Genomic DNA, 56,930 nt, shown 5'->3' with positions numbered 1-56,930 from the left:
GCGCGCTTTGAGCCTGAGCACGATCGCCTTTACCGCCTGCTTCGCGGTCTGGACGATCTTTTCCATCATCGGTGTCGCCATCAAGGCCGAGCTTGGCCTGAACGACACCCAGTTCGGCCTGCTGGTCGCCACCCCGATCCTGACCGGATCGGTCACCCGCCTGTTTCTCGGCGTCTGGACCGAGAAATACGGCGGGCGGCTGGTGTTCTCGAGCCAGATGATCCTGACGGCGCTGGCTACATGGGCGCTGACCCTGGCCGACAGCTACATCATGTATCTGATCGCGGCCCTCGGCATCGGCCTCGCGGGCGGATCGTTCATCATCGGCGTGGCCTATGTCAGCCGCTGGTATGACGCAGGCCACCAAGGGACCGCGCTCGGTATCTTCGGTGCGGGTAACGTGGGCGCAGCGGTTACCAAATTCGTCGCTCCCTTCGTCATGGTCGCCTATGGCTGGCATGGTGTGGCCTATGTCTGGGCAGCGGGGCTCGCCATAATCGGCGTTTTGTTCTTCCTTCTGGCCAAGGACGACCCCGAACTGGTCGAACGCCGCAAGACCGGCACCAAGGCACCTTCGCTGGCGCAGCAGTTCGCGCCGCTGAAGAACCTCCAGGTCTGGCGCTTCTCGCTCTACTATTTCTTCGTCTTCGGCGCCTTCGTGGCACTTGCGCTCTGGATGCCGCACTACCTGATCGACGTCTACGGCATCGACGTGCGCTTCGCGGGCATGGCGGCTGCGTCCTTCAGCCTCTCGGCTTCGCTGTTCCGCGCCTATGGCGGCGTGCTGTCGGACAAGTTCGGCGCGCGCAGGGTCATGTACTGGACCTTCGGCTTTTCCCTGCTGTTCCTGTTCATGCTGAGCTACCCACCGACGGACTACGTTATCCAGGGCAAGGACGGTGCCATCGCCTTCTCGACCCAGATGGGTCTGTGGCCTTTCATCGCGACGCTGTTCGCGCTGGGTTTCTTCATGAGCCTCGGCAAGGCGGCTGTCTTCAAGCACATCCCGGTTTATTACCCGGGCCACGTGGGCGCGGTCGGCGGGCTTGTCGGCATGATTGGGGGACTTGGCGGGTTCGTCCTTCCCATTGCCTTCGGTGCGCTGCTGGACCTGACGGGCATCTATACATCGTGTTTCGCGCTGCTCTTCGGACTGGTCGCCATCGCCCTGAGCTGGATGCACCTGTCGGTCCGGGCGATGGAGCGAGCGGCGCATGGCGAAGTCCTCGACCAGCTGCCGCAGCTGCCCGAGATGCAGGACATTCACCACCCCGAACGCACCGCCATGCCGCGCGTGCTGGAAGATTGGCGGCCCGAGGACGCGCAATTCTGGGCCGAAAAGGGCCGCGCCGTCGCACGCCGCAACCTCTGGATCTCGATCCCGGCGCTCCTGCTGGCCTTCTCGGTCTGGATGGTGTGGTCGGTGGTCGTGGCCCGTCTGCCCGCCATTGGGTTCGACTTCACCCCGGGACAGCTTTTCTGGCTGGCGGCCTTGCCCGGCCTTTCGGGCGCCACGCTCCGTATCTTCTACAGCTTCATGGTGCCGATCTTCGGCGGGCGGCTGTGGACGACGCTGTCGACCGCCTCGCTGCTTCTGCCCGCGATGGGCATCGGCTATGCGGTGCAAAACCCCGAGACCCCCTACCTGATCTTCCTCGTCCTGGCCCTTCTGTGCGGGTTCGGCGGCGGCAACTTTGCCTCGTCGATGGCCAATATCGGCTACTTCTTCCCGAAGGCCGAAAAGGGCAACGCGCTGGCGCTGAACGCGGGTCTTGGGAACCTCGGCGTCTCAGTCATGCAGTTCCTCGTGCCCATCGTCATCACGGCGGGCGTGTTCGGAGCGATCGGCGGTGAACCGGTGACGCTGTCGGACGGCGGACAACTTTGGATGCAGAACGCAGGCTTTGTCTGGGTGCCCTTCATCCTCGCGGCGACCATCGCGGCCTGGTTGGGCATGAACGACATCGCCGATGCGCGTGCGAGCTTCGCCGATCAAGCGGTGATCTTCGGACGCAAGCAGAACTGGTTGATGTGCATTCTCTACACCGGCACCTTCGGCAGCTTTATTGGTTATTCGGCGGGCTTCCCGCTGCTGACGCGGCTGGCCTTCCCGGATGTGAACGCGCTCAACTACGTGTTCCTTGGGCCGTTGGTCGGTGCGCTCAGCCGCGCCGGAACCGGCTGGATCTCGGACAAGTTCGGCGGTGGTCGCGTGACCTTCTGGACCTTCGCGCTGATGATCGTGGCCACCTTCGGCGTGATCACTTTCCTCGGACTTGGATCGTTCATCGGCTTCTTCGCCTGCTTCATGGCGTTGTTCTTCCTGACCGGTGTCGGCAATGCCTCCACCTTCCAGATGATCCCGGTGATCATGGGACGTGAAATCCCACGCCTGATGCCGCAGTTGGGCGTCGAGGAACGCAAGCGGCAGATCGCCATGGAATCCGGCGCGATCGTCGCCTTCACCTCGGCCATCGCAGCCTACGGCGCCTTCTTCATCCCCAAAGCCTACGGCACATCCATCGCGATGACCGGGTCGGCCGTGGGGGCGCTCTGGGCCTTCCTGATCTTCTACGTGATCTGCGTCGTCATCACCTGGGCGGTCTACACGCGCCCCGGCGGCCTTCTCCACGACATCGAGCGTGGTCGCACACCGCGGGGAACCGCGGCCCAGCCCGCTGAATGATCCAATTGAATTCCCGGGCGGCGCAGTTCGCCGCCCGCATCCAGACACCCGAAAGGACAGCCCAATGAGCCATCTGCTCGACAAACTGAACTTCTTCCAGAGCAAGGAACTGGAGCAATTCTCGGACGGTTGGGGTCAGACCACCCGCGAGAACCGCGACTGGGAGGACACCTACAGAAACCGCTGGCGGCACGACAAGATCGTCCGCTCGACCCACGGCGTGAACTGCACCGGGTCCTGTTCGTGGAAGATTTACGTCAAGTCCGGTATCGTCACCTGGGAGACGCAGCAGACCGATTATCCACGCACCCGGGCGGGGCTGCCCAACCACGAGCCGCGGGGTTGCGCGCGCGGCGCGTCCTACAGCTGGTATCTCTATTCCGCGAACCGGGTGAAGAATCCGCTGATCCGGGGCAGCCTGATGCGCGCCTGGCGCAAGATGCGCGAGACGATGACGCCGGTGGCAGCCTGGGCCGCGATCCAGAACGACCCGATCCTGCGTGCCTCCTATACCAAGACGCGCGGCAAGGGCGGCTTTGTCCGCGCGAGCTGGGACGAAGCGACCGAGATCGTCGCCGCTGCCAACGCCCATACCGCGAAAACCTGGGGGCCTGACCGGGTGTTCGGCTTCTCGCCGATCCCGGCCATGTCGATGGTCAGCTATGCCGCGGGCTCGCGCTATCTGTCCCTTCTGGGCGGCACCTGCATGTCGTTCTACGACTGGTATTGCGACCTGCCGCCTGCCTCGCCGCAGACCTGGGGTGAGCAGACAGATGTGCCAGAATCGGCCGACTGGTACAATGCCGGGTTCCTGATGCTCTGGGGCTCGAACGTGCCGCAGACCCGCACGCCCGACGCCCATTTCTACACCGAGGTGCGCTATCGCGGCACCAAATCCGCCGTGGTCAGCCCCGACTATTCCGAGGCCGCAAAGTTCGGCGATATCTGGCTGAATCCGCAGGCGGGCACCGACGCGGCGCTGGCGATGGCCATGGGCCACGTGATCCTGCGCGAATTCCACCTCGACCGGCAGGCCGAGTATTTCGAGGAGTATGCGCGCAAGTATACCGACATGCCGATGCTGGTGCGTCTGGAAGAGAAGAACGGCCACCTTGTACCGGGCCGGATGCTGCGCGCTGACGACTTCGACGGCAATCTGGGCGAGTCGAACAACCCCGACTGGAAGACCGTCGCCTACGACGAGGCATCGGGCAAGATCGTGGCGCCCAATGGATCCATCGGGTTCCGTTGGGGCGAAGAGGGCAAGTGGAATCTCGAAGAACAGGCGAAAGGTGCGGAAACCAAACTGCGCCTCAGCCAGATCCTTGACGAGGATCACGACGAGGTGGTTGGCGTCGACTTCCCCTATTTTGGTGGTGCTGCCACCGGCGATTTCGTCAAATGCGATCACCCCGAGGTGCTGACCCGGAACATTCCTGTGCGACGCGTGACACTGGCCGATGGCAAGGAGGTTCTCGTTGCCACCGTGTTCGACCTCTTCTGCGCCAATTACGGTCTCGACCGGGGCCTTGGCGGTGAGTGGGTGTCCAAGGACTTCAATGACGACAGCCCCTACACCCCGGCCTGGGCCGAGAAGATCACCGGCGTCGATCGCGAGAAGATCATCGCGGTCGCGCGGGAATTCGCGGGCAACGCCGAAAAGACCCATGGCAAGTCCATGGTCATCCTCGGGGCCGGTCTGAACCACTGGTACCACATGGACATGAACTATCGCGGCATCATCAACATGCTGGTGATGTGTGGCTGCATCGGCCAGGAGGGCGGGGGCTGGTCGCACTACGTGGGGCAGGAAAAGCTGCGCCCGCAGACCGGCTGGCAGCCGCTGGCCTTTGCGCTGGACTGGAACCGTCCGCCGCGGCACATGAACTCGACATCCTGCTGGTATGCCCATACCGACCAGTGGCGCTACGAGACCCTGCGGGCGGGCGAAATCCTGTCGCCCACGGCGCCCGAGGGCGATTGGGACATTTCCCTGATAGACTACAACATCCGGGCCGAGCGCATGGGGTGGCTGCCGTCCGCCCCGCAGCTCAAGACCAACCCGCTGGAGGTCTCGAAAGCTGCCAAGAAGGCGGGCAAGGAGATCAAGGACTACGTCGCCGAACAGCTGAAATCCGGCGATCTGGAAATGTCCTGCCAGGATCCGGACGCGCCGGAAAACTGGCCGCGCAACCTGTTCGTCTGGCGGTCGAACCTGCTCGGGTCTTCGGGCAAAGGACACGAGTATTTCCTCAAGCACCTCCTCGGCACCGATCACGGCGTGATGGGCAAGGACCTGGGCGAGGAAGGCGGCGTGATGCCGAAGGAGGCCGTCTGGCATGACGAGGCGCCGAAGGGCAAGCTCGACCTGCTGGTCTGCATCGACTTCCGCATGTCCACGACGGCGGTCTATTCCGACATCGTCCTGCCGACCGCCAGCTGGTACGAAAAGGACGACCTCAACACCTCGGACATGCACCCGTTCATCCACCCGCTGCAGGCGGCGGTGGACCCGGCCTACGAGTCGAAGTCGGATTGGGAGATATTCAAGTCGATCGCCCGCAAGTTCTCGGAAGTGGCACCAGAGGTGCTCGGCGTGGAAACGGACATCGTCCAGCTTCCGCTGCTGCACGACACCCCCGGCGAACTGGCGCAGGCCCATGTGAAGGACTGGAAGAAGGGCGAATGTGACCTGATCCCCGGCAAGACCGCGCCGAACTATATCGCGGTCGAGCGGGATTATCCCAACCTCTACAAGAAGTTCACCTCGGTCGGTCCGCTGCTGGAGAAACTCGGAAACGGCGGCAAGGGGATCACATGGGACACCAAGGTCGAGGTCGGCCATCTGCGCGACCTCAATGGCGTGGTGCAGGACGAGGGTGTCTCGAAGGGGCACGCGAAACTCGAAACGGCTATCGACGCGGCCGAGATGATCCTGATGCTGGCGCCCGAGACCAACGGCGAAGTGGCCGTGAAGGCGTGGGAGGAACTGGAAAAACCCACCGGTCGCCACCATGCCCACCTGGCCGAGGGCGCGCACCATACCAAGATCCGCTTCCGCGATATCGCGGCGCAACCGCGCAAGATTATCTCGTCGCCCACCTGGTCGGGGATCGAGAGCGAGGAGGTCTGCTACAACGCGGGCTACACCAACGTCCACGAACTGATCCCTTGGCGCACCCTGACGGGCCGCCAGCAACTGTATCAGGATCACGAATGGATGCGGGCCTTTGGCGAGGGCTTCGTCAGCTATCGCCCGCCGGTCGACCTCAAGACGATCACCGCGGCCGTCAACAACGACGCGGCCGAAGGCAGCCCGCATGTGGTGCTGAACTTCATCACGCCCCACCAGAAATGGGGCATCCATTCCACCTATACCGACAACCTGCTGATGCTGACGCTGAACAGGGGCGGACCGGTGGTCTGGATGTCCGAGGTGGACGCGCAGAAGGCGGGCCTCGTCGATAACGACTGGGTCGAGGCCTACAACACCAACGGCGCATTGACCGCGCGGGTGGTCGTCTCCCAGCGGATCAAGCAGGGGACGCTATTCATGTACCACGCGCAGGAAAAGATCGTGAACACCCCCGGTTCCGAAAAGACCGGCCATCGCGGGGGCATCCACAACTCGGTGACCCGCGCGACGCTCAAGCCCACGCACATGATCGGCGGCTACGCGCAGCTGTCCTACGGCTTCAACTACTACGGCACCGTGGGCAGCAACCGCGACGAGTTCGTGATCGTGCGGAAAATGAAGAAAATTGATTGGCTGGATCAGCCCGCAACCCGGAAAGTGGAGGCAGCGGAATGAGAGTTCGCGCACAAATAGGCAAGGTTCTGAACCTCGACAAATGCATTGGGTGTCACACCTGTTCGGTCACCTGCAAGAACGTGTGGACGACCCGCGAAGGCGTTGAATACGCGTGGTTCAACAACGTCGAGACCAAGCCCGGCACCGGCTATCCGACCGACTGGGAGAACCAGAAGCGCTGGAACGGCGGCTGGGCACGCTCGGCCAGCGGCAAGCTGCATCCCAAGCAGGGGTCGAAGTGGCGGATCCTGGCGAACATCTTCGCCAACCCGGCCATGCCCGAGATCGACGACTACTACGAGCCGTTCGATTTCGACTATGACCACCTGAAATCGGCGCCCGACATGAACGCGTTCCCCACCGCACGCCCCCGATCGAAGATCACCGGTGAGCGGATGGAGAAGATCGAGAAGGGTCCGAACTGGGAGGAAATTCTGGGCGGTGAATTCTCGAAGCGGTCGGCCGACTACAACTTCGAGAACGTGCAGAAGGAGATCTATGGAGAGTATGAAAACACCTTCATGATGTACCTGCCGCGGCTCTGCGAGCATTGCCTCAACCCCACCTGCTCGGCCTCCTGTCCCTCGGGTGCGATATACAAGCGCGAGGAGGACGGCATCGTCCTGATCGATCAGGAGAAATGCCGCGGCTGGCGGATGTGCATCTCGGGCTGCCCCTACAAGAAGGTCTATTACAACTGGGATACCGGCAAATCCGAGAAGTGCACCTTCTGCTATCCGCGGATTGAGTCCGGCCAGCCGACGGTCTGCTCGGAAACCTGCGTCGGACGCATCCGCTATCTGGGCGTGATCCTCTATGACGCCGACAAGATCGAGGCGGCGGCCAGCGCCGAGCGCGAGACCGATCTTTACGGTGCGCAACTGGATGTGTTTCTCGATCCGAACGACCCCGAGGTGATCGCCGCGGCCCGCCGCGACGGTGTGCCCGAGGACTGGATCGAGGCGGCCAAGGTCAGCCCGGTCTGGAAGATGGCGATGGACTGGAAGGTCGCCTTCCCGCTGCACCCGGAATACCGGACGCTGCCGATGGTCTGGTACATCCCGCCGCTGTCGCCGATCCAGAATGCCGCTCAGGCCGGACAGATCGCGATGAGCGACCAGATGCCTGACGTGCGGTCCCTGCGCATCCCCGTCAAATACCTCGCCAACATGCTGACGGCGGGGGACGAGGAGCCCATCGTGCACGCCCTCGAACGCATGTCCGCGATGCGGCTCTATATGCGGGCGCTCAGCGTGGATGGCGTGCGGGACGAGGCGATCGCCGCTCGTGTCGGCATGTCGGGCCGGGTGATCGAGGACATGTACAAGATCATGGCCATCGCCGACTACGAGGACCGTTTCGCGATCCCCACGGCGCACCGCGAACAGAATGAGCATGGCGCCGACATCCGCGGCGGCTGCGGCTTTACCGATGGCAACGGCTGTTCCACCGGCGAGGCCGGCAAGACCACCTTGTTCGGCGGCAAGAAAAAGAAATTCGCCCTTCCGCAGGAGACCTTCTGATGATGGACCGCACACTCAAGGCCCTGTCGCTGATCCTGAGCTATCCCTCGCGGGAGCTTCAGGAGGCGATGCCCGAAATCGGGGGCGTCATCGCAGCCGATCCCCGCATCGCCGCCGACACACGGGCTGCGCTGCGCACATTGGCTGATGGCTTCGCAAAGGCCGACCTCTACGACCTGCAGGAAAGCTATGTGATGCTCTTCGACCGGTCGCGGACGCTGTCGCTCAATCTCTTCGAGCATGTTCATGGCGAAAGCCGTGACCGGGGCGGCGCGATGGTTAGCCTGATCGAGACATACCGGGAGGGCGGGTTCGAGCCCGCCACCTCGGAACTGCCGGATCACCTGCCGGTGTTGCTGGAATTCCTGTCGACGCGTCCCTTCGCAGAAGTGCAGGAAACTCTGGCGGACGCGGCGCATATCCTTGATGCTCTCGCGGCCCGGCTCGTCCGGCGCGACAGCGGGTATGCCGCCGCGTTCGCCGCTCTTTCCCAGCTCGCCGACACGCAGGCCGACGCCGAAGCGGTGGCCGACATGCTGGCCCAGCCGGATGATGACCCGACCGACCTCGCGGCGCTTGATGCCGTCTGGGAGGAAACCGAGGTTACATTCGGCCCCGATCCAAACGCAGGTTGCCCGCAGGTCCGAGACATGCTCGCCGCGATGGACAAACCTGGGTTCAATCCGACCCCCGCCCCGCAACAATTGAACAGGAGTGCATGACATGTTCGGCGACTTCGACATCAACTTCGTCATCTTCGGGGTCATGCCCTATGTCGCGCTGACGATCTTCCTCGTGGGGTCGATCGTCCGCTACGAGCGGGACCCCTTCACCTGGAAAAGTTCCTCAAGCCAGCTCCTGCGTCGCAAGCAGCTGATCTGGGGCTCGATCCTGTTCCACGTCGGCATCCTGACCGTGTTCTTCGGGCACCTTATCGGCCTCTTCACGCCGATCTGGGTCCTGGATGCCATCGGCATTCCCTATGCGCTGAAGCAATGGATGGCGGTCCTGATCGGCGGCCCGGCGGGCATCGCGGCCCTGATCGGATCGACCATGCTGCTTCACCGCCGACTCGTGGATCCGCGCATCCGGGTGACATCGACCGTCCCCGACATCCTGATCATGGTCCTGATCTGGCTGCAGTTGGCCATCGGCCTGCTGACGATCACCCAGACGCTGCAACACATGGACGGGTCGGAAATGGTCCGCTTCATGAACTGGTCGCAGAGCGTGGTCAGCTGGAACATCAACGCCTGGGTTACCGTGGTCGACGTGCACTGGCTCTACAAGCTGCACATCTTCCTCGGTCTCATCATCACGGCGCTGTTTCCGTTCACGCGGCTGGTGCACATCTGGTCGGGCTTTGCCGCGCCGTTCCGCTACCTGCTGACGCGGCCGGGTTACCAGATCGTACGATCGCGGCGGCATCGCCCGCTCGAAGAACGCCGCCGCGCCTATGACAAGGTGCAAGCCAAGCGCGGTCCCACTGCCACGACGCCAGCGGAGTGAGCCAGATGAATGTGGCCCTGTTTCCCGATGTCGTCGTGAACGGCGAAACCATCCCCTCGGCGGCAATCGCCGCCGAGGCCCAGAACCACGAAGCCCCTAAAGACAAGCCGGGCATCGCCTGGCGCAAGGCGGCGCAGGCCCTGGCGATCCGCGCTCTTCTGTTGCAGGAGGCGAAGCGCCGGGGGCTGTCGCCCGACCCGCTCGAGCTGGCGCCGGGGCGGTTCGAGACAGACGACGAAGCCCTGATCCGCGCCCTGCTGGATGAAGCGCTGGAAATCGAGCCAATTGCCGAGGATGCGGTCCGCTCGGAATGGGAGAAGGACCCTGACCGATATCGTTCGGCACCGCTCTGGGATGTCTCGCACATCCTGTGCGCCTGCGATCCGCGCGACGACGCCGAGCGTGGGCTGGCCGAGGCACGGGCCATTGCCCTGCTGGCGCGGCTTGATGGTGATGCCAAAGGGTTCGCCGCCGCTGCCCGTGAAAGCGATTGCGGCTCCAAGGCTTCGGGCGGCCATCTTGGCCAGCTTGGTCCGGGCGACACCGTACCCGAGTTCGAGACGGCGTTGCGCACTCTGACCGAGGGCGGCATCAGCCCCGCACCCGTTCTGTCGCGGCACGGCTGGCACATCATCCGCCTCAACGCCATCGCACCGGGTCAGGTTCTGCCGTTTGAGAGCGTCCGACCCAGGATCGCGCAGGCCCTCGAGAAGGCAGCCTGGGCGAGGGCCTCTCGGCAATTCGTCGAAACCCTGGCCCAAGGTGCAAAAATCACCGGCGCAAGCCTCGCGCCGATCTGAACCACGCGAAAGGACGTGTCATGCAACCGTCAGAGCCTCTGCTGCGTGGGAGCGGTGAGAAGCCGACGAGCCTGGGCCTGCTTGCAAATCCTCTGGATTTCATCAGCGAAGACCACCTGCGCGAACGTCAGGTTTGCGCGATGATCGACCGGCTGGCAACGGCAGACGCTCTCAATCGCCAGGAAGTGACAACGGTGCTGCGCTTTCTGAACGAGGAACTGAATGTCCACCTGCGCGACGAGGCAGAGGACCTGTTCCCGCTTCTTGCCCGGCGCTGCACGGCTGAGGATGCGATCGAAGGTGTGATCGACCGGATCAGGGCAGATCAGGATGAGGCGATGCGTCTGCTGCCCGAGGTGCGTGCGATGTTGGCCGGGTGCCTTGATCGGGGGGGTGATCTGTCCGCCAGGGAGCGCGGGGTGTTGTCCAGGTTTGCGGGGCACGTGCGCCGCCACCTGGTGGCCGAGAACGCAATCCTCTTGCCGATTGCCCGGGTCCGGCTGACTCGGGCCGATCTGCGGATCCTGTCGAAACACATGCGGTCAAGACGCGGGCTGCCAGATTTTCCGGAGACGACCGATGCTGAATGACCTCTTGGCGCGCAACGTGGCGTGGTCGAAACAACGTCACGACGAGGAGCCAGACTATTTCACCCGCCTTGCCGCCCTTCAGGCGCCCGAGTTCTTCTGGATCGGCTGTTCGGACAGTCGTGTTCCGGCCAACGTGGTCGCGGGGCTGGATCCGGGCGAAGTGTTCGTCCATCGCAACGTCGCCAACATCGTTCACTCCTCGGACATGAACCTCCTGTCGGCGCTGGAATTCGCGGTCGATGCTCTGCATGTCCGAGAGATCATCGTTTGCGGCCACTATGGCTGCGGCGGGGTCAAGGCCGCGACCGAAGATCTGCCACACGGTCTGGCCGATCACTGGCTCGAGCCGATCCGGCGCCTGGCCCGCGCCAACGCGGTCGATCTGGGGCGTGAACCCGACCTCGAAGGACAACGTGACCGGCTGGCCGAACTGAACGTCGTCGAAGGCGTTCGGCGTGTCTGCGAAACGCCGATCCTTCAGAGGGCATGGCGTCGCAGGGCTGATGTCCGGGTGCACGGCCTGATTTACGGACTCAAGGACGGGCGCCTGCGCGATCTCGATTGCAGCATCGGGCCCGGGCATTTCCAGCCTACGCATTCCGCCGAGGAGGCAGCACAATGACCATACACCAAGCCATCGCGTCACCGGGCTGCGGCTGTGACAGTCAGGACATGCTTCACGCGCTGATCAGCATCGACGAGGCCCTGGCCCGGATTGCAGGAAATGTAGCACCGGTCGGCCGGACCGAGGCCCTGTCGCTCGATCACGCCTCTGGCCGCATTCTTGCCCAGCCGGTCCGGTCCCGGTCCATGGCACCGGCTTTCGACAATGCGGCGATGGATGGCTATGCGATCGCGACATCGGCCCTGACTGGCGCCGGACCCTGGGTGCTGCCGGTCGTTGCACGCGTGCCTGCCGGGCAGGCGGTGACGACGCCGGTCGCAGGAGCCATGGCGGCCCGTATCTTCACCGGCGCACCAATCCCGGAAGGCGCGGACGCGGTCGTGATGCAGGAGGAGGTTCAGCGTGACGGGGACGTCATTCATCTGTCGCGCCGACCTGAACCGGGTTTGAACATCCGCCGTGCGGGCAGTGACATGGCCAGTGGCGCGACCGTCCTCGACAAGGGGCAGAGGCTCGGCCCGAGGGAGATCGCCGCCTGTGCCGCCGCCGGTGCAGGCATCCTGCGCGTTCGGCGCAGGTTGCGCGTGGCTTTACTGGTCACCGGCGACGAGGTTCGGCGCGCCGGAGGCGCGCGTGAGGCCGCCCAGATCTGGGACGTCAACACTCCGATGCTAACGGCAAGCCTTGCAGCTGCGGATGTCGACATCGTTGCCTCGGATCATGGTGCCGACAACCTTGCCGGCCTTGTCCGCCAATTGGGCGACATGGCGGCGCAGGCCGATCTTGTCATCACCACGGGCGGTATCTCGGTGGGCGAAGAAGACCATGTTAAACCGGCCGTCATGGCGCTCGGAGGCGAAACCCTGTTCAGCGGCGTCGCGATCAAACCGGGCAAGCCGGTGTCGGTCGGCCGTATCGGCAAGGCTCAGTGGCTTGGCTTGCCCGGCAACCCGGTATCAGCCTTCGTCACATGGCAAGTCTTCGGACTGGCGCTGATCCGTGCCCTGAGCGGCGAGGGACCCATCCCGACCCGGCGCCATGTCGTGACCGCAAGCCCAATCTGCCGCAAGCCCGGGCGCTGCGAACTCCGACCCGTCACTCTGGCCGGTTTCGATGCCCAAGGTCGCGAGATCGTCCGTTTCGAGGATGCCACGCATTCGGCCCGTGTCGGGCTACTCTCTCTAGCGGACGGGCTGATGTTTCTGCCCGCCGATGCCCAATCCCTGCCAGCCGGTGCGCTGGTCGAATTCCAGCCTTTCTGCCAGTCCTGAGGAGACCAGATATGAAACTTGCCTACACGATGGCGCCGGGGCGCGGCGATACCGACCTGGTTCTTGAACGGCTGGCATCCGACCTCGCGGCTCGCGGTCTCAGATGTTGCGGCACTGTCCAGATCAACAGCGAGCGCTGTGATGCCGGCCCCTGCGACATGGACGTGCGAGTGTTGCCCGATGGTGCCATTCTGCGCATCAGTCAGGACCTCGGCCCGCAGGCGCGGGGGTGTCGCCTCGACCCAACCGCGCTGGAAACGGCGGTCGGGTTGGTCGCGGCCGATCTCTCATCCGGGGCAGACCTCCTGATCGTCAACAAGTTCGGCAAACACGAGGCCGAGGGACGAGGGTTCCGCAACGTGATCGCCGAGGCGCTGGCAATGGAGATCCCGGTTCTGGTTGGTCTCAATGCGCTCAACCGACCGGCTTTCCTGACCTTCGCGGAAGGGCTGGCAATCCAGCTGCCGCCCGAACCCGAAGCACTGATGGAGTGGTTAGATGAGGTGACCGCGACGGCTCACGAACTGGTCTGATTTTGGCTGATCGTCGGGATCTGTCATTCGTCCTTCTGAGGTGAAAAGGCCTCCGTTTGGACCGGACACTCAGGCATAACCATGGAGGTTTAGGCATATGCCCAGGCACGTGCCCATGTCTGACTATGAGATCATCACTGATGGCGGCCGTCGGCACCGCTGGAAGGCTCCGAAGAAGCTGCGGATCGTCGAGGAGACCTTGGAGGATCGGACCGACTCCCTAGCAACCTGAGGCGGGTAGGGTGGACCGATGTGCGATCCGTGTGCAATGCGATTCGCCAAGAGACTTACTATTTCTCAGATACTTAGCCCTGATCGGTATCCAGAGGCTTCGATGGGTCTGGTTTCTTGCGGTTCGCCCTCGATCCCGTTTTGCGCGCTGCGGCGAACCCGCGGTCCGTGGACATGAAACGGTCCAGCATGGGTGCGACTAGGCGGGCAGGCTCAAGGTCCTGTCCGGTCTGTTGGCCGAGGACAGCGGCGTAGTCGCAAAGGTCGCGGTGCACATCGGCGGGAAGTTCCACGGTCAGCTTGACCGGCTTGTCGTCATGGATCGGACCAAGCTTCAGCTTCGTCATCGGACTTCTCCCAAGGGCTCGAGGATCAGGTCGCGGGTGACCATGACGCGGACGGGGAAGCCCGGGCGTATGGTCAGTGTCGGCGGGACGGCAAGCTGCTGCTGGACGATCTCGTCCCCGGTCCGTCCGATGGTGTCCTGTGCGGCCTCGCGAATGGCACGGGCGACGTCATCCTCGCTGTCGGCCCCGCCTTCCAGGCCGAGGTTCAGGATCGTGGCGAGGCCGGCGGCAAGGAAGACGCGACCCCAATGATAGTTGACACGGTCCTGCAGGCCGGACGCGCCAGTTCCGTCAGTGCCGGGCGCGCGTTCCAGCACAATGGAGCGACCGTCGGACAGGATGAGGCGGGTCCAGACCAGAAGCAGGCGGCTTTGCCCGGACGCGATGCGGCTGTCATATTCTCCCAGCAGACGCGCGCCTTGCGGGATCAGCAGGTATCGCCCGGACGGGCTGTCGTAGACATTCGACGTCACTTGAGCCGAGATCTGGCCGGGCAGGTCGGAGCGCAGGCCGGTGATCAGGGCGGCCGGGATCACCGTTCCGGCCTGCAGGATGTAGGGGCTGGGCGGTGCCGTGATGCGTTGTGCACTGACGGTGTCCGTGTGTCCGGGACGGGTGAGGAATGCCTCCCGGTTTGAGACCGGATCGTTTGCGGTCGGGCTGCCCAATGTGGAGGGGAACAGCGCGCCGGTCGCGGGGGGCGTCGATGTGGGCTGTGCTCCGCCGCGTTGCACCGTTTGCGCCTCGGCGAAAAGGGCGCTCAGCCGGGCGGCGTCGAGTTCCTGAAGGCGGCGTTGTTCCTCCGGATCGACTGTGGGGGCCAATGGCCCGGAAAGGGGCGGGGCCGGGACCGGCTGGCCGCGATCTTGCGCCCCAAGGATGGCGCGGCCCAACTCACCGGGCAAAGGTGGGCCGAGACGCGGGACATCGGCGTAATCCCGAGGCAATGTGGACAGCCCTTCAGCCGCCTGAATGCGTTCGGTGGAAAAGAGCTCGGTCTGGGTGCCCTCCTGCCGGTTGTTCTGCAGGGCCACGATCAGGATTGCGCCAAGGCCAAGTCCGCCGATTGCGGTGGCAAGGGCGATGGCCCGGCGGGACAGGCGCATGACACGGGGCGGATCGGGCCTGAGGCGAAGCTCTTGGGCGATCTCTTCCTCGGTCCGTGGCGGCTCTTGGATATCAGGGTTTTGTGTCATCGCTCTGCCTCTCGCTGGGGCGCGCGCGGTGGGCGCTGGTCGCCATCCGTTCGTACGATCCGTACGACCTGCTGTTGTCTTTCGCCGAGGCGCAGTTCCGCTGCTCCGAACAGACGGTCGACGATGAGCACGTTCCCGAGCACGCGGGTGTTGACGATCTGGCTGCGCCCATCCGCGCCGATCACGAAGAGCGGGGGCATTTCGCCCTGGGCGATGCCGGGCGGGAACACGACATAGACACGGCGCCCGTCGTCGAAGACCGAGACCGGCCGCCAGGGTGGGGCATCGCCCTGCAAGCCGTAACGGTAATGCCGTTCGGCTTCGGGCGGGATCGCTGGACGCCGGACGGTCGGGGCGCGGGGCGTGGTTCGCACCTCTGGATAGGCCCATGCGACGCTGGGCATCCAGGTCTGCTCATCGGCATGCAACTCGATGTGGTAGGTGCGCCGGTCCGTGTTCACGACGAGATTGGTGGAGATGTCGGGGCGGGTGGGTTTCACGAGGATATGGACGCGCTCGGTGCGACCCGCACCGCTGGTGGTATCACCGATGATCCAGCGCGCGGTGTCGCCGGCTGCGATCGGGCCGGGGCCGGTCAGGCGTTCACCGGGTTCGAGCGCGATATTCGTGATCTGCCCCGGTGCGGCGTAGATCTGGTAGAGCGCGCCTTCGCTCCATGGGAAAACCTGCATGGCGTTGTAATAGCCCTGCTGGCGGGGTTCGACCCGTGCCGCGGAATTGGCGGCGATGATGCGGGCTTCCGGCGTATCTGTTTCGGGATCGCCGCCGCGCGCCGGGGTCCAGGCCGGAGGCGTGTGGACGGGGCGGGGCGGCCCTTCGGCCGGGGGAGGTGCCGGCGGCGGAGCGAGGGCCGGGACGCGGTCGTCATAGGTGATTTCGGGCGGGCGTTGTCCGCTGCAGGCGGTCAGCGCGGTGGCCGCGAGGAGAAGAACGGGGATGGGGTAAGTTCGTGTCATTGGGCACTCTCCCTCGACCAGTTGATGGCATGGACATAGACGCCGAGCGGGTTGGCCCGCAGGCGCTCCGCATCGCGCGGCGGTTGGATCACGACGGTCAGGATGGCGGTCCAGCGTTCGGTTGTGGCGAGCTGACCGTTTTCGTAGCGCCGCTCGATCCAGGCGACGCGGAAGCTCGTGTCCGAGGCGCGAATGACACTCGAGATCTCGATGGAAATCTGCGTGTCGCCAACGCTGGCGAAGGGGTCGTTGACCCTCGCATAGTCGTTCAGCGTAATCGCCCCGCGATCCGTTGCGAAGTCATAGGCGCGCAGCCAGCTCTGGCGGAGCACGATCGGGTCTGCCGGGACCTGCCGGACATTCTCGACGAAACGGGCGAGATGCCAGGCGATCTGCGGATCGGTCGGGCGATACTCCGCCAGCGCCGGGGCGACGGCTTGGGCCGCACCGAGGTTGTCGACCTCGACCACGTAGGGGACGAGGCTGCTGCGCGTCGATTGCCAGGCGAGCGTCGCGCTGAGCCCGGCGGACAGGGTGAGGCAACCAAGCGCCATGAGGCGCCAGTTGCGGGCCTGGACGCGGGCCGAGCCGATCCGCTCGTCCCAGACCTGTGCTGCCTTCTGGTAGGGGGTGACGGGTTCGGGCGTGGTGCCATAGCGGACACTGGGGCGTCGGAACATCAGGAGGACCTTTCGGAGAGGCTGACGACCGTGCCGCCGCCGCCATGATCGCCGGAGCGGATGACATGGGCGGCGGTGGAAAGGCCGTGTTGAAGGGATTGCTGGCGCTTCATCCGGCGCGCCCAGTCGGGTGGGCCGTCAGTGGCCGGGGCGGGCAGGGCGCCACCCGCCATGCGCCCGCCGGTTGCGGCATAGGCCGCGCGAGCGCCGGACTGCGCGCCTTCCGAGATCGCGCGCCGGAGCGGGCTGAACGCGGCGACGGCACCGGTCTTGCCGACCGCGGCCACGCCACCGACGGACTTGCCCAACGCTGTGCTGCGGGACGCGGCACCAAGTTGGTAAGCGGTCGCGGTTCCGCTGCCAACCGCACTGGCACCACGCAAGGCCGCGCCACCGGTGCCAAGGGCCATCCGGGTTCCGGCGACACCAGCGACTGCAGACCCGCCCACGGCGATGCCGGTGCCGACGGCGGCGCCTGCGCCAAGCTGCGGCCCACCCGAGACGATGCCATTGGCGATGCCGGGGCCGAAGATGCCGAGGGCGAGGAGCGCCAGCGCGCCAAGGACCACCGACATGGCGTCGTTGATCGTGGGTTCACCCACGAATCCGGCGGTGAATTCACTGAAGATGGTCGACCCGATGCCGACGATCACGGCCAGCACCAGAACCTTGACGCCCGAAGAAATGACGAGGCCCAGCACGCGTTCGGCCATGAAGGCGGTCTTGTTGAAGAGGCCGAAGGGCACGAGGATGAAGCCCGCCAGCGTGGCCAGCTTGAATTCGATCAGGGTGACGAAAAGCTGGATTGCGAGGATGAAGAACGAGAGCAGGACCACCAGCCAGGCGAAGAACAGAATCCCGATCTGGATGAAGTTCTCGAAGACGGCGACGAACCCGGAGAGGTCGGCGATGGAGGCGAGGATCGGCTGGCCGGCCTCGAGCCCGACCTGCGCGATGCGCCCGGGCTGCAGCAATTCGCTGGCGGAAATGGTGCCGCCGGTAGCGACCAGCCCAAGGCCTGCGAAACTGTCGAAGACGATCCGGGCGAGCGTGTTCCAGTTGCCGATGATGTAGGCGAAGACCCCGACGAAGAGAGTCTTCTTCACCAGCCGCGCGATGATGTCCTCATCCGTACCCCAGGCCCAGAACAGTGCGGCCAGCGTGATGTCGATGACGATCAGCGTGGTGGCGAGAAAGGCGACGTCGCCGCCGAGAAGGCCGAAGCCTGAATCGATGTAGGAGGCGAAGACCTCGAGAAACCGGTCGATGACACTGACGCCGCCCATTGCCTTACTCCGTCCCGGCCGGTTCTGGAGCCAGATCGAAGAAGCGCTGCCGGGCCGCCTCCCAGGCGGCGCGGCATTCGGTGTCGGTGGCGTAGTCTTCGGGCGTCAGGTCACGGCAACGCGCGAGGGTGCCGCGCAAGGCGTCATCCCTGACCACATGCCCGGTGTCGGTTGGCAGGACCGTGCGTGTCAGTTCGACCACGGCGGCGATGGCGGCAAGGCCGCCGATACCGAAGGCGACGAGGCGCAGAGTTCGCGGGGTGTCGAGGGCCATGCGCTCAATCCCCGAAGAACCGCACGGTGCCGGGGGAGTAGCCGTCGCCGTAATCGAGGAACCGGGCGAGGTTCTCGCGGCCCTGCGCCTCGGCGGAGGCGATGCGGGCGGCTTCCAGCGCTTCGGCGCGGTTCTGCGCGGCGATGGCGGCGGTCAGATCGGCGATCTGTGTCGATTGCAATGCGAGCAGCTGGTTGCCAGCCTGCGCGACCTGCAGGGCCCCAACGGCTCCTTGGCTCTCGCGGATGAGTGCGTCCATCTGGCTGCGGGCTCCATCGATATTGCCCACGACCCCGGCCTGCACGCGCAACGCGTCCTCGAAGCCCGTGACGGAGGTTTCCCACCGCTCGCGCGCGCCGGCGATCATCGCGTCGAAATCACCCTGCGCTGCGGCAGTGCCGTAGTCCTGCGCGAAGGCCTGTTCGATGGTCGCCACGTCGAAGGCGAGGCTCTGGGCATCGGCCAGGAGTCTCTGGGTTTCACCGATGGCGGCCTGCAGTTGCGCCAGCGAGGAATGCGGCAGGTTCGCAAGGTTCAGCGCGTCGTTCATCAGCATCTGCGCCTGGTTCTGGATCTGGGCGATCTGGTTATTGATCTGCTCCAGCGCGCGGGCGGCAGAAAGGATGTTTTCGGCGTGGTTCCGCGGGTCGTAGACGATCCGGCCACCTCCCCCGAAGAAGAAGGCCTGGGCCGGTGTCGTCAGGACCGGTGTCAGGAAGAGGGCGCTGGCTATCAATGCGGCGGCGAGTTTGCGGGGCCGGGCAGGGCGCTCAGGATTTTGGGTCATGTTCTGTCTCCTTCTGGTCAGGGTGAGGGGTTGTCGGATCGGCTGGTGCGATGTCGGGCCCGAGCAGGTCGATGGCCCAATCAAGACCGCGATGGCGCAGCCAGCCGGCGGCAAAGGCGTCCCGGTCATGGGTGGCGAGTAACTCGCTGATTGCCGCCTGATCGGCCTTGGAGGAGGCGGCGGTGAAGGCCAGCGCCACCTCGCCGAGACCGAGCGAAAACAGCCGGTTTCCGCGGCGTGACTGGCAGTAGTAGTCCCGCTTCGGCATCGCGCGGGCGACGATGTCGATCTGGCGGTCGTTCAGCCCGAAGTTCTGGTAGATCCGGGCGATCTGCGGCTCGACGGCGCGCTCGTTGGGCAGGAAGACGCGCGTGGGGCAGCTCTCGATGATGGCAGGCGCGATAAGGGACCCGTCGATATCGGCCAGCGATTGGGTGGCGAAGATCACGGAGGCGTTCTTCTTCCTCAACGTCTTCAGCCATTCGCGCAGCTGCCCGCCGAAGTTGGCGTCATCGAGGGCGAGCCAGCCCTCGTCGATCAGGATCATGGTGGGGCTGCCGTCGAGGCGCGCCTCGATCCGGTGGAAGAGATAGGCCAGCACGGCGGGTGCGGCGGGTGAGCCGATTAGCCCCTCGGTCTCGAAAGCCAGCACATCGGCCTGGCCCAGTTCCTCGGTCTCGGCATCCAGAAGCCGGCCGAAAGGCCCGCCGAGGCAGAAGGGCTTGAGCGCGCGTTTGAGTTCGGTCGATTGGAGCAGGACCGAGAGGCCGGTCAGTGTGCGTTCCTCGCGTGGGGCAGAAGCGAGCGAGGTCAAAGCGGACCAGAGATGGTCCCGCGCGCCTGGGTCGATCGTCGCGCCTTCCCGTCCAAGGATTCCCGCAAGCCAGTCCTGCGCCCATGCACGATCCCCCGCCTCGTCGATCCCGGCGAGCGGCTGCAGTTGCACCGCTGGTTCCTCGTCAGCCAGTGCATCGCCGAGGTTCTCCCAATCCCCGCCCATGGCGAGCGTGGCGCAGCGGATCGAGCCGCCGAAATCGAAGGCGAACACCTGGGCACCGGCATAGCGTCGGAACTGCAGCGCCTTGAGGGCCAGCAGGACTGATTTGCCCGCCCCGGTCGGGCCGACGATCAAGGTATGGCCGACATCGCCCACATGGGTGGAGAAGCGGAACGGGGTCGTGCTGTCGGTTTCGGCGTGAAACAGCGGCGGGCCGTCGAGGTGGTCGTTCCGGTCCGGCCCCGCCCAGACCGCCGAGATCGGGATCATATGGGCGAGGTTCAGCGTCGAGATGGGGGGCTGACGGACATTGGCGTAGAGATGGCCGGGCAGGGAGCCGAGCCAGGCCTCGAGCGCGTTCAATGTTTCCGGGATGCAGGTGAAATCGCGCCCTTGCACGATTTTCTCCGCGGCCTTGAGCTTGGCCTCGGCGGCTGCCGCATCCTCGTCCCAGACGGTGATCGTTGCGGTGACGTAAGCCGCGCCCGCCACATCGGCGCCGAGTTCTTGCAGTGCCTCGTCTGCATCCGCCGCCTTGTTGGCCGCGTCACTGTCAAGCAGGGTCGAGGCTTCGTTGGTCATCACCTCCTTGAGGATCGCGGCCACTGACTTGCGCTTGGCGAACCATTGCCGGCGGATGCGGGTGAACACCCGGGCGGCATCCGTCTTGTCGAGGCAGATCGCCCGCGTGCACCAGCGATACTCGAAACCCTGCGCGTTCAACTCATCAAGCAAACCGGGCCAGGTGGCGCTTGGCAGTCCGATGATGGTCAGGGTCTTGAGATGCGCGGCCCCGAGCCGGGGTGTTAGCCCACCCACCAACGGGTCATCGGCCAGCACTGCGTCGAGATGCATCGGGACCTCGGGCACGCGGACGCGTTGGCGCCGGGTCGAAACGGTCGAATGGAGGTAGGTCAGGGTCTCGGCGTCCGAGAGCCAGGCGATTTCCGGCATGAACCCGTCGAGCAGATCGATCAGCCGGTCGGCGCGGCTGACAAAGCCCGAGATCAGATCCTGTGGCGTGGTGCTGCGATCAGGTGCGTTTTCGAGCAACCAGCCCTCGGCGCGGCTCGCGTCGTCAGCGGGCGGCATCCAGACCAATGTCAGGAAATACGCGCTCTCGAAATGCGCGCCCGCTTCTTCGAATTGCGCGCACCGTTCGGCATCGACGAGGGCGGAGACAGGATCGGGAAACTCGGAGGCGGGGTAGTCCTGCGCTGGTATACGCTGCGCTTCCACGAAGACAGTCCAGCCGGAGCCAAGCCGCCGGAGCGCGCTGTTGAGCCGGGCCGATGTGGCGACCAATTCGGCGGGCGTGGCGGAATCCAGATCCGGCCCCCGAACCCGCGCGGTTCGTTGCAGGCTGCCGTCTTTGTTCAGGATGATGCCGGGTGCGACCAGCGCCGCCCAGGGCAGAAAATCGGCTAGTAGGGCGGATTTGGAGCGGTATTCGGCCAGACGCATCATCGGCTCAGACCCCGAACCAGGACGGGTAACGGAGATGCCGCCGCGCCACCTCGGCGATCTGTGCGTCTCGCTTCGCGGCCCAGACAGCGAGGAGGTGGCCGACCAGCCAAAATGCGAGGCCCACGAGCCAGAGCCGCAGGCCGAGCCCGATGGCGGCAGCGAGCGTGCCATTGGCAATGGCGATCGTGCGGGGGGCACCGGCCAAAAGGATCGGATCGATCAGGGCGCGGTGCACCGGCGCGAAATAGCCGGGAATGTCGTTGGCGTTCTCCATCAGATCAGCGCTCCGCCGCCGAAGGAGAAGAAGGAGAGAAAGAAGCTCGAGGCCGCGAAGGCGATGGACAGCCCGAAGACGATCTGCACCAGCCGCCGGAACCCGCCCGAACTGTCGCCGAAGGCCAACGTCAGGCCCGTGACAATGATGATGATTACCGCGACGATCTTGGCGACCGGCCCTTCGATCGACTCGAGGATGGTTTGCAAGGGGGCTTCCCATGGCATGCCGGACCCGGCGGCGAGCGCCGGCTCAGGCAGGGCGAAGACGACGAGGCCGAGCGCGGTTGCGCCAAGGGCTGTGCGAAATGATGGCAGAAGTGTCATGGATGGCTTCCTTGTGTTGGTGGGAAAAGGGGGCTGAGAGCGTAATCGCCCGAGGCGGTCAGGCCGGTGACACGCGCCAACTCGCAGAGGCGACGCTCGGCGCCCCGTCCGGACAGAACGGCGATCAGGTCGATGGTTTCTGCGATCAGCGCGCGTGGGACAGTGACAACCGCCTCTTGGATCAGCTGTTCGAGCCGCCGTAGCGCGCCGATGGCGGACCCGGCGTGGATCGTGCCGATCCCGCCCGGATGGCCGGTGCCCCAGGCCTTGAGCAGGTCCAGCGCTTCAGGGCCGCGCACCTCGCCGATGGGGATGCGATCGGGCCTCAGCCGCAGCGACGCGCGCACGAGATCGGACAAGGTCGCGACCCCGTCCTTGGTGCGGAGAGCCACGAGGTTCGGCGTCAGGCATTGCAGCTCGCGCGTGTCCTCGATCAGGACCACGCGGTCTGAGGTCTTGGCGACCTCCGCCAACAGCGCATTGGTCAGGGTCGTCTTGCCGGTCGAGGTCCCGCCCGCGACAAGAATATTGGAGCGGCTGGTGACTCCCCCGCGCAGGTGACGAGCGGCATCGGCCGTGAGGATCCCGCCGGAAACATAATCCTCAAGCGTGAATACCGCGACGGCGGGCTTGCGAATGGCAAATGTGGGTGCAGAAACCACTGGGGGCAGCAAACCCTCGAAGCGCTCGCCCGTGTCCGGCAATTCAGCCGAAACACGTGGGGCCGCAGGATGGACCTCCGCCCCGACATGGTGCCCGACTAGACGGATGATGCGCTCGCCATCGGCGGGAGATAGCACCGCGCCTGTGTCGCTCAGCCCATCGGCCAGCCGGTCAACCCAGAGCCGCCCGTCAGGGTTCAGCATCACCTCGACGACGTCAGCATCCTCGAGCCAGGCGGCGATGCCAGGCCCAAGGGCCGTGCGCAACATGCGTGCGCCGCGGGACGACGTCTCGGTTTTGAAAGGGGTAACGGTCATGATTGGCCTCGCGATGGATCACGAGACCGATCAAGAAGACCGCTATTTGGTTACGGGCAACAGCTGAGAAGGCGTAGTAGTGCTATTGGTTAGAACGGCAGGGTTCCGGCGGAAGTAAGTCCCCCAAACCGGGGCGTTCCGGCGCGACGATTTCCGCGACCACCGGAACGAATACGAATCCTATTCTACGCTCACGGCTTCGAAGCTCGCGAGGGCTGCTCGAAGGTTTTCCATGATCTCTTCTGCCAAAACGTCAGGCTCTGGGAGGTTCTCGAGATCGGTCATTGACGCATCACGAAGCCAGAAAAGGTCGAGGCTTGCCTTGTCACGTGCCAGTAGTTCTTCCCGGTCAAAGGCGCGCCAGCGCCCATCGGGGCTTTCTTCGCTCCAGGTTGGGCTGCGCCCATGTCGGTTGCCTGGTGCGTAGCAGGACACGAAGTCCTCGAGGTGCGCATACGTCAATGGCTTCTGTTTTAGCGTGTGATGCACGTTCGTCCGATAATCGTAGTACCAGACCTTAGACGTCTGCGGATCGGGGCTGGCGGTGCGGTTGTCGAAGAAGATGACGTTTGCCTTCACGCCTTGCGCATAAAAGATGCCCGTTGGCAGGCGGAGTATGGTGTGCAGGTCGGTCGTCTGGAGCAACTTGCGCCGGATGGTTTCTCCCGCACCACCCTCAAATAGGACATTGTCCGGCACGACAACAGCGGCACGGCCCGTTGTCTTCAGCATGGTCCGGATATGCTGGACGAAGTTAAGCTGCTTATTCGAGGTGGTAGCCCAGAAATCTTGGCGATTATACGTCAGGTCGTCCGTTTCCTGCTCACCTTCGGCATTGGTAAAGCTCATTGAGCTCTTCTTGCCGAAAGGCGGGTTTGCCAGAACATAGTCGAAGGTTTCTGATGGCGGCGATATCAGTGCATCGGCGGGTGAAACCAACGTGTCGCCAGTCATTTCGCCAATGCCGTGGAGGAACATGTTCATCAGGCAGAGGCGCCGTGTTCCGGCGACGATCTCATTGCCGAAGAAGGTCGAGTGCTTCAGGAAAGCCTTTTGGTCCTTGTCGAGCGCATGGTTGTCCGGGTCCGTCAGGAAATCATGCGCGGCGAGGAAGAATCCGCCGGTCCCGCAGGCCGGGTCAGCGATGGTCTTGCGAGGCTCGGGGCGGACGCATTCGACCATTGCGCGGATCAGGGCACGCGGCGTGAAATACTGACCGGCGCCTGATTTCGTATCCTCGGCGTTGCGCTCCAGCAGCCCTTCGTAGATGTCGCCTTTGATATCGGCCCCAAGCGTCACCCACTTCGTGCCGTCCACCATGTCGATCAAACGGAACAGCTTCGCCGGATCGGTGATCTTGTTCTGTGCCTTGGTGAAGATCTGGCCGAGCATGCCTTTCTGCTCGCCCAACTTCCGCAGCAGCATGACGTAGTGCGCTTCCAGCTCCGCCCCGCGGCGTGAGGTCAGGCTGGTCCAGTCGTACCCCTCCGGGATTCCCACATCCCGGTTATAGGGGGGCTTGGCGTATTCGTCCGCCATTTTGAGGAAGATCAGGTAGGTCAGCTGCTCCAGGTAGTCGCCATAACCCACGCCGTCGTCACGCAGCGTCGTGCAGAAACTCCAGACCTTGGAGACAATTGGGGCCGTGTTCATGAGTGATTACTCCAGGTCGATCCAGATTTGAGCTGCCATAGCAGCAAGATGTTCTCCACGCTCCCGGATTTCCGCCTCCGTCCAGTGGCCCTTTTTAGTAAACCACTTGTTCAGAAACAGCCCGGTGTGTTCTTCGAACTTTTCCTTCTTCACTGCAAAGCCAGAGTTTCCAGAAGAGATGTTCAGACCGCCAGTAAGCAAGGTCAGGTTTCCGAGGGAATGAACGAGGGTACGGCGCGCCAAGGCATCTGGTTCATCAGAATAGACTTCATGGGTCTGCCCATCCGGGAAAGGCCATTCATCGGTCCAGGTCTGTGGCAGAACGTGCTCGACCCAAAGGCCGTTGGGCTTAGTGGCGCTCTCTGCCATATGCGACCTGCTCGCCATTTCCAGTTCCCACAGTATGTCAACCAAGCGAGTTCGAGGGGCGATGCTGTAGGCGTTTCCATCCAGGATACCGCGCCGGAATTCGTCATTGCGCGGGAATCGGGTGCTGTCGCCAGACCTCTGATTAAAGTATCCTCGAAACGCTTCCACCGAGGGTCCTTGGCGCAGGAATACCTCTGCAATGGACTGGAAAACCTTGTTCAAGTTCTTCGTTGTCAGCCCGCACATGGCACGCCGCGCCAAGAAAGAATAGATCAATTGGGCAAGGTGCATCTTCTCTTCCGCAGGCAAATCCGATCCACCTATCTGCAAGGCAGCGGGGAAAACCGTTGTCACCTGCCAATCCGCCAGCTTTCGCCCAAGCCAGTAGAGCGCCGGGTCTTCCTCGGCCCTGCCTTCTAACGTTTCATACAGGGGCGCATACCGCTCCAGCAGTTTCAGTTCATGCTCAACATCGTCAAATCGAGGTTTGCCCTTCGGAACCGCGAAGGCCCGGTACTCGGCATAGAGTTCGCGCACTGAGATTTTTTTGCCCGTTTCGGCAGTCAACACATGCGCTAGGAAGTGGTCCAGACGCGGACGACGTGGGCGTGCATTGGGCGCAGGCTCACGCCACCACATGTCGTCTAGAGGATCCCACAGCTTGGCATACAACTCCTCTACAGGCGCGTCCTGTTTCTCCGCTCGGTGAAAGATGTTGTTCCGCACAAGGTCCATCGCAAGCAACGGCTCGCCCTTTGAGTTCAGCGTCTCAAAGATCACCTGCGCATCGTCGTTTTCACCAAGCGTGATAACCACTAGTTTCAGCCGATCCAGAACAGCGCTGAGTAGGGCTTCAAGGCGTTCTTCCAACACCTCAAGCTCGACTTCGTCCTCTCCGCCGGTCTTGCTCTCGCCTTCCAGATCAAGTTCGCTGTCTTCCTCCGGGCCGTGAAAAGCAAATTCCTCAATCCAGGTGCAGAAAAGATGGTAAGCACGGAAAGCCGGAAAACTGGTGTTCTTGGGCACACGCTGGCCGTAAAACAGGTTGCGGTGCTTATGCGTTACATCCTCGTAGGGCATCTCGATTATGTCGTGAAAGATGTCCCGGTCCGACGGTGTCGGTGTCAGCTTGAACCGTGTCAGAGGGTCCTTGTCTTTGTTCTTCGGCTCATTGAACAGATAGCCGTTGATGTGCCCCATTAGGTCTTCAAGATCATGGTCCCGCGCCACTTCGCGCAGGGCGGCCAGGAAGATCTGAAAGGTGGTCAGGCGCTGCTGGCCATCAACCACCTGCACTCGGGGCGTACGGGCGATCTGAGAGCCTTCCTCGACCGGAGACAGGATTAGCGCGCCCATGTAATGCTCGAACTTGCTCTCACCGTCTAACACCTCGGCGGCTTTGGCTGAGACATCATCCCAGAACGGCTCCAGCCGCTTGTCGCCCCACTGATACTTGCGCTGATACAAAGGCACCATGAAGCGGCGGGCTTCTTTCAAAACAACTTCTACGGGGTGATCGTCTGCGTCCATGAAATGGCCCTCTTTTTGTGAGGCTGATGCCGGTCGCCCCACCCTTTCAAACTACTTTTTTCTTAGCTTAACGTCCTCAGAATTCCAGGAACCCAGACATAGTGGCGATATCCATCGAGCATTCGGCGTGCAAATGACGACAGCTCAGCGTTTGGAAGCATCATTTTTCCTAGTAATCGGACATTTTCTTTGAAGGCACTGTCAACATCAGGGTCGCCAGCCTCAGTTTTTGGGAACAAGCGGTTTGTGGTTTCAACAATACTAGTTATCTCCGCTGCCAAAGTTAAACGCTTATCGACAAGGTCTTGATGGTCCAGGTGATATAGTCTTATTGACTCAACCGCTCTGCGGTGGCGGTTAGCATGCTGGTCGCTTGTAAACGTCGGTATTGGCCTGCCATCGTCGGTAAAATCAATTAGGCTGGGCTCGTCAGATTTATACGGATCAAGAAGAACGGGCGCTTCATTGCATTCCTCTTCGCAGCAAGTTGCGCGGTTTTCTTCAATAAGTAAGGGGAAATAATCCCCTTTACCTCCGGTTCGCCCATTTTCGATGTCTTTGCGCCTGCTGTTGCAATAGGTGCATGCAAAGCGGAAATTAAGTGGATCGAATGCAGACCAGGGATAGTGTTTTTTTGGTCTAAAGTGATCGACAGCATTGTCGGATCTGATCTGCTTTACCTCGCAGTAGAAGCACTTGTCATATGAGATCTTTTTCAGGCAAGGTTTGCATTCTTGCCAGAGGCTTGCATTGTTGTTCACTTCGGACGGCCCGGCATCGCGAGCGGCTTGAGCCCGTTCCTCCCAGCCCTCAGGTAGTTCCAGCAAATCCTTATTAAGAACTCTCACTATCGCCTCCGTCATTGTTGGGCGACAGCGCCTCCTTTACTAGGCGTTCAGCTTTCGCCGCATCATCCGGAGAGCCGGGCGTCTCTAGGTCGGATCCATCATCAGAACTCAACATTTGGTGAAGTCTCTTGGCTTCTTCCGGGTCGCGGACTTGATATCGGAACCCGTAGCCGTCAAGCTCATGCGTAAGTTCTCTGAGCCGTTGCAAGTCTTCTGAACTCAAGTCCTCTTGCGAGCTTAGTTTGCGTTTCTCCTCAAGAAGGTCCTGCGTATATGTGTCCAAAGCGGCATTCAGGTCGAACAATTCACTTGTGACGACACCAGCATAACCCATGCCCCGAGGGTGCGTGTCCGGTTCAAAAGCGATAATCGCATGTGATTCAGGATCACGTTTGAGGATTTGGACCTGTTCTTTGACAAGCTCGGCTACGGCAATTGGATTGTGCGTCGCCAAAAGCACATGGCTATTTGGCTGCGCTCCACTGTCATCTGTTAAAAAGTCGCGGATATGTTGAATATATTCAACGCTCCAGCGGGGATTAAGGTGTGTGTCCGGCTCATCCAGAAGGAACAAGCTTTCTTCTGCAGAGGTGAACTGCAACAAGCCAAGCACCGTCAACAATTGTTGTTCACCTTCGCTCAGCTCGCGAAAGGTCACAGATCCATCATTCTTCTTCAGCTTGACCCGAATGCGGACCTCGTCGATCAGATCGGAAACATGTGTGCTCTCGAGATCGCGGAAAAATTCTGCTGGTGTCTTGCCTTCCGCCAACTCGCGCAACGCATCTATGTCTTTCGCAAAGAGGTAGAGGTATTCTTTTGTTCGCGTCCTGCGCACATCGTAAAATTCACGACGCTTGATCCGAATGGGTGCAAGGGAGATGTCGTAGAGTTTGGCAAGAAAGTCACGGACGATACCGCGAGAGTTCCAGAATCGGGCGTCACCCTCTTTCGACTTCCAGTAGGGCTGCTTGAGCACGAAAAGGACGGACTCAATGCCACCGTCTTCCAACCCCAACTGCTTTTCAAGGAAAGCGTTAGTCTGCTCTTTGTTGTTCACAATGAAGGAAAGGAGCACAAAGTTACTGTGGACGGGTTCCGCGAAGAACATGCGTTTAGCGCCGGGGTCTTCGCCGGAGACCAACTTGCGATCATAGCTTTCCAGGTAAGCTCGGAAGAGTTCGCTCATCCGGCGGCTTTCGCCTGAATAATATCCAAACAGAAATCTTGGTAGATATGGTGAATTTTCTCCGACCAGCTTTGTGCGGCTGATAGTCGTCCCGCTGATTTTCTCGAAATTGGCACCTACTTCAAACGGATCCGGTTGGTCATTAATGGTGATTACCTTGGCTCGGTAGGGATCTGCGGCCCGTTCCGGATCGGCATCAATGAAAACCCAATGATCGCCGATCTGATATGCAATGCGATACTTCATCGAGGGGAGGCGCTCGCCCATGATCAGATCGCGGAAGATAACAGTGAGCGCCTCGAGAACGTTGGATTTACCCGTACCATTGCGCCCGATAACGACTGTGATCAGGTGGTCCTGCGCGAAATCGATCGTCAGATCCCGCAGGTTCTTGTAGTTGTCGATCCACAGCCAATCGATGCGCATTAGTTCGCCTCGACTTCGGCCAAACGCAGCCAGTCTTCATCGCCGCGCCGCTCAATTTCTATCGCGGAACTTTCGACGTACTGTTTGAGCTGGTGGTAAAAGGCCTCGATGTCATCGGAAGATGCTCCGTCGCCAAGGCCAAGCCCTTCTGCCGCTTTCGATGCTGGTATCCAGGATTTCTGCTGCTTCAATACGTCCAGAAGGTCGGTCAATGTGGGTCTCCTTGGTTCAGCCACTCGCACGGGCCTGGACTTGCGCGCTTCCTTTGCGGAGTTCTCGCGCTCTTTCTTCTCCGCCTTGATCCGCTCAAGCAGGGCCGAGGCCGGTTCATCGTCGGGGTCCTGGGGGACGAGCTGGCCGGAGAAGGCTTTTTTCAGGATGGATTGGCGCAGGGCGTCGGCGCGGGTGAGGGCGGCGTCGATCTCGGCCTCGAGTGCGTCGGCGGCTTCGAGCCGTGCGTCGAGGATGCGGACGATTTCAGATTGCTCGGCAGCGGAGCAGATTGGGACTTGTAGTTCCTGCAGCTCCTTCGCGTTGATGTTGTTGACGCCGCTCGTGGACTTCGCCTTGTTCTCGATTTGGCCGCGAACGGTCGGCTCCATCATCAGATAGACGAGGTTCTTGGGAACCAACGAGCCGGGTATGGGGCGAAGCCGAATCAAATAGCCTGCATAGACGAATTGTGTGTCAACCGATCGAACCAATGCCGGCTTGCCGACCAATGAAAGGCTTCCATTCGACCGAATGGTCAGCACGTCGCCTTCGATCAATCGGTATTGCTCGAGCTCCGCATCGTCGAAATTGGCCGACTTGAGGTCGGTTGCGTCGATCACTCCGGCCGCAATGTTCGGTATGCGAAGGACACCCTTGCTACCAGCATCGTAGTCGCTTTTCTTCGACGTCCCGTACGAGGGTTCGTCGATCAGGAGGCCCAGCGACACCACGGTCCATCCCGGAATGCCGATATCAGATGCTTTGTCAGGGATATCCCGGGGCCGCTTTGGTTTCGCGGGTTTCTTGCCCTTCTCGCCATGGGCGCGCCATTGGGCGAGGGCGTCTTGCCACGTATCCAGGGCGGTTTTGTAGCGGGTGTCGCGTTCGTGGTGGATGCGGGCGAGGAGGGTTTTGGGGTCTTCCAGTTTGTCTGCGTTCTGCGCGCGCCAGTCGGCGGTGAGGCGGCCTTCGAAGGCGGATTTCAGCAGGGACTGGCGGTAGAGGCCGAGGGTGGTGCGCGCCGTTTGCAGGCTCTCGACCCCCTTGTCGATCTCGTCGAACATCGCCTCGATCTTCTCCACGATGCGGCGTTGTTCGTTGGTGGGGGCGATCGGCAACTCGAATGATGCAAGGCGCGGCATCTCGATGCTGTGAACCGTTGTTCCGCCCTTTCGACACTTGTCGAGGATGCGTTGCTCGAAAGCTCGCATTCCCCAGGCGATATAGTCCGAACTGATGCCATCCGGGAGAGCGAGCGCCTTGAGGTCTTGGTTGAGCGTGCTCTCAACAGCGGTGACCGCAATGGGGAGAGTGTGCGCAAGGATTCCCGAGCGGGTTACGATCAGGACCGATCCCGCAGGCACCAGCTTCGCCGCAGAGTTTTCGACCGCTTCCTCTGTGATGCCGTCAATGGCCTCACGAATGACCTTCGTTTTCATGTCCTTTGGGGAAACCCATGGAATGGGACCATTCCAGAAACGAGGGTTGGCTTTGGAGGGTGTGCCACCCCCGATCCATGTTCCGAAATCTGAGAACTTCGCGTTAGCCCACGTGGCAGGCAATTCCATCATGCCGAAAGCGCCTCATTCATCTCGGTCATGACCTCGTCCATCCCATCGCCAAAGAGCGCGTACATCTGACCCATTCCGCCTTTGCCGTCGAAGGGGGCCATTTCCAGATCGTCGCGCTCGATGGTGAAGGAGGTGGCGAGGTGGTCGCGGATCATGCGCAGCCAGTTCATCTGTTCCTCGGTGAACTTCTCGCCCGCGCCGGAATGGCGGTTCAGCACCCAGTTCTGGAAGTTGCGCCGCACCCGTTCGGAATGGCGGGTGAGGGTTGCATCCAGCCCCGTGACCCGGCGGATCAGCGCCACCAGCGCGGTCAGATCGCTGGCCGGGTTGCTGCCCTTGTAGTCGTCAAGATGCGCATAGGCGCGCCAGACGGTGAGCGGGGCCAGGCGCGGGCGATCCTCGGTCAGCTTCTTCAGCACGTCCTTGATCATGGCGAAGGTCACCTCGGACCGGCGGGCAGGGGTGTTGAAGTAGATCGATAGCGCCTCGATCTCGTCGCGGTTCTCGGCCAGATACGCCTCGAACTCCTGCGCGATCTGCTTGGCGTTCTCGGCCACATCGCCCGCCCATTCGGCGCGCAAAAGCGTGTCGAGGTTGTCATGGTCGATGGTCTGTTCGTTGTCGCGGCGGATGGTGTCCATCAAGGTGATGAGCGGGCCGGTGAAGACGTTGGCGGCGTGTTTGATCCGTTCCTCACGCGCAGTTTGCATGGCGGCATCGTCGGGCTCGGGGTGGCCCGCCGCCTTGGCGTCGGCCTCCACCTTGTCTGGGTCGATGGCATCGAAAAGGTCGCGCACGATGGCGGTGAGGGATGTCCCGGCCTCGGTCGTGATCTTCTCCTGATCCTCGGCCCCCAGCTTGTTGTCGAGCCGCGACAGGCGCGCGGCGAGGGAGCTCACGGTTTCCTCTGACCGGTCACCCATCATAAGCCCCATGGCGAGGTCCTTGAACGGGATCGAGGGTTTGGTGTCGAGCGGCTGGCTGGCGGTCTTGAGTGACTTGGTAACGCCGACGGCATCGACGATGACGTAATGGGTCTTGGCCTGGGCGGAGGGGGAGACCTTCTTCAGGTCGTCGGGTTTCATAACGCGAGTGCCGCGGCCCTTCATCTGCTCGAAGTAGTTCTTCGACTTCACGTCGCGCATGAAGATCAGGCATTCCAGCGGTTTCACGTCGGTGCCGGTGGCGATCATGTCCACGGTGACGGCGATGCGCGGGTAATAGTCGTTGCGGAAGGCCGAGAGCGAGGATTTCGGGTTCTTGGCCCCATTGGTGATCTTGCGGCAGAAGTCGTTGCCCTCGCCGAACTCCTGCCGGACGGTCTGGATGATGTCGTCGGCGTGGCTGTCGGTCTTGGCGAAGATGAGGGTCTTCGGCAGTTCCTTGCGGCCGGGGAAGATCTCGGGCCACTTGTCGTGGAATGTGCGGATGACGGTTCGGATCTGGTCGGGGTTCACGACGGATCGGTCAAGTTGGGTCGCAGCGTAGGCCTGTTCGTCGTCCTGCGTTTCCCAACGGCGCGCGCGGGTTTCGCGTTCGCGTTTCTCGACCAGCTGCTCGGCCTTGAGCGTCTCACCCCCTTGAGTGATCTCGGTTTCGATCAGGTAGATTTCGTTGCCCACATTGACCTTGTCGGCGACGGCCTTCTCATGGGTGTACTCGCTGACGACGTTCTTTTGGAAAAACCCGTAGGTGCGGTTGTCGGGCGTCGCGGTCAGGCCGATCAGGTAGGCGTCGAAGTATTCGATGACCTGGCGCCAGAGGTTGTAGATGGAGCGGTGGCATTCATCAATGACCACGACGTCAAAGTATTCCGGTGGCAGCTTGGCATTGTAGACGACCGGCAGAGGTTCCTTGCGGCGCCATTTCTGTTCGGCCGGATTTTCGTCCTCCGCGCCTTCGTTCAGTTCCTCGCCCTTGAGCGTGGCGTACATGCGCTGGATCGTGGAGATGACGACTTGGCTGTCGTTCGCGATGGAGGGCGAGGTGAGGCGCTGGACGTTGTAGAGTTCGGTGAACTTGCGGTTGTCGTCGTTCGGGATGAAGGCCATGAACTCCTGTTCGGCCTGTTCACCGAGGTTCTTGGTGTCGACGAGGAACAGGATGCGCCGAGCCCCGGCGTGTTTGAGTAGCCTGTAGACTTGTGTGATCGCCGTGAAGGTCTTGCCCGACCCAGTCGCCATCTGGACGAGTGCGCGCGGCTTATCCGTCTTGAGTGAGGCCTCGAGGTTCGTGATCGCCTTGATCTGGCAGTCGCGCAAGCCGTCCGGGTTGAGACTTGGCAGCGCCGCAATGCCTGCACGCAGGCTCATTGGCGCTTGTGCCCAGGATTTCAGGGTTTCGGGGCGGTGAAAGGTGAAGACCTCGCGCGACCGAGGATTGGGATCGCGGGCGTTGGTGAAGCGGGTGACCTGACCTGTGCTCTCGTAGAGGAACGGGAGCGGTTCGGCATTGGTGACCCATTTCAGCTTGGCGTTGGCGTACCCTTCGGATTGCTCCTCGACCGAGGTCAGGCGGACACCCCAGTTGTCGGGCTTGGCTTCAACCACACCGACCGCTTGCCTGTCAGCGAAGAGGACATAGTCGGCGGGCCCGATATCTGTCTGGTATTCGCGGACGGCCACGCCAAGACCGGCGTTGAAATCGAGCGCGTCCTTGTCCTGGACATGCCAACCGGACGCCCGCAGGCGTTCATCGATCCGGTCCCGGGCGAGCTGCTCGGGGGTTTGGTTTACATCAGGTGACACGCATAACGCCTGAAATTGCTATACTTTTTCAATCATGGCGTTCAAGGAGCGAAAAGGCAATTGGCGAGCGTACGGGTTGGGCGTCTAATTCCAGTTGTTGGATCGATATTCGCTGGAGCATGGCTTTCAGTGGATGCCGTCGGTTGGGTCTGTCTGTCCTGCTGGCAAGTCTTGGACGAGTTCCTTGGTGAGAGTTGAACCCTTCGCCAATCGACGGGAGAGCGTCTTAACGAAGCCTCCATACCGCTCCTTTCCCTTTGCCTTGGCCGCCAAGTATGTGTCATCGGGCAGCGGCGGCGTCGTGGTCAGCCAGAAGCGAACAAACAGCGCCAGCGCCTCGGTCGTGATTTCCTGGTCGCGTTCCAGCCGCTCGAGCGATCGGCTCAGGCGGTCGAGCCTCCGGACGATCGCGGCCTCACTCTGTTCGGCGCTGTCGGGTGAGAGGAACGACGCCAGGGCCGCCTCGATGATCTGGGTTTTGGGGACGCGCCGCCGTGCGGCCAGTTCGTCGATTTCATCGAAGAGGGCTGCGTCGACATAAGCGGTGATCTTGGCTTTCTTCATCGCGTCACCTCACAATTCGATGCCGTCGTCGGGATCGAGGGCCGCTTGACGCGCGACGTTGCGGAAGCGGGTCTGCATAGCGCGGGCGCGTTGAGCCTCGTCGTCAGGTTCGTCTTCGAGGGCGGCGAATTCCTCGCGCGGGAACGGCAGTTCGGGCGCCACATCCTCATGTTCGGGGATCTCAGGTTCTCGTCGGATGCCACCATCCCCGTCGTCAGCGGGCTTTTTCGTGGCAGCTTCTTGGGGTGGTGCGACTGGCTGAAGACTGCTCCAATCATCGGTTTCCACGGGGCTGACGGGTGCTGATGCTTCGACGATAGGCGGCTTTTGGATTCTCGCCGTAAGTTGCGCATCGCGGAAGTACCGCACTTTTTGTGCCCTGATCGGTGCTGCGCCCGACACGAGGATGATTTCGTCGTCGGATGGCAGCTGCATGATCTCACCGGGCGTTAGTAAAGCGCGGGCGGTTTCCTGGCGCGAGACCATCAGATGTCCGAGCCAGGGTGACAAGCGATGCCCGGCGTAGTTCTTCATGGCGCGCAGCTCGGTCGTGGTGCCGAGCGCGTCCGACAGGCGCTTGGCCGTGCGCTCGTCATTGGTCGCGAAGGCGACGCGGACATGGCAGTTGTCGAGGATGGCATTGTTCTGCCCATAGGCTTTTTCGATCTGGTTCAGCGACTGGGCGATCAGAAACGCCTTGAGACCGTAGCCCGCCATGAAGGCCAGTTGGCTTTCAAAGAAGTCGAGGCGCCCGAGGGCGGGGAACTCGTCGAGCATGAACAGAAGGCGGTGCTTGCGGTTGGTGTTGTGCAGCTCCTCAGTCAGACGACGACCGATCTGGTTCAGGATCAGCCGGACCAGCGGTTTCGTGCGGGAGATGTCCGACGGGGGTACCACGAGGTAGAGGGTGAGCGGCCGATCATCCGAGACCAGATCATCGATCCGCCAGTCGCAGCGCCGGGTCACGGTGGCGATCACGGGGTCGCGGTAGAGGCTGAGGAAAGACATGGCGGTGGACAGGACGCCGGAGCGTTCGTTCTCGGATTTGTTCAGCAGCTCGCGAGCGGCCTGGGCGACAACAGGATGCGGGCGATCTCCGAGATGCGCAGTCCGCATCATTGCAGTCAGTGTGGCGGCGATGGGACGCCGAGGATCTGACAGGAAGGCGGCGACGCCTGCCAGTGTCTTGTCCTTCTCGGCATAGAGAACATGCAGGATTGCACCGACCAGAAGGGAATGGCTGGTCTTCTCCCAATGGTTCTTCCGCTCGAGTTGGCCTTCGGGATCGACGAGGATATCGGCGATGTTCTGGACGTCACGCACCTCGCGCTCGCCGCGTCGGACCTCGAGCAGTGGATTGTAGGCGGCGCTCGCCGCATTGGTCGGATCGAACAGCAGGACACGCCCGAACCGAGCCCGCCATCCGGACGTTAGCTGCCAGTTCTCGCCCTTGATGTCGTGGACGATGGCGGAGCCGGGCCAGGTCAGCAGGCTTGGGATGACAAGACCGACGCCCTTGCCGGAGCGGGTGGGCGCGAAGCACAGCACGTGTTCCGGACCATCGTGCCGGAGGTAGCGCTTGTCGAGACGGCCCAGCACGACCCCGTCGTCTGCGAACAGCCCGGCGGCGGTGATATCCTTGGGGCTTGCCCATCTGGCAGAGCCATAGGTTGTCACGTCGCTCGCCTCGCGCGCCCGCAGGACCGACAGCAAGATGGCGGCGGCAAGGGCGGCGACCCCGCCTGCGCCGGCGATTGCGGCCCCTTCCATGAAGACGCGCGGCGCGTAGGCGTCGTACCAGTACCACCAGGTGAAGACCTGCCACGGGCGATAGATCGGCATGCCGAACAGGGCAGTGAGAGGCGCGCCAAGCTGGGATTGGAACCCGAGACGAAACGCGACCCATTGCGTCGCTGCCCAGACAAAGAGCAGCGCCACGATGCTGACGATGATGATCTGGCCCCAGAGGATCTTGGTGGCCGATGACGTGTCCTGACGGCTCATGGTGATGTCCTTTCTGATCAGAGGCTCAGCCCGCGCTTGCGCCCGAGGCTCCAGTCGGTTCCGCCGCCGGGCGTCATTGTGCCCGTGACGGTCTGGCCGAGATGGCGTTCGAGTTGCGGGGTCCACGGGACGAGCGAGAAGCCAAGGCCATCGTCGATCATGGCGAAGCGGCCCGAGGCGAGATCGAGGCGTTGCCGGAACGTCCCTGCGACGGGCTCGCCCTCGGTCGGCTTGTAACGGGGGAGGCCGGTTTGGGTGCTGAGGTCTTGAGCGATGGCGTCCAGTTCGCGGTTGCGAAGGGTGGCCAGCAGATCGCGGGCAAAGGTGACCCGCTGCCCTTGCCGTCGGGCGAGGCCTTCGGCGACAAGGTGATCCGAGCGGCGCTCCAAGGCCTGGCGAACCTCCGCGCCAAATCCGGCGCCGCTCAGCGGTGCGCGGTCTCGGGCAAGATGCAGGCGGTCGAGCCAGGTCGCGCCCTCGGCCTCGATCTGGGCGGCCAGCGACAGATCGGAACGACCGACAAGAGACAGTTGCGGTGTTCCGTCCGTCTTCCCTGTCCAGAGCCGGGTTTCGACAATGCCACCTTGCGGCGTGTCGCCGGTCGCATCGAGATCCCGGAAGCGTAGGTGATGTACGCGACCGTCAACTCCGTCGATGATCGCGTAGCCCGTCTCGGCGTGGTCATCATGAAAGCCGCGTTCCACGAGCCGCCCGAGGATAGGCGCGGTGGGCGTGCCTTCGATGGCGAAATCCCCCGCCGCGCCGTGGCGGTCGGCGCCCATGGCCCGGTGCATCCGTTTGATGATGTCGCCGCGCATCCCAAGCTCGCGCAGAGTGTCTTCGGCATTCGGTTTCAACTCCCAGATGGCGGGGGCGATTTGTTCGGCGAGTCCGAGCCTCTCCATTGTTTGGGCGCGACCGATCATCAAGCGGCGCAGGTCCGGATCGCGGGGCTCCGGCGTGCCGCGCCGCAGGTCGGCGATGCCGGCATGATCGTCCGCCAGGGATCGTAGGCCCCGGTCCAGATCAGTCCAGCGTTCCGCTGTGACCTGCGTTTCGAGCGCTTGGGAAATCTCCCGTTCGCTGCGGGGGCCCAGCTCCAGTTGCACGAGGTCTTCCGCGCGCGCTCGAAGCCCCCGGCTGATGTAGTCACGCGAGATGACGAGATCGCGGCCATCGTCGGCCTTTCCACGCACCAAAATGTGGATATGCGGATTGTCGGTGTTCCAGTGATCGACGGCGACCCAGTCCAATCCGGTTCCGAGATCCCGCTCCGCGCGGGCCATCAGATCCCGGGTGAAGGCGCGCAGGTCCTCCAAGTCGCCCGCGTCCTCCGGCGAGACGATGAACCGGAAGTGATGCCGGTCGTCTTCGCAGCGCGCCGCAAAGCCGCCTCGGTCGAGATCATCGCGGTCAGACCCGAACAAGTCGGCGTCGCGCCCGTCCTGACCGACGCCATCGCGCTGCAAGTAGCCGAGATGCTTGGCCATGGGCGCGGAGCGAAAGCGCTTGCCCTGGTGGCGCACGACGCGGGCCTTCACTACGACCCGCCGGGAGGTGCGAGTCAGGCCTTTGGCCGTCCGGGCAAACCGTCCGCGCCCGAAAGAGGTGTTGCCGGAGCGCGTGCTGCCCGCGCCGATACGGTAGCCGGTATGTCCGGATTTCCGCGCAGCTCGCATCACCTCGTTGACGAAACGGGTGGGTTGCTTCGAGGTCCTGCCGCCGTCGCGTATACGCCCGGGGCGGATGCGCAGGTCATTGTCGCGCCCGGTCATGGCCGCACTCGCTCGCAGAACATGCTGCCGCACAAAGAATATAGCAAAATCAGAATTTTAGATGAAGTCCTGCGGCATGCAGCTTGAATGTGCGGCGCAAATCCTCGCAGAGAAACAACAGCTTGAGGTCCGCTTGCGGCACCTCTTTTATCTCGCGCTCTTTCTGTTGAGACCCTGCGCGTCGACCTTCTCCGGCCCATTCCTGCGAGCGGGCTTTCCAGACCTCGCCATGGTGCGATTTCGCGGATCATGGCGTTTGCCCCCGGCTGAGAGGCACGAAGATGCCGTTTCGAGACGCGTCAGACGCAATCCGTTGGGTGTCATCACCCGGGGTTTGACCCTCCTCAGCCATTGCCGCGAACAACGGGGCGTCGCGCCAGTCCTGAGTCGTCTGCGGGCGGCTGACTGCCCGCGCGACGTCGGTTCCATCGGCGATGAGTGGCGCGAGGATGGCGAGGTAATTGCGGGTTTCACGCGGCAGGGCGCGCCCGGTATCAAGGTGCTCTTGGTAGCGCGCAGGCCCGGCATTGTAGGCCGCGAGAAAGCCGGGTGACCCGAACCGGTCGTACATTTGCCGCAGATAGGCGGTACCGGCCAGGATGTTGTCGCGTGGATCGAAAGGGTCATTGCCAAGCCTATAGGCTACACGCAATTCGGCCCAGGTGCCGGGCATGATCTGCATAAGCCCCATGGCGCCCGCGTGACTCACCGCGCGCGGATTGCCCGCACTCTCGACCTCCATGACGGCACGGATCCAAGGCTGCGGGATGCCGAACATGCGCGCGGCTTCTGCGATATGGATGTCGATGGGTTGCTGGTCAGATGCTGGAACACTGCGGTCCTGAGCGATCACGGCGGACGGTGCCACGGTGATCGGCATGCAGAGGATCAGTACAAGCGCGGTAGTAACGGTCGCGTGCCGACGGCTGTGTCCGCGTTCAAGACGACGCATCTTCCGCCCCTCCATATGTCCAAAGAGGGATTGCACGCCCGAGGATCGTGTCCGCTGACAACGGGCCGAAATACCGTCCATCGAGGCTGTGGGCGACACCGGCGAGGAGCAAGAAAACCTCGTCCGAGTCGAGCGTGACACATCCCGTCCAACGAGGAAGCGGGCGCCCCTGTTGGTCAGCCGATGCAGCCTCGGCAACTACGCTGCCGTCGATGGTGATCTCGAGATTGTTCCGACAGACCGTCATGCCGGAGACGGCCGCGACGCGTTTCAACAGCAAGGTATCCGCACCGACATAGCCGCGTTCAACCACCCAGGATGACCGGTCTTCCGGCAGGCGCACGGCAACGATTTCGCCCGACGATGGCGCTTGTGACGCTCGAAGGACGTAGAGGCCGATCGGCACGCTTGCCGAGGCATTCCAGATCAGGCGCGGTGCGCGGTCGATCTGTGCAGCTGCGAGCAGACCAAGGGACAAACCGGCCGCGAGGAGGGGAGGGGCCGACGCGCTCATGTCGTCACCATGCGACGCTTGAGCCAAGCCACATGCCGGGCAGGGGTGTAGGGACGGGGCTCCATTGCCGCGGTCAGGCGGTTGTGGACGTGCCGCCAATGATCGGGGCAGACATCTTCCGGTGTGATGCCATAGCTTTCCACGATGTCGACGGACCGAAGCGCCGCCTCGACCTTGGGCCAACCGGAGAGGCGCAGCAAAAGCTCTCCGCCTGGTGTCACACAGGGCACTGTCGAGCAGGGCTCGCCTGCATCGACGGCGCGCAGAATGTCGATCCGGCTTTCAACAGTGCCGTGGTCGTTCGACGACCAGCGGACGAGCGCGAAGATCGCGCCGGGGGCGAAGGCCACGCGCTTTTCCGTGCGCGTCAGGATGGTTTCCTCGGCAATCCGACCGAAACGGATCCAGCGCTCGATGCGCCCTTCGATCCAGGTGAGGTGGACGCGTGTCTGCATCGGCTCAGCGCCCCCGACGCAGATAGGCCGGCGAAACGGCTGCATGGCGTTTGGCAGGCAGGACGCGGTCCTCGGTCTCGTCCGAGGTGGAGGTCTTCTCGCCCCTCGTGACCCAGGCTTGCAGATCGTCGACCGCGTAGACGACACGTCCGCCGATTTTCGAATAGCGCGGGCCGGTCCCGTAGGTCCGGTGCTTTTCCAGCGTGCGGCCAGACAGGCCGAGAAATCGGGCGGCTTCCGGGGTCCTGAGGTAGCGGGGCGGGAGTCCTTCATTTGGGTCGGGCATTTTAGCATCTCCGGTGGCTAGGCCGCGCGACGGCGCGTCGCGGGCTGTCGGAGGTCATCAAAACGGAGAAGAACCCAAGGGAGGGATGACGAAGATCGCGGCGTGAAAACGTCACCCCCAAAGGCCGACAGGATCAGGGAGTGATGAGACTTCGAATTTCGGGGATTGCGCGGTGATCACTTGCGCGGCTTGGAGCGCCCCGTTGGTCCTTTGCCGAGAAGGAGAAAGCGATAGCCTTTGGTGGTCAGATGCGTTCCATGGGCCGACAGTCGGGTGATCTGGGCCTTGAGGGAGCTGGTCTTCCAATGCTCGCGCGACACAGCCTCTGCGCCGAACAAATGCCCCGCGATCGTCTGGTAGCTGGCACGATCCCGGCGCGCGTCGAGCGTGCGCAATGCAAGCTGGATGCGCCGTCGCTGCTGCGACGTAAGGGGCGGAGGGGATCGTTTGTGATGAAGCAGTTGCGCGCGGATCGTCTCGAGCGAATTGATCCGCGCTGTCCAATGCTCGTCCAGCGGCACCAGGATGCCGAGGGGCCGGTGCAGGTTCTTGGCATCCAGCACGAGCAACGCGCCCGTTGCGAGGCGCACATACATCAAGCCGTCCTGCGTTCCGATGACGGTCAGATCATCTGCATCGATATGCGGCGCGGCGGTGTCGCCGCCGGGGACCGGCACAGCATACCCGACCGCTGCCGGGGCGATTGATGGCTTCCAGAACACGGGTGCTTTGGGTGCGTCGATGTCCGGATCAACCGGGAAATCGTAACCCCCATGCAGCCGGTGATTTCAATCCATCCCGCATTCGCGGGTAATTGGCGCGATAGTCGGAATTGCGGCGCAAGCATTCCCAGGCCAGCCCGGACAGGTCGAGACTGTCGAAATGCTTGTAAGCCGCTTCGTCTTGCCAATCTTTGGTCATGGCGAAGCTCCGCGTCAGCTGTTTCGATGGACAATGAGTATAGCTTGGTGACGCGTCAAAACGACGGCAGGAACGGTTGCCCTGCGCAACCTGCGCGGGTGTTCGCCGATGTCTTACGGATAAGGCGAAGTTCAGCCGTTACCGCCCTCAAGCAGCTTGCGATAGCCGTGCTCCGTCATCCAACGAGCGCGGGCGAGGTGGCTGTCGTACATCTTTTTGGCACGCTCTGGTTCTTCGGCGGCATCTATACCGAAAAGAATCTCACTGACTTCATGCAGGCTGGCACCGCTTTCAGCGGCATCAAACAGGCGCAAGTACAGCGTCATATGCGCGTGGTCGTAATCGGTCAGCTCATCGCTTTGTGGTGCGATATCAGCGATCGGCGTGGTGCCGGTGGCAGACATGATTCCCCCTCGCCGTCGGGCGTTAAGGCTCATAACAGCACATCAGATTGCATGTGCAAGGTCGGATTGCGGTCAGTCAAACTGCAGATGAGTATTATAATACGTCGCACCAAAATACGCGATAGGTTCTTTACTCGCGGATGGACATCCGCGTTGTTTTTGCAAGGAATCTCAAGCACTACCGCCAAGCCTGCGGGCTTACGCAGGCCGCTTTGGCGGCGGCGATGGAAGTCGACCGTGCCCATGTCAGCGCCATGGAGCGCGGCCAGCAGAACGTCACCCTGCAAACCCTGCAGCGGGTCGCAGCGCATCTGGATGTGGCCCCAGCGAAGCTGATCGAAGAACGCGCCGAAGGCGATGTGCGTTCCCGAAAACCGTGATCCTTCGCCCGGGCAGTCAGCTTTCGGGGCGAAACGTGCAAGCTCAGGGCAGGGCATTGGTCGAACCCAGTGCGCCGGGCAGGATGGTCTTCTATAGCGATCAATCCGCTATTCAGCACTGAGTTCGGTCATCTTCTGGCCAAGGCGGCGCTGCATCAGATCATCGCCGGGCGTGGTCTCCATCAGTCGCTGAAGCGCCGCGATGGCCCAGCCCCGCCGGTCGATGCGTGTGCTGGCGGTCATCAGGTGATCGACCGCTTCGTCGATGTCGAACGGGCTGGGTTCATAGCCACGGCCCGCCAGAAGATGCCTGATGGCATGCAGAGCGACTTCGGCGGAGAAGGCCGGTTCCTTGATGGCGAAGTCGCGGGCGGCCCGGATGAGCGTCGCCGGGGCCGCCTCGTGATCGGCCGCGCAGTCGAGGGCGATGTCGAAATACGTCGCGGTCTTGGCCGCGGCGAACCATTTGCCCTTGCGACCGTGGAGCGTGATGAGGTCTTCCAGTAATGCACGGGCATCCCGGTCAGGGTAGCGTTTGACCAGATCGCGCCACATCGCCAACCATGTGTTCCCGTTGGCAGCGGGCAGACCGAAACGGCGATAGGCCTCGTCCGCCTTGCCCTGGCGCATAAGGATCGCCTCGCAAAAGCGGCAGATGTCGTGATGGCCCCATGTCTGGCGGTCCGCCTGCAGCAGCGCCTCGGCATAGGCGAGCGCGTCATCCTCGCGGCCCTGTCGAAGCAAGGCTTCTGCCCCGAACTTGTCATCGAACCACAGCCGGGTCTTCTTGACCGCGAGGAGCGCTAGCAGTTCGTCATACCGTCCGGCCTCGAGCAGGCAGGACAGCGTGAGCGTCGCGGTGCCGACATGAGAATACCGCTCCCAATCCGACCATGCCCGATGGATCAGGGCGAGATCCCTGTCGGCATGAAAGGTCATGAGCGCGGGATACACGGCGATCTCGCCAAACCGCTCCGAGATTGGGGCGAGGTAGTCGACGCCATCGTCTTCGATTGCCGTGCGCAGCTGTTCCAGCCATTTTGCGCGGGTCTTTTCATCGGCAGGTGCGGCGATCAGGATCGGCACAAGGTCGTCAAGTGTGCGGCGCACGGCGTTGCCAAGTGCGCCCGACGACGTATCGATATGCTCAAACGCGGGCCAGATCCGCGCGGCCAATGCGACCACGCCGTCCGCCGCCGTGACAGGATCCGCGCGATTGACGGCCCGGATTTCCGCGCTGGCCGATTTCAACCGCTCGATTGCCTTGGCGGAGCCGCGCCATCCGAACGCGCTTGCGCGTATGCCGGGTTTGAAAGCCCATTTGTGGACAGGTTTGCGTGCCATCCTGCTAGCGCCCACGCGACTTGCTGCGCGTGATCCAGTCGGCCCCGGCATAGGTCACGGCGTGGATATGCACCTCGCGGGCATCATCGTCGACGGTGAAGGCGATAACGGCCTTGCGGCCTGCTGGAATGGCGCGCAGGCCGGGGGCGATCTCGTCCCGGCGGCTGCCCTTGTGTGGCAGGTCCGCGAGGCTGGCGATGGTGGCCTCGATCTCGTCCAGTCGGCGCGCGGCGGATTGCGGGCCGGCATAGTCGATCAGCCAGCGCGTGATCGCGTCCAGATCATCCGCGACCGCAGGATGGAACCGGATGTGATAGCTCACGCCCCGCGCGCAGCCTGCAGCCGGGCCCGCGCGGCGGCAAAGGCGTCCTCGGCCGCGACATAATCGGCGCGCGGCGTGTCGAGCCGCGCCCGGATCTCCTCGGCCATAGCGCCAAGGGCCAGCTCGCGCTCTTCTTCGTCACGCATCATCTGCTCCAGCGCCGCCGCCACAGCCGCGCTTTGCGAGGCGAAGACGCCTTGGCCCACCTTGTCGGTCAGGAACCGATGGTGGCGGTCGGTGAAGCTGAGGGTTGTCTTGACGGTCATGCTGGACTCCACGGTATGACTTAGTCATATAGGCGGAGGCTTGAAGATTCGCAATCTCTTCGGGCAGGGGCGGAGAGCGGTCATTAGCTGCAAGCGCGAGATTTTCATTCGCACCCCCACAAAGCAGACTTTACTCTCACCGGACGCATTGAACCAAATCAACTCAAACGCTTACTCTGGGTTGAACAGAGTCCTAAGCCCAATGAGGTCACTATGCCGGTTGATGAAACTGCAATACGCCAATGGGCCGACCGCCACGAATGTCGTAACCACCTACCGATACTTGTTCGTCGACTGATTAGGGAGACCACGGAATCCCTTGTCTCAATGCGCTTTCCCGGAAACGAGGCGGTCGATTTGCCTGGGCTTGACGGTCAAGTGGAATGTGAAGCCGGAACAGTCTGGGTGCCGGAAGGCCGAAGCGTATGGGAAATGGGTTGCAATGTAGACCCTCGAAGTAAAGCCGACGGTGATTATCGAAAGAGAACTGAAGAAACGCCGCAAGACCAGCGCGAGAATAGTGCATTCGTCTTCGTGACGCCGAGGAGGTGGAACGGAAAAGAAGACTGGCTTGAAGAGCGACGTGGTGAAGGCGCTTGGGCGACCGTTGAGGCATTCGACGCCATAGACCTTGAAACTTGGCTGGAAGAAGCGCCTGCCACGGCCCGCTGGTTGGGTGAAAAGCTGGGTGTCGCCTGGCCTGGGCTGAAGACACCTCACGAATGGTGGAATAGCTGGGCGACAGCTTCGGTGCCGCCATTGTCCATCAAGCTTGTTTCTTCTAGGCGGCACAACGAACAGAGCGTGTTGTTGCAGAAGCTGCGCGACCGAGAGCAAATAGTCCCGGTTCAAGCTGACGATAGAGGGGAGGCCGTTGCATTTGTCGTTGCGACAATGATCGAGGCCGATGCCCTCGATCTTCTTGATACGACAGTTGTTGCCGCATCTCGCGATGCCAGAATTCCTACGAGCGCAAACCACCTTATTGTCGTTGCGGATGTTGAAGATGGGGAGGAGTTGGACTTTGGTGATCGACGAAATTTGACCATTGTCCGCGCCTATCCCAAGGGTCGTTTAGACGTCCGGGAGGCACTGCTGCTTTCGCACGTCCCCTCAGATACCTTTCGCGCTGAACTCGAGAGTATGGGGCTATCGCGTGATGACGCGGATAACCTCTCCATCAAGGTCGGTCATTCTGTTCCTGTATTGCGGCGTCAGCTCTCAGGTGATCCTGAGGTTCGGCGGCCTAGTTGGGTTAGAGATCGCGCAGCGGCAAAACGTGTCCTCCCGTTCGCATTGGCGGGCTCGTGGGTTGAGCGCGAGAACATGGATGACAGCACAATTCTCCAGCTATTGGGTGATTTTCTGGATGGTGAAGTAGAACCAGTTCGAGACGAACTGCTCGCTTTGAACGACGCACCAATTGCTCGCTATGGGCATGTGAATGTCGTTGTATCACAAATCGACGCACTTTTTGCCGTAGGGCCTTACATAGATCGAGACGATCTGGACCGTTTCTTTCAACTCTTGCCGGAGTTGCTGGGCGATAGAGACCCCGCCTTAGACCTGCCTCAAGATCAGTGGTACATGGCCAATGTTTTGGGTCACGCGAGAAGTTTTTCGGGTGCCCTGCTTTCCGGTCTCGGCGACGCGTTGTGCATTCTATCCGTTCATGGTGCAGAAATCTGCGGTGACAGGTTGGGAGTTGACCTTTCATACCGTGCCGCGCAAGTCGTTCGGTCCCTGATGCAAGGTGCTGACCAAGAACGTTGGCTTTCTATTCGGGGGCACCTACGAACATTGGCGGAGGCATCTCCATCTGCGTTCCTTGATTGCCTTGAAGCTGAGCTTAGAGAGCCAGAACCTGCCATACGCGCCATCATGGGAACCACTGAAGGCTTGGTGAGTGGCGAGTGTTTGCGGACCAATTTGCTTTGGGCGCTTGAACTTTTGGCTTGGCACCCTGTCCACTTTTCTCGTGTTGCTGAGATTGTTTTTGGCCTTCGCCGTCTGGAGGTGGAAGACAACTGGTCAAACTCGCCGAAATCAACCGCCCGTTCTCTGTTTAGGGCTTGGCTGCCTGCCACCGCTCTCAGTGCTGCGGAAAGGATGGCTGCCTTGCGGCGCTTGTCAGGGCAGTTTCGACATGCTGTGATGGACGTCTGTATCTCTCTTCTTCCAGGAGGTGGCCCAAGTTTCGCTTCACGCACTGCGAGGCCGCAATGGCGAGCACTGGATGCAGAAGTGCCGTCACCGACAAATGCGGATGTCCGCGCAGCGGCGGTCGAAGCTAGCCGCCTACTTCTCGACTTGGCTCCATTTGAAAAGTTGGAGCTTGAACAGCTGTTAGAAGTTGCGACACGTATTCATTCTGATGACCTGTCTCGCTTGGTCATCGAGGTCGAGAGCTGGTCAGCGACAGCAACCGATGAGGACAAAGCTGATCTTCGGCACAACCTTCGTCGGCGCGATGTTCTTCGTGCTTATCAGGAAGGTGAAGAGGACGAACAGTTGGCAGCCGCGCTTCGGCGTATGGGAGAGGCTTTGTCCCCTCAGTCTCCGACTGCTCGCCACCGTTGGCTGTTTGAAAATTCCCACGTTGAGTGGCGTGCGCTGGTGGAAGACGAAGGAAATGGGCGCTTGTCATGGCAGGAGCGAAACGCACTTGTCGAAGAGCGCCGCCGAAACGCCATCGATGAAATCAGGGAGCAATTGGGAGATCAAGCGGTTCTTCCGTTTGCGCTTAGCGTGAAGCAACCCGAACTGGTGGCTCAAGTCTTGGTCCCGCAAGATGCGGCAGTGGAAACGGCGACCCACTGGGTCTCGGCTGCGCTGCGCACCGAGGCAAATGATCAGTCCAATGCTTTCCTGCGGCAACTGCTATGGAGCGCAGGTTGGATCGACCTTGCCGCAGTCGTGGCTGGCCTAGAGGCACAAGGAATTCTGAACAGTGAAGTGGAGCGCCTGAGATTTGCCGAGCACCTTCCTGGTCGTTCAATTGGCTGGCAGGTCGCAGAAAGTTTGGGCGAAGACGTGGCTTCTGCATTTTGGAATTCGGCGTCAATTCATATTTGGGATGACACGCCGTCCGACGAAGTGGAGTACGCCGTTACAAAGCTTCTTGAATATCAGCGGCCGAGATCAGCGTTCTCAGCCGTTTCTCTGTGGAGGAACAAGCTGCCAGCCAACCGTTGGCTAGATATCCTACAAGCTGTTGCTCGCGGCGAGGAAGTGGAGGGGCCTTTTCCAAGTTCGTACAACCTAGATGAGGTGTTTCAGCTCCTCGATGAAGACGAAGCGATCTCCGACGACCAAATCGCCAATCTAGAACTGCCCTTCGTCAAGCTCTTGTGCTCATACGGTCATCGAGACCACGAGCGAACGCTGGCTTTGCACCGGCAGCTTTCTCGGGATCCAAATCTCTTTGTTGAGTTGCTCTGCTGGCAATATCATCGGCGCGATGGCGCGGACGAACCCGAGCGAGAAAAGCTATCGGCGGAGAGGCGCAAGTTCCTTGCCGAGCTAGCCTATCACTCTCTGGAGGGTTGGAAAAGAGTTCCCGGATGCGATGAGAACGGCGTAGTGTCTCCGGATGAATTCACCACATGGGCAGATAGCGCCCTTCGACTTGCGGCGGAAGCTGACCGCAAGGAAGTAGCTGAAATCCATTTTGGGGCTTTGCTGGCACGAATGGCGAGGAGACGGCCATGGGATGACTGGTTGCCTGACGTCATCTTGGATTTTTTAGATCGCTCTGAACACGCTGGACTAAGGGAACGGTTTGGTATGGGGGTCAGAAATGCACGAGGTGTAACCACGCGCAGCCCCTATGATGGCGGAGAGCAAGAGCGCAGACTTGCAGAGCGTTATCGAGACTTGGCAGCTAGATATGGTAATTCCCACCCCCGGTTGTCGGAAAGCCTCATATCCATTGCAGAAGGGTATGAATGGGATGCCCGTCGAGAAGACGAGCAGGCGGCAGTGGGCGAACGCTGGCATCCTTGATACGGAGCAATCCGATGACAGCTTTACGAGAGTAGCGCTGCAGCATTTGGAAGCTAGGGCGAAGGTCAGGTTTCGGCCGGCCCGGCATTTGAGCTGGCCTGACAAATACACCAAGATGCATGGTGCGCCCTTCACGTATAGTCGTCGATGCTGTCCTCCAAACTCTCGCCGGTCAGCTCGCAGAAGGTCTTCAGCGCTCCCTGAAGCGTGAAATACTGATGCTCGCTGCGGTGAACGAACAGCTCACCACGGATCGTAATCATGGCGACAGCCCAGTCCTTGATCGCGTCAGCTTCCGCAGCACGGGTAAGAACTACCAGCCCGTCTTCGACGAGGGCGCACTGAACGACCAAGCTCTGGTAGATATCGTTCCGGGCGAAGACCCCGCCGAACCGGAGGTTCTGAGCGTATCGCTCCAAACCATCTTCCGAGACCGCCTCTGGGCATCCGGGAAACTCGGTCGGGACCTTCCACTTCACTTGGATCGCCGATGGTGTCAGGCTTTCATACTCTTCCGGCTCCGGCTCGAAGTCAGCTCGCTCACGGGTGCCGTGCAGCCACTCGCCGATTGCGCCTCCGCTTGGGACCGATCCGCTCTTCGCCCACGCCTCGAAACGAGACTTGGTTTTGGCACCTTCTTCCTTGGTCACAGTCCGCATCCATGAGATATCGGGAAAGGACGTTTCGTTAATGGGTCTGGACGGATCTTCGAGAAACGCTTCTATCGAACCATAGGCCAGCTCAATGCGGCGTGCGGTGATTTCGTTCAGGAGTGCGTTTTCAAGCCTAGTGAGCCAGCGTAGGTTCTCGGGCCTGTTATTCGCCCTGTTGGTGTCGATGTGATCGACAACATGATGATCAGAGGGTGGCGGACCGTTGAAGGCGCTGCAAACAATGCGGTGGATCGGCACACCGGCCAGAAGGTGATAGCCGGTCGTGAGGTTTTGGCGTCCGAAGGTCCATGTTTTGTCAAGCGGACGGGGGCGTTTCCGGAATTCGTTCAGTCGATAGACTGCGCCGTTGTCACGGACGCAGTATCGCTCGCCGCGATATTCGACCTCGACTTCCGTTTCGTAGATCTCCAGCAGGTGGTCATGCTCGCCCATAGGCGTTTTCGAGGATGGCATCTTGCTCTCCAGTGCAAGGGTGTCTCGGCCTTCCCCGGAATGGTCCGGTGCCGGGTTCTTATCGGCAGACGTGAAGCGAGGCGTCCGGCGCTGCCTTGTGCTCTGGACGCACCGACAGATTGTCGAATGTGTTAGGTTGGAGTCAAGAAGTACCAGGGACAGTGCACACTCGCCCTACGCCCGCCAGTGCGTAGCAACTCTAATGTCGGCTTTGCGGGCTGCAACCGCAGCATCCAAGCAGGGCATTGAGAGTCCGGACTTGTCAGCTTCAAATGTGACTCCAAGCCGCTCGTTGCCAAACCACCGAGAGCAAAGCGCACCCCGCCCGGCGATCCCGGGCGGGGCGGTCTGCTGTCAGTCGCCGTTGCGGCGGGTGTTGGGGCGCGACCAGATGAGGCTGAAGGTCTCTTCGCCGCCTTCGACCACCGTGTCGTCGAAGAGGTTGGCGTAGATTGGCTGCGTGAAGCTCGGGTCGTCGAGCTTGAGGCTCAGGTAGTCGCGGCCCTCGGTCGAGCGCTTGGACCAGGCGGCGCCGATCTCGGCACGGCCGACAAAGACGCGGTGGGAAGGGGCGTTGTCGTTCGGGGTGCTGTCCTCGGGGACGATGCGGACGGCTTTCGCCTGAACGCTGAGGGTGACGATTTCGCCGACGTATTCGCTGCCGGTCTTCTTGAAGGTTCCGATGGTGGCCATGTCATATCTCCTTTTGGCTTGTCCGAGCCCGCGCCCTTCGCGGCCTCGATGGCGATCGTCAGGACCGGGGCGATCCGCCGACGCAGCCCCTGTGGCCCGAAGCGCCAGCGGAGGACGGCAAGGCCGGTCTTTCTTGCCGCGCGAGGAATGGCGTCCGCCAGGGGAAGAAAGTCCGGACGCGCTGTTGCGTTCAAGGCGGTCGAGGCGTCAGCCGATCCCGGTCAGATCAGCCGCTGAGAGGCCCGCAAGGGACGCGTGGCGTCATGCCATGGAAGAGGGGGTGACAGGCTACCTCTGGATCGCGCAAGACCCCGGCAGCGGACGTCGTGCAAAGACAGGTTTTAGCGTGCAGGCGGAAACGGTGCATGTCCCGAACGTGCTTCGGTACTCCGGGATTGCCCCCTCTCGCCGTGTCTGTGTTTGTCTGCCGTGTCGTTCGGTCTGCCGGCGATCCAAGTGCATACGCGACCGGGGCCATGCGCTACAATGTGGGTTTTGGCGATCTGGCTTTGCTCAGCTGGTCCTGCCGAGCCGCAACGCTGCGGTGACGGCGAGCATCGAGACCTTTTTCAGCAATCGGTTGCGGCGCACGCTGACGATGTGGCTGACGGCACGCACCGGCGCAAGCTTCACAGGGCGTTCAGTGTTCGTCGAAAGACCTGTGCGGATGCGGGTCTGACATGGCGTTGACCTCGGACCAGCCCGATACCCGCGCCCAAGCTGTACAGCCGATAATGAGCGCGCCCAGCCAAGACAGGAGGGTGATGGTCGCAGCGCCCGCGCTGCCGAATTCGGCAAGACCCTTTGCCGCATGAAATCCGGCGATACCCGCGGGGACCGCGTAGATCAGACCGATGGCGAGTTTGAGCGGGGCCCAACGGATGCGGTCAAAGGCGAATTCTCCGAGAGCGGCGACGAAGCCGCCGATGAAGAGGCCCGCAATGATCGACAGGAAAACGCCTTGGCCCGTTTCATACAGATACATGCCGGACGTCAGCCCGATCGCGAAGGGCAGGGCGTAGACAGCCAGGTTGAACAGGATCCAGCAGAGGGCACCAAGGCCGAACAGCGTGAAGAGGGTGGAGAAAAACATGAGGCACTCCTTTCGAGAACAAGGATCGCGCCGCCACCTCCTCCACTGGCACGGGCGGATCATAGCAGAAAACGGCGCGCCCCGGGAGAGTCCGGGGCGTGCGTCGGCGGAAATCTGGTCATGCCGGTGGGGCGGCTTTCGGCCGGAAGTCGAAGAGGGGAATGCCCATCGCGCGGGCCTTGTCGGCGAGATTTTCGGTGATGCCGGAGCCCGGGAAGACAATGAGGCCGATGGGCAGGGTATCGAGCAACTGATCGTTGCGCTTGAAGGGCGCCGACTTTCCATGCCGCGTCCAGTCGGGCTTGAAGACGATCTGCGTCACGCTGCGGTTGTCGGCCCAGCCAGCGGCGATGCGTTCGGCCCCGCGTGGCGCGCCGCCGTGCAGCAGGACCATATCGGCGTGTTTCGCGTGGACGCGGTCGAGGGCCGCCCAGATGGCCGTGTGATCGTTGCAGTCGAGCCCGCCGCTAAAGGCGATCTTCGTGCCCTGCGGCAGGAGCGGTTCCAGATCGGCGCGGCGTTTTGCGGCCAGGTGGTCCCGACTGTCGATCAATGAGGCGGTTAGTGTGCGGCGGTTCACATGGCTGCCGGCCCTTGGGTGCCAGGTCTGGCCGAGATGGGTCTCGAAGAGATCTGCCGCGAGATCGCGCATGGCCTCGTAGGCGTTGCGCCGTTCGAGCAGCGTGATGCCCTCCGCGATCAGGGTTTCCAGTTCGACCGAGCGGACTTCGGATCCGTCCTGTTCGCGCTGCGCGCGTTTTTGTGCCTGTTCGTTGCTGTCGAGATCCCGGCCTGTCCGCGTCGCCATACGGTGAAACAGGTTCGTAGTGGACCAGAGCAGGTCTTCAAGGTCGGGCTCTAGGCGCGTGTCGGACAGCGTCAAGACGAGCGCGTCGAAAATGTCGACGACGGCGGTGCGAATGGCGTCGGGTTCCGGCAAGGGGCGGGGATCGGGCTCGTCGGTGAAGGGGCGCCAGCCGTAGAGCTGCAGTTCCTCGAGCACAACGGCGGTGGAGGATCGGGTTTGAAGATGTGTGTCGGTCATGATGTCGTCTCCGGTTGTCGAAGACCGCGCCTCTCGCGGCCTTCCCGGGCAACGGAAAAGCGGGGGCCGGACGGGTCTGCATTCTCAGGGGTCCCCGTCGCGCCCACGCGATGGGGTGGAACCGGAGCGCAGCGGAGGACGGCCATGGCCGTTGCGGGCCCGTCCGGGCTCTGCTCCGTTTTGCCCGCTCTCGGAAGGCCGGAAGGCGTGGCTCTGATCACGGAGGCGCTGGCCGACTGCGCCGACTCCGATCAATCGATGGCGTGGTCGTGGAAGGTCACGGCATCTTCGGGCGCCAGTTGCGGACGCAGATGCGCGCGCAACGCGTCGCGGCCAGAGGCTCGCAGATCGTCATTGAAATCGCCGAGACGGGGGGAGAGGTGGATCGCGTCGATCCCGACCTGTCTGGCCCGAAACGCCAGTTGGTCCGCGGCGGACAGGCCTGCCGGATCGGCATCAACGGCGATGTATAGGCGGCGAAGATCGGCCGGCAGCTGCAGGGCTGCGAGATGGTTGGCGGACAGGGCCGCAATGACAGGAAGCTTCGGCAGGGCCATATGCAGGGCGAGCATAGTCTCCAGCCCTTCGCCTGCGGCCAGCACGCTGACCGGTTTACCGATGCGAACCCCATGGCCGAGGAGATTGCCCATCGCCTTGCGCGGTGGATTGACCGGGGCCTTGTCCGCAGTGGCGGGGTCAAGCCAGGTGCGATGCAGGCCCGTGAGCCTTCCGTCGAGGTCCGTCACCTTGGCGAGTAGGGCAGGCCAGGTCTCAGGCGGGTCTGTCAACGCGTGATCCTCACGCCAGTAGAAGCAGTTCGGGTGAAACCGGAAGTTGTCGTGATGGCCCAGCCCGGTGAGGCCGCGCCCTGCGAGATAGCGTTCCGCCAAGGTGCCCGACATTGGCTGGCCCATGGCCCAGAGCCGCCGCGCGGCCTCGGGTGAGCCGCGAGAGGCTGGCGAATTGTTGGCGCGGTGCCTGTCCGTCTGCGGCAGGCTGAGAAACCTGCGCGCTTCGTCCAGCGTGTCCCTCAGGGTGGTGATCCCCATGTTCAGGGCGATAAGGTCCAGAAGGTCTCCGTGCTGCCCGGTTGCGGAATCGGTCCACTTGCCAGCCGCACCAAGGCCGGAGTTCGGACCGGTCAGCCGAACGTAGAGGCTGCGGCCCGGCGTATTCTGCACATCGCCTACGATCCAGTAGCGGCCCTGTTTGCGCCCGTTCGTGAGGTAGTGACGGCAGACGGCCTCGGCATCCTCGGCCAGGCGGCGGGCGATGTTGGCGGCGGGGCTGTGCATGCTTTGTGCCTCCTGTCGTGGATAGAAAAAGGGGCCCGCCATTTCTGGCGGACCCCGGTTGCCGGAACTCGGGGGAAGGAGCTCTGACCTGCTCGAAGGTCACTCGGCGGCTGTCCGGGCGAAAGCGTCACCGGCGACGGGATCATCTTCCTCCATGGGGTCGGAATCTCCGATAGCCGGTTCGCCGCCGTTTTCCGCCGATTGCGCTTCGCCGCTTTCAGGATCGTCGTCCGAAGGTTCTCCATCGGCGCTGTCCGCATCGTCGACCAGTTCGATCTCCGGAGCGTCCTCTTCCGGCAGCCGCGGTGTGCGTAGCGGGTCCGGCAGCCAGCCGGTGGCGGAGAGCAGGTCCTCGGCGGCGGTCACCATCTCGGCCTTCTTCAGGCCCGCGATGCGGTCGGCGGCGTCCTCGCCCTTCGCCTCGCTCACGGCCTCGAGGATGCGCGCCTTGGTCACGCGACCGAGGTAGCTGTCACCCGTGGCCGTCCAGCCCGCTTTGGCCATGTCGAGCCCGACGGTCCCGGCCAGCACATCCGCATGCGCGATGGCGCGCGGGCGGCGCTGGTAGGGGTCGTGGACGGCATTCACGCTCATTGCCACGCACTGGGCGAAGAGCGCCTCGCGGCTGCAGCTGTCGAACTCGGTGAGTACCTCCCAGAGGTCTTCGGGCGCTTTCGGAAGGTTGCGTGCCCACGTCTCGTGGCGCTGTTCGATGGCTTGCGCATAGGCCGTGTCGCCGAGGCCGGGCACCTGCGATCCGAAACCTGCGTTGCGCGGTTCGATCTCGACGCAGCTGTCGACGGCGTAGCGATAGAAGAGCCGCAGGACCATCGCGTGCAGCGCCGCGAGGAAGGCGACCTGCGGGTCCTGGGCCAGCGCATTGCGCAAGGCCAGGGTGCGATGGGCCGTCAGTTCCATGACGAGGCGGTCGGAGAGCGGTTTGAGGCCGTCATCCTCTTCCTCGTCGTCCGCAATAGACGCGACAGTGTCGTCGGTGTCCTCGACCTGCGCCGCTTGCGGTGCGACCTCGCCGGTGTCCTCTACCTCCTCGAGCGGCTCATCTTCGGGCCGCACGTAGCCCCGCTCGACCCGCAGCCGCCCGGAGCTGTCGATGCTGACGAAGGCTCCTGCCAGCGCGAGGTCGTCCGCCTCGAACCGGATCGGACGCGCCTCAAACGCCTCCATCGCGTCCTCGATTTCGCCCAACCGGGTATCGACCTCGTCGGGCAGCTCGTCGGCCTCCGCATGCTCCGCCTCAAGCGCATCGTATTCGGCCTTCAGCGCCTGGTAGCTGGCGGCCTCCTCACAGGTCATCGGCACCGCCTCGCCATGGACCCGGCGCATCCCGAAGGTGTGGCCATAGGGGAACTCGGTGTCGACCTCGACCCATTTCCAGCCTTCGGCGCGGACTGCCTCGGCCTCCTCGGCCAGTTTCTCGCGCACCATGACGTCCAGCAGGGCGGCATCCTGCAGCCAGCCGCCGTCATCCTGCTGGAACAGGTCGCGCAGGATTTCGCCCCCGGCCTCGACGTAATCGTCCAGCCCGACGAACTGCGCCCGCTTGTCCGAAGCCCGCACCGCGCCTTCGGTCAGCATGCGGCGGATCTCGTAAGGCTGCCGGGAATAGTGCCGCTGCAGCGCGTCCCAGACCTGCTCCTGCCGTGCGTGATCGGGATTGACAGTGAAGGCCATGAGCTGGTCGAGCGTCATTTCCTCCTCGGCATAGGCATCATGCAGCGATGGTGCCACGGCGGCGAGCTTCAGCCGCTGTTTGACCACGCTGGCCGAGACGAAGAAGGCCGCGGCGATCTCCTCCTCTGTGCGACCCTTCTCGCGCATCGCCTGGAAGGCGCGGAACTGGTCGAGCGGATGCAGCGGCGCGCGCTGGACGTTTTCGGCTAGGCTGTCTTCCTCGGCGAGGCCATCGGTGCGCACGATGCAGGGCACCAGCGCGGTCTTGTTCATCCGCTTCTGCTTGACGAGAAGTTCCAGCGCCCGAAACCGCCGCCCGCCGGCGGGGATCGTGTACATGCCGGTCTCGGCACCGCTGTCGTCCAGCACAGGCCGCACGGTGATGGAGCTGAGCAGCGTCCGCCGCGCGATGTCCTCGGCCAGCTCCTCGATCGACACGCCTGCCTTGACGTGGCGCACGTTCGACTGGCTGAGCATCAGCTTGTTGAAGGGAATGTCGCGCGAGGCGCTGAGGGTGATCTTCTGTTGCTTGGTCATCGGGATATCTCCGCGACGGGCCAGCCGGGAGCCACTCTCCCGACCTCCAAACCCGTCACGGAAAACCCGGCACCCCTCTTACTCTGGAGGCACCAAATAGTCCATATGGACTTGCAATGCGATCCATATGGACTTAGATCATCAGTCAAGCTATGAAGGAGCGCAAACACATGGAAAACGTTGTTCTGGAACGTCCTGCGCCGGATCGGCAGGGGGTCGCGCTCAAGGCCTTCGCTCGGATCGCGGACGCCTGGTCGCTCACCTTGCGGGAGGCGGCGGCACTGGCGGATATGTCGGACTCGACCTGGAAGCGGGCGAAGAAGCCTGATTTTGCTGGGGATTTGACGCGGGACCAGATGCTGCGATTGAGCGCGCTGATCGGCCTTTACAAGTCGCTTGAGCTTTACTTCAACGAACCGATCTCGCGGGAGTGGGCGAAGCTGCCGAACCGGGGTCCGGAGTTCGACGGTGCGCGGCCCGTGGACGCGATGATCGAAGGGGGATTGCCCAAGATCCTGCGCGTGCGGGGCTATGTTGATGCGCTGCGGGGCGGGGTTTGAGGATCACGTCGGTCAATGACCGTGCTCTTGTCAGGCTGATCTCAGAGACCCATCACAAGCCGCCGGTGCTGCGGGGGCTGGTTGATAGCGACGAGGAGGCCGCGATTCTCGCCGAGATCGAAGGCGAGACCAGTGCGCGCCTGATCGCCGAAGCGCAGGGTAGCCCCGAGCTAGACCGCCGCGAACTCGCCTTCGCGCGGCGGTCGCATGACCTGACCCTTTATGGTCAGAGCCATATCAACGCGGCATTCACCTACACGAGGCCCAAGGGCAACCGGTTCAACACTGGCGACCGCGGTGCGTGGTACTGCGCCTGGGACATGCTGACGAGTGCGCAGGAAGTTGGGTTTCACCGGACCCGTGAATTGGGCTTCATCGGCCGCTACGAGGACGAGGCACGCTACGTGGAACTGCTGGCGGATTTCATTGGGGATTTCCCAGATATGCACGGGGACGCGCATCCGGCGCTCGACCCAGACCCCGGGCACGGCTATCCGGCGGGGCAGCGTCTCGCCGCGGATTTGAGGGCAGAAGGGTATCGTGGGCTGATCTATCCATCCGTGCGTCACCCGGGCGGACGCTGCTTCGTGGCCTTCGATCCGGGGATCATCCAGAATGTCCGCCCGGGCGCGAGCTGGAAGCTGGTCTGGCAAGGTGCGCCCGAGTTCACGGTCGAGGGGTTATAGCGCCCCTCGACATCTTCATTCAGTGCTTGAGATTATCTCGATAAAAGTTTGAACAGCTTACATATTCAACGCAATCATACCTTCTCCAACAACACCTTCGCCTTGCCCTCCATCACCAGCCGCGCATCTTGCTGCGGCTTCGACCGTGCGACCGCCGTAATCCCCTGTACGAAGTCGAAGACGCTCTCGGGCGGTCGGCCTTCCTCAGCCAGCACCGTCTCGACGATCCGCCCCGTCTCCGCCTTCGAGAAACCGCGTTTGCGCAGGAAATCCTGCCGGTCCTCGTCCGACCGT

Annotated in this window: 51 protein-coding genes (2 of these 51 cut by a window edge); 14 read left to right on the top strand and 37 right to left on the bottom strand. The window is 62.5% G+C overall.

Features of this window, described 5'->3' with window-relative positions; translation table 11 throughout:
* From CLV77_RS08945 to CLV77_RS08900, 10 genes are all read left to right on the top strand, one after another.
* Positions 1 to 2,686: the 3' portion of a nitrate/nitrite transporter gene (locus CLV77_RS08945; protein WP_076980862.1), read on the top strand. It extends 38 nt beyond the left edge of the window; the window shows 2,686 of its 2,724 coding nt (coding positions 39–2,724); its start codon lies off the left edge, out of view; its stop codon occupies positions 2,684 to 2,686.
* Positions 2,687 to 2,750: 64 nt separating this feature from the next.
* Positions 2,751 to 6,497 carry a nitrate reductase subunit alpha gene (locus tag CLV77_RS08940; protein ID WP_076980863.1) on the top strand — a complete coding sequence of 1,249 codons (3,747 nt, stop codon included), beginning with the start codon at positions 2,751 to 2,753 and terminating at the stop codon, positions 6,495 to 6,497.
* Positions 6,494 to 8,020 (top strand): nitrate reductase subunit beta, encoded by a 1,527-nt coding sequence (gene narH, locus CLV77_RS08935; protein WP_076980864.1) that lies wholly within the window; start codon positions 6,494 to 6,496, stop codon positions 8,018 to 8,020. Before CLV77_RS08940 ends, narH begins: the two co-directional genes overlap by 4 nt.
* Before the next feature lie 2 nt (positions 8,021 to 8,022).
* Positions 8,023 to 8,742 (top strand): nitrate reductase molybdenum cofactor assembly chaperone, encoded by a 720-nt coding sequence (narJ, locus tag CLV77_RS08930; RefSeq protein ID WP_076981226.1) that lies wholly within the window; start codon positions 8,023 to 8,025, stop codon positions 8,740 to 8,742.
* A gap of 1 nt (position 8,743) precedes the next feature.
* Positions 8,744 to 9,529 carry a respiratory nitrate reductase subunit gamma gene (gene narI, locus CLV77_RS08925; protein ID WP_076980865.1) on the top strand — a complete coding sequence of 262 codons (786 nt, stop codon included), beginning with the start codon at positions 8,744 to 8,746 and terminating at the stop codon, positions 9,527 to 9,529.
* Positions 9,530 to 9,534: 5 nt separating this feature from the next.
* Positions 9,535 to 10,329 carry a peptidylprolyl isomerase gene (locus CLV77_RS08920; RefSeq protein ID WP_076980866.1) on the top strand — a complete coding sequence of 265 codons (795 nt, stop codon included), beginning with the start codon at positions 9,535 to 9,537 and terminating at the stop codon, positions 10,327 to 10,329.
* Positions 10,330 to 10,349: 20 nt separating this feature from the next.
* Positions 10,350 to 10,919 carry a hemerythrin domain-containing protein gene (locus tag CLV77_RS08915; RefSeq protein WP_076980867.1) on the top strand — a complete coding sequence of 190 codons (570 nt, stop codon included), beginning with the start codon at positions 10,350 to 10,352 and terminating at the stop codon, positions 10,917 to 10,919.
* A complete protein-coding gene (locus tag CLV77_RS08910) occupies positions 10,909 to 11,541 on the top strand; it encodes a carbonic anhydrase (RefSeq protein WP_076980868.1) in 633 nt (210 codons plus the stop codon). The genes CLV77_RS08915 and CLV77_RS08910 overlap by 11 nt, the downstream gene beginning before the upstream one ends.
* A complete protein-coding gene (locus tag CLV77_RS08905) occupies positions 11,538 to 12,815 on the top strand; it encodes a molybdopterin molybdotransferase MoeA (RefSeq protein ID WP_076980869.1) in 1,278 nt (425 codons plus the stop codon). The genes CLV77_RS08910 and CLV77_RS08905 overlap by 4 nt, the downstream gene beginning before the upstream one ends.
* Before the next feature lie 11 nt (positions 12,816 to 12,826).
* The gene (locus tag CLV77_RS08900; RefSeq protein ID WP_076980870.1) at positions 12,827 to 13,348 is read left to right on the top strand and encodes a DUF2478 domain-containing protein; all 522 of its coding nucleotides are present in this window, start codon (positions 12,827 to 12,829) and stop codon (positions 13,346 to 13,348) included.
* 305 nt (positions 13,349 to 13,653) lie between these two features.
* On the opposite strand, the gene CLV77_RS08895 is transcribed toward CLV77_RS08900, so the two are convergent.
* From CLV77_RS08895 to CLV77_RS08770, 27 genes are all read right to left on the bottom strand, one after another.
* Positions 13,654 to 13,926 carry a DUF2274 domain-containing protein gene (locus CLV77_RS08895; protein WP_076980871.1) on the bottom strand — a complete coding sequence of 91 codons (273 nt, stop codon included), beginning with the start codon at positions 13,924 to 13,926 and terminating at the stop codon, positions 13,654 to 13,656.
* Positions 13,923 to 15,032 carry a TraB/TrbI/VirB10 family type IV secretion system protein gene (locus CLV77_RS08890; RefSeq protein ID WP_100053033.1) on the bottom strand — a complete coding sequence of 370 codons (1,110 nt, stop codon included), beginning with the start codon at positions 15,030 to 15,032 and terminating at the stop codon, positions 13,923 to 13,925. The genes CLV77_RS08895 and CLV77_RS08890 overlap by 4 nt, the downstream gene beginning before the upstream one ends.
* A gap of 86 nt (positions 15,033 to 15,118) precedes the next feature.
* Positions 15,119 to 16,099 carry a P-type conjugative transfer protein TrbG gene (gene trbG, locus CLV77_RS08885; RefSeq protein WP_085047355.1) on the bottom strand — a complete coding sequence of 327 codons (981 nt, stop codon included), beginning with the start codon at positions 16,097 to 16,099 and terminating at the stop codon, positions 15,119 to 15,121.
* Positions 16,096 to 16,779, bottom strand: a complete 684-nt coding sequence (gene trbF / locus CLV77_RS08880; protein WP_076980874.1) for a conjugal transfer protein TrbF — start codon at positions 16,777 to 16,779, stop codon at positions 16,096 to 16,098. The genes trbG and trbF overlap by 4 nt, the downstream gene beginning before the upstream one ends.
* Complete coding sequence (trbL, locus tag CLV77_RS08875; RefSeq protein WP_076980875.1) at positions 16,779 to 18,065, bottom strand: P-type conjugative transfer protein TrbL; 1,287 nt, start codon at positions 18,063 to 18,065, stop codon at positions 16,779 to 16,781. Before trbL ends, trbF begins: the two co-directional genes overlap by 1 nt.
* Before the next feature lie 4 nt (positions 18,066 to 18,069).
* A complete protein-coding gene (trbK-alt, locus tag CLV77_RS08870; protein ID WP_076980876.1) occupies positions 18,070 to 18,339 on the bottom strand; it encodes a putative entry exclusion protein TrbK-alt in 270 nt (89 codons plus the stop codon).
* 4 nt (positions 18,340 to 18,343) lie between these two features.
* Positions 18,344 to 19,126, bottom strand: coding sequence for a P-type conjugative transfer protein TrbJ (trbJ, locus tag CLV77_RS08865; protein WP_076980877.1), 783 nt, complete (start codon positions 19,124 to 19,126; stop codon positions 18,344 to 18,346).
* Entirely contained in the window at positions 19,110 to 21,590 is a 2,481-nt protein-coding gene (trbE, locus tag CLV77_RS08860; RefSeq protein ID WP_076980878.1) for a conjugal transfer protein TrbE, read from the bottom strand. The genes trbJ and trbE overlap by 17 nt, the downstream gene beginning before the upstream one ends.
* Before the next feature lie 4 nt (positions 21,591 to 21,594).
* Positions 21,595 to 21,864: a VirB3 family type IV secretion system protein gene (locus CLV77_RS08855; protein ID WP_076980879.1), complete on the bottom strand. Its 270-nt coding sequence runs from the start codon at positions 21,862 to 21,864 to the stop codon at positions 21,595 to 21,597.
* Positions 21,864 to 22,190: a TrbC/VirB2 family type IV secretion system protein gene (locus CLV77_RS08850; protein WP_076978334.1), complete on the bottom strand. Its 327-nt coding sequence runs from the start codon at positions 22,188 to 22,190 to the stop codon at positions 21,864 to 21,866. The genes CLV77_RS08855 and CLV77_RS08850 overlap by 1 nt, the downstream gene beginning before the upstream one ends.
* Positions 22,187 to 23,122 (bottom strand): P-type conjugative transfer ATPase TrbB, encoded by a 936-nt coding sequence (gene trbB / locus CLV77_RS08845; RefSeq protein ID WP_425319787.1) that lies wholly within the window; start codon positions 23,120 to 23,122, stop codon positions 22,187 to 22,189. Before trbB ends, CLV77_RS08850 begins: the two co-directional genes overlap by 4 nt.
* Before the next feature lie 228 nt (positions 23,123 to 23,350).
* The gene (locus CLV77_RS08840; protein WP_076978336.1) at positions 23,351 to 24,823 is read right to left on the bottom strand and encodes a class I SAM-dependent DNA methyltransferase; all 1,473 of its coding nucleotides are present in this window, start codon (positions 24,821 to 24,823) and stop codon (positions 23,351 to 23,353) included.
* A gap of 6 nt (positions 24,824 to 24,829) precedes the next feature.
* Entirely contained in the window at positions 24,830 to 26,722 is a 1,893-nt protein-coding gene (locus tag CLV77_RS08835) for a DUF262 domain-containing protein (RefSeq protein WP_076978337.1), read from the bottom strand.
* 62 nt (positions 26,723 to 26,784) lie between these two features.
* A complete protein-coding gene (locus tag CLV77_RS08830) occupies positions 26,785 to 27,549 on the bottom strand; it encodes an HNH endonuclease family protein (RefSeq protein ID WP_211285977.1) in 765 nt (254 codons plus the stop codon).
* 7 nt (positions 27,550 to 27,556) lie between these two features.
* Positions 27,557 to 29,185: an AAA family ATPase gene (locus CLV77_RS08825; RefSeq protein WP_076978338.1), complete on the bottom strand. Its 1,629-nt coding sequence runs from the start codon at positions 29,183 to 29,185 to the stop codon at positions 27,557 to 27,559.
* Entirely contained in the window at positions 29,185 to 30,966 is a 1,782-nt protein-coding gene (locus tag CLV77_RS08820) for a restriction endonuclease subunit S (RefSeq protein ID WP_170043954.1), read from the bottom strand. The genes CLV77_RS08825 and CLV77_RS08820 overlap by 1 nt, the downstream gene beginning before the upstream one ends.
* A complete protein-coding gene (locus CLV77_RS08815) occupies positions 30,966 to 33,716 on the bottom strand; it encodes a type I restriction endonuclease subunit R (protein ID WP_076978340.1) in 2,751 nt (916 codons plus the stop codon). The genes CLV77_RS08820 and CLV77_RS08815 overlap by 1 nt, the downstream gene beginning before the upstream one ends.
* A gap of 126 nt (positions 33,717 to 33,842) precedes the next feature.
* Positions 33,843 to 34,280: a ribbon-helix-helix domain-containing protein gene (locus tag CLV77_RS08810; protein WP_076978341.1), complete on the bottom strand. Its 438-nt coding sequence runs from the start codon at positions 34,278 to 34,280 to the stop codon at positions 33,843 to 33,845.
* Between the two features lie 9 nt (positions 34,281 to 34,289).
* A complete protein-coding gene (locus CLV77_RS08805; RefSeq protein WP_100053034.1) occupies positions 34,290 to 36,284 on the bottom strand; it encodes a conjugal transfer protein TraG in 1,995 nt (664 codons plus the stop codon).
* Between the two features lie 17 nt (positions 36,285 to 36,301).
* Positions 36,302 to 38,059: a relaxase/mobilization nuclease domain-containing protein gene (locus CLV77_RS08800; protein WP_076978342.1), complete on the bottom strand. Its 1,758-nt coding sequence runs from the start codon at positions 38,057 to 38,059 to the stop codon at positions 36,302 to 36,304.
* A gap of 247 nt (positions 38,060 to 38,306) precedes the next feature.
* The gene (locus CLV77_RS08795; RefSeq protein ID WP_083707609.1) at positions 38,307 to 39,011 is read right to left on the bottom strand and encodes a lytic transglycosylase domain-containing protein; all 705 of its coding nucleotides are present in this window, start codon (positions 39,009 to 39,011) and stop codon (positions 38,307 to 38,309) included.
* Positions 38,998 to 39,525: a S26 family signal peptidase gene (locus tag CLV77_RS08790; protein ID WP_076978344.1), complete on the bottom strand. Its 528-nt coding sequence runs from the start codon at positions 39,523 to 39,525 to the stop codon at positions 38,998 to 39,000. The genes CLV77_RS08795 and CLV77_RS08790 overlap by 14 nt, the downstream gene beginning before the upstream one ends.
* Complete coding sequence (locus tag CLV77_RS08785) at positions 39,522 to 39,980, bottom strand: DUF2840 domain-containing protein (protein ID WP_076978345.1); 459 nt, start codon at positions 39,978 to 39,980, stop codon at positions 39,522 to 39,524. Before CLV77_RS08785 ends, CLV77_RS08790 begins: the two co-directional genes overlap by 4 nt.
* A 4-nt stretch (positions 39,981 to 39,984) precedes the next feature.
* Positions 39,985 to 40,266, bottom strand: a complete 282-nt coding sequence (locus CLV77_RS08780; protein ID WP_021100692.1) for a helix-turn-helix transcriptional regulator — start codon at positions 40,264 to 40,266, stop codon at positions 39,985 to 39,987.
* 176 nt (positions 40,267 to 40,442) lie between these two features.
* A complete protein-coding gene (locus CLV77_RS08775; protein ID WP_143815087.1) occupies positions 40,443 to 40,988 on the bottom strand; it encodes a DUF2285 domain-containing protein in 546 nt (181 codons plus the stop codon).
* Positions 40,989 to 41,016: 28 nt separating this feature from the next.
* On the bottom strand, positions 41,017 to 41,187 hold the full coding sequence (locus CLV77_RS16330) for a transcriptional regulator domain-containing protein (protein ID WP_157802032.1): 171 nt from the start codon (positions 41,185 to 41,187) through the stop codon (positions 41,017 to 41,019).
* 131 nt (positions 41,188 to 41,318) lie between these two features.
* Positions 41,319 to 41,591, bottom strand: a complete 273-nt coding sequence (locus tag CLV77_RS08770) for a DNA -binding domain-containing protein (RefSeq protein ID WP_076978347.1) — start codon at positions 41,589 to 41,591, stop codon at positions 41,319 to 41,321.
* A gap of 140 nt (positions 41,592 to 41,731) precedes the next feature.
* Here CLV77_RS08770 and CLV77_RS08765 point away from each other — a divergent pair, with 140 nt between their 5' ends.
* Positions 41,732 to 41,971 carry a helix-turn-helix domain-containing protein gene (locus tag CLV77_RS08765; protein ID WP_076978348.1) on the top strand — a complete coding sequence of 80 codons (240 nt, stop codon included), beginning with the start codon at positions 41,732 to 41,734 and terminating at the stop codon, positions 41,969 to 41,971.
* Positions 41,972 to 42,079: 108 nt separating this feature from the next.
* Here CLV77_RS08765 and CLV77_RS08760 read toward each other — a convergent pair whose 3' ends face one another.
* The 3 genes from CLV77_RS08760 to CLV77_RS08750 are packed head-to-tail and all read right to left on the bottom strand — an operon-like array spanning position 42,080 to position 43,903.
* Positions 42,080 to 43,315, bottom strand: coding sequence for a hypothetical protein (locus CLV77_RS08760; RefSeq protein ID WP_076978349.1), 1,236 nt, complete (start codon positions 43,313 to 43,315; stop codon positions 42,080 to 42,082).
* Positions 43,316 to 43,319: 4 nt separating this feature from the next.
* Positions 43,320 to 43,637 (bottom strand): type II toxin-antitoxin system RelE/ParE family toxin, encoded by a 318-nt coding sequence (locus tag CLV77_RS08755; protein WP_076978350.1) that lies wholly within the window; start codon positions 43,635 to 43,637, stop codon positions 43,320 to 43,322.
* On the bottom strand, positions 43,634 to 43,903 hold the full coding sequence (locus CLV77_RS08750; protein WP_233128121.1) for a hypothetical protein: 270 nt from the start codon (positions 43,901 to 43,903) through the stop codon (positions 43,634 to 43,636). The genes CLV77_RS08755 and CLV77_RS08750 overlap by 4 nt, the downstream gene beginning before the upstream one ends.
* A gap of 213 nt (positions 43,904 to 44,116) precedes the next feature.
* On the opposite strand from CLV77_RS08750, the gene CLV77_RS08745 reads away from it, so the two are divergent.
* Entirely contained in the window at positions 44,117 to 47,908 is a 3,792-nt protein-coding gene (locus CLV77_RS08745) for a hypothetical protein (protein WP_233128120.1), read from the top strand.
* A gap of 131 nt (positions 47,909 to 48,039) precedes the next feature.
* On the opposite strand, the gene CLV77_RS08740 is transcribed toward CLV77_RS08745, so the two are convergent.
* The 6 genes from CLV77_RS08740 to CLV77_RS08715 form a co-directional block, all read right to left on the bottom strand.
* Positions 48,040 to 49,014 (bottom strand): HNH endonuclease signature motif containing protein, encoded by a 975-nt coding sequence (locus CLV77_RS08740; RefSeq protein WP_076978352.1) that lies wholly within the window; start codon positions 49,012 to 49,014, stop codon positions 48,040 to 48,042.
* A 375-nt stretch (positions 49,015 to 49,389) separates the two neighbouring features.
* Positions 49,390 to 49,728 carry a DUF736 domain-containing protein gene (locus tag CLV77_RS08735; RefSeq protein WP_076978353.1) on the bottom strand — a complete coding sequence of 113 codons (339 nt, stop codon included), beginning with the start codon at positions 49,726 to 49,728 and terminating at the stop codon, positions 49,390 to 49,392.
* A gap of 640 nt (positions 49,729 to 50,368) precedes the next feature.
* Entirely contained in the window at positions 50,369 to 50,821 is a 453-nt protein-coding gene (locus CLV77_RS08730; protein WP_076978354.1) for a hypothetical protein, read from the bottom strand.
* A gap of 118 nt (positions 50,822 to 50,939) precedes the next feature.
* Positions 50,940 to 51,866, bottom strand: a complete 927-nt coding sequence (locus CLV77_RS08725; protein ID WP_076978355.1) for a DUF2493 domain-containing protein — start codon at positions 51,864 to 51,866, stop codon at positions 50,940 to 50,942.
* A gap of 251 nt (positions 51,867 to 52,117) precedes the next feature.
* Complete coding sequence (locus CLV77_RS08720) at positions 52,118 to 53,161, bottom strand: DUF7146 domain-containing protein (protein WP_076978356.1); 1,044 nt, start codon at positions 53,159 to 53,161, stop codon at positions 52,118 to 52,120.
* A 99-nt stretch (positions 53,162 to 53,260) separates the two neighbouring features.
* A complete protein-coding gene (locus CLV77_RS08715; protein WP_076978357.1) occupies positions 53,261 to 55,390 on the bottom strand; it encodes a ParB/RepB/Spo0J family partition protein in 2,130 nt (709 codons plus the stop codon).
* 170 nt (positions 55,391 to 55,560) lie between these two features.
* On the opposite strand from CLV77_RS08715, the gene CLV77_RS08710 reads away from it, so the two are divergent.
* Together CLV77_RS08710 and CLV77_RS08705 are read left to right on the top strand one after the other, a co-directional pair.
* Entirely contained in the window at positions 55,561 to 55,950 is a 390-nt protein-coding gene (locus CLV77_RS08710; RefSeq protein WP_100053035.1) for an antitoxin Xre-like helix-turn-helix domain-containing protein, read from the top strand.
* A complete protein-coding gene (locus tag CLV77_RS08705) occupies positions 55,947 to 56,636 on the top strand; it encodes an RES family NAD+ phosphorylase (RefSeq protein ID WP_076978359.1) in 690 nt (229 codons plus the stop codon). Before CLV77_RS08710 ends, CLV77_RS08705 begins: the two co-directional genes overlap by 4 nt.
* A gap of 74 nt (positions 56,637 to 56,710) precedes the next feature.
* On the opposite strand, the gene CLV77_RS08700 is transcribed toward CLV77_RS08705, so the two are convergent.
* Positions 56,711 to 56,930, bottom strand: the final stretch of a protein-coding gene (locus CLV77_RS08700; protein ID WP_076978360.1) for a DUF932 domain-containing protein. Its footprint extends 971 nt past the window's final position; only the last 220 of its 1,191 coding nucleotides appear in the window; its start codon lies beyond the right edge, outside the window — the gene reads right to left on this strand; it ends in the stop codon at positions 56,711 to 56,713.

It is taken from the genome of Brevirhabdus pacifica, from assembly GCF_002797755.1.
GTDB lineage: Bacteria > Pseudomonadota > Alphaproteobacteria > Rhodobacterales > Rhodobacteraceae > Brevirhabdus > Brevirhabdus pacifica.
The sequence above is the reverse complement of the archived record's forward strand: the minus strand, read 5'-3'. Positions and strand labels throughout refer to the sequence as shown.

Bases quoted from the DNA above. Each gene is read 5' to 3' on its own strand.
- CLV77_RS08840 (WP_076978336.1), bottom strand. From the start codon at position 24,823: ATGAACACGGCCCCAATTGTCTCCAAGGTCTGGAGTTTCTGCACGACG.
- trbB (WP_425319787.1), bottom strand. From the start codon at position 23,122: ATGTTGCGCACGGCCCTTGGGCCTGGCATCGCCGCCTGGCTCGAGGAT.
- CLV77_RS08820 (WP_170043954.1), bottom strand. From the start codon at position 30,966: ATGGAATTGCCTGCCACGTGGGCTAACGCGAAGTTCTCAGATTTCGGA.
- narJ (WP_076981226.1), top strand. From the start codon at position 8,023: ATGGACCGCACACTCAAGGCCCTGTCGCTGATCCTGAGCTATCCCTCG.
- CLV77_RS08825 (WP_076978338.1), bottom strand. From the start codon at position 29,185: ATGCGCATCGATTGGCTGTGGATCGACAACTACAAGAACCTGCGGGAT.
- CLV77_RS08760 (WP_076978349.1), bottom strand. From the start codon at position 43,315: ATGGCACGCAAACCTGTCCACAAATGGGCTTTCAAACCCGGCATACGC.
- CLV77_RS08895 (WP_076980871.1), bottom strand. From the start codon at position 13,926: ATGACGAAGCTGAAGCTTGGTCCGATCCATGACGACAAGCCGGTCAAG.
- CLV77_RS08905 (WP_076980869.1), top strand. From the start codon at position 11,538: ATGACCATACACCAAGCCATCGCGTCACCGGGCTGCGGCTGTGACAGT.
- narI (WP_076980865.1), top strand. From the start codon at position 8,744: ATGTTCGGCGACTTCGACATCAACTTCGTCATCTTCGGGGTCATGCCC.
- trbL (WP_076980875.1), bottom strand. From the start codon at position 18,065: ATGGGCGGCGTCAGTGTCATCGACCGGTTTCTCGAGGTCTTCGCCTCC.
- CLV77_RS08920 (WP_076980866.1), top strand. From the start codon at position 9,535: ATGAATGTGGCCCTGTTTCCCGATGTCGTCGTGAACGGCGAAACCATC.
- CLV77_RS08765 (WP_076978348.1), top strand. From the start codon at position 41,732: ATGGACATCCGCGTTGTTTTTGCAAGGAATCTCAAGCACTACCGCCAA.
- CLV77_RS08730 (WP_076978354.1), bottom strand. From the start codon at position 50,821: ATGTTTTTCTCCACCCTCTTCACGCTGTTCGGCCTTGGTGCCCTCTGC.
- CLV77_RS08745 (WP_233128120.1), top strand. From the start codon at position 44,117: ATGCCGGTTGATGAAACTGCAATACGCCAATGGGCCGACCGCCACGAA.
- CLV77_RS08770 (WP_076978347.1), bottom strand. From the start codon at position 41,591: ATGTCTGCCACCGGCACCACGCCGATCGCTGATATCGCACCACAAAGC.
- CLV77_RS08940 (WP_076980863.1), top strand. From the start codon at position 2,751: ATGAGCCATCTGCTCGACAAACTGAACTTCTTCCAGAGCAAGGAACTG.
- CLV77_RS08805 (WP_100053034.1), bottom strand. From the start codon at position 36,284: ATGAGCCGTCAGGACACGTCATCGGCCACCAAGATCCTCTGGGGCCAG.
- CLV77_RS08915 (WP_076980867.1), top strand. From the start codon at position 10,350: ATGCAACCGTCAGAGCCTCTGCTGCGTGGGAGCGGTGAGAAGCCGACG.
- CLV77_RS08720 (WP_076978356.1), bottom strand. From the start codon at position 53,161: ATGCACAGCCCCGCCGCCAACATCGCCCGCCGCCTGGCCGAGGATGCC.
- CLV77_RS08780 (WP_021100692.1), bottom strand. From the start codon at position 40,266: ATGCCCGACCCAAATGAAGGACTCCCGCCCCGCTACCTCAGGACCCCG.
- trbF (WP_076980874.1), bottom strand. From the start codon at position 16,779: ATGTTCCGACGCCCCAGTGTCCGCTATGGCACCACGCCCGAACCCGTC.
- CLV77_RS08790 (WP_076978344.1), bottom strand. From the start codon at position 39,525: ATGAGCGCGTCGGCCCCTCCCCTCCTCGCGGCCGGTTTGTCCCTTGGT.
- CLV77_RS08710 (WP_100053035.1), top strand. From the start codon at position 55,561: ATGGAAAACGTTGTTCTGGAACGTCCTGCGCCGGATCGGCAGGGGGTC.
- CLV77_RS08715 (WP_076978357.1), bottom strand. From the start codon at position 55,390: ATGACCAAGCAACAGAAGATCACCCTCAGCGCCTCGCGCGACATTCCC.
- trbJ (WP_076980877.1), bottom strand. From the start codon at position 19,126: ATGACCCAAAATCCTGAGCGCCCTGCCCGGCCCCGCAAACTCGCCGCC.
- trbK-alt (WP_076980876.1), bottom strand. From the start codon at position 18,339: ATGGCCCTCGACACCCCGCGAACTCTGCGCCTCGTCGCCTTCGGTATC.
- CLV77_RS08910 (WP_076980868.1), top strand. From the start codon at position 10,909: ATGCTGAATGACCTCTTGGCGCGCAACGTGGCGTGGTCGAAACAACGT.
- CLV77_RS16330 (WP_157802032.1), bottom strand. From the start codon at position 41,187: ATGACCAAAGATTGGCAAGACGAAGCGGCTTACAAGCATTTCGACAGT.
- CLV77_RS08835 (WP_076978337.1), bottom strand. From the start codon at position 26,722: ATGGACGCAGACGATCACCCCGTAGAAGTTGTTTTGAAAGAAGCCCGC.
- CLV77_RS08750 (WP_233128121.1), bottom strand. From the start codon at position 43,903: ATGACCGTCAAGACAACCCTCAGCTTCACCGACCGCCACCATCGGTTC.
- CLV77_RS08810 (WP_076978341.1), bottom strand. From the start codon at position 34,280: ATGAAGAAAGCCAAGATCACCGCTTATGTCGACGCAGCCCTCTTCGAT.
- CLV77_RS08785 (WP_076978345.1), bottom strand. From the start codon at position 39,980: ATGCAGACACGCGTCCACCTCACCTGGATCGAAGGGCGCATCGAGCGC.
- CLV77_RS08900 (WP_076980870.1), top strand. From the start codon at position 12,827: ATGAAACTTGCCTACACGATGGCGCCGGGGCGCGGCGATACCGACCTG.
- trbG (WP_085047355.1), bottom strand. From the start codon at position 16,099: ATGACACGAACTTACCCCATCCCCGTTCTTCTCCTCGCGGCCACCGCG.
- CLV77_RS08740 (WP_076978352.1), bottom strand. From the start codon at position 49,014: ATGGGCGAGCATGACCACCTGCTGGAGATCTACGAAACGGAAGTCGAG.
- CLV77_RS08855 (WP_076980879.1), bottom strand. From the start codon at position 21,864: ATGGAGAACGCCAACGACATTCCCGGCTATTTCGCGCCGGTGCACCGC.
- CLV77_RS08735 (WP_076978353.1), bottom strand. From the start codon at position 49,728: ATGGCCACCATCGGAACCTTCAAGAAGACCGGCAGCGAATACGTCGGC.
- CLV77_RS08850 (WP_076978334.1), bottom strand. From the start codon at position 22,190: ATGACACTTCTGCCATCATTTCGCACAGCCCTTGGCGCAACCGCGCTC.
- narH (WP_076980864.1), top strand. From the start codon at position 6,494: ATGAGAGTTCGCGCACAAATAGGCAAGGTTCTGAACCTCGACAAATGC.
- trbE (WP_076980878.1), bottom strand. From the start codon at position 21,590: ATGATGCGTCTGGCCGAATACCGCTCCAAATCCGCCCTACTAGCCGAT.
- CLV77_RS08890 (WP_100053033.1), bottom strand. From the start codon at position 15,032: ATGCGCCTGTCCCGCCGGGCCATCGCCCTTGCCACCGCAATCGGCGGA.
- CLV77_RS08725 (WP_076978355.1), bottom strand. From the start codon at position 51,866: ATGACCGACACACATCTTCAAACCCGATCCTCCACCGCCGTTGTGCTC.
- CLV77_RS08800 (WP_076978342.1), bottom strand. From the start codon at position 38,059: ATGACCGGGCGCGACAATGACCTGCGCATCCGCCCCGGGCGTATACGC.
- CLV77_RS08795 (WP_083707609.1), bottom strand. From the start codon at position 39,011: ATGCGTCGTCTTGAACGCGGACACAGCCGTCGGCACGCGACCGTTACT.